The 57,671-nt window shown below is 60.5% G+C and carries 45 protein-coding genes (1 of these 45 running past the window's edge); 37 read left to right on the top strand and 8 right to left on the bottom strand.

What is annotated here, in order from left to right; all coding sequences use genetic code 11:
* The 13 genes from KGA82_RS06350 to KGA82_RS06290 form a co-directional block, all read left to right on the top strand.
* Positions 1-576, top strand: the end of a protein-coding gene (locus KGA82_RS06350; RefSeq protein WP_008038730.1) for a methyl-accepting chemotaxis protein. 1,371 nt of this gene lie to the left of the window's left edge; only the last 576 of its 1,947 coding nucleotides appear in the window; the start codon falls outside the window, past its left edge; its stop codon occupies positions 574-576.
* A 173-nt stretch (positions 577-749) separates the two neighbouring features.
* Positions 750-2,489 carry a protein-disulfide reductase DsbD gene (locus KGA82_RS06345; RefSeq protein ID WP_192226974.1) on the top strand — a complete coding sequence of 580 codons (1,740 nt, stop codon included), beginning with the start codon at positions 750-752 and terminating at the stop codon, positions 2,487-2,489.
* A gap of 131 nt (positions 2,490-2,620) precedes the next feature.
* Positions 2,621-3,076, top strand: coding sequence for a type II 3-dehydroquinate dehydratase (gene aroQ / locus KGA82_RS06340; protein ID WP_008031265.1), 456 nt, complete (start codon positions 2,621-2,623; stop codon positions 3,074-3,076).
* Between the two features lie 24 nt (positions 3,077-3,100).
* Positions 3,101-3,565 (top strand): acetyl-CoA carboxylase biotin carboxyl carrier protein, encoded by a 465-nt coding sequence (gene accB / locus KGA82_RS06335; protein WP_008038728.1) that lies wholly within the window; start codon positions 3,101-3,103, stop codon positions 3,563-3,565.
* Between the two features lie 17 nt (positions 3,566-3,582).
* Complete coding sequence (accC, locus tag KGA82_RS06330; protein ID WP_008031262.1) at positions 3,583-4,941, top strand: acetyl-CoA carboxylase biotin carboxylase subunit; 1,359 nt, start codon at positions 3,583-3,585, stop codon at positions 4,939-4,941.
* Positions 4,942-5,235: 294 nt separating this feature from the next.
* Positions 5,236-6,114, top strand: coding sequence for a 50S ribosomal protein L11 methyltransferase (prmA, locus tag KGA82_RS06325; protein ID WP_223449964.1), 879 nt, complete (start codon positions 5,236-5,238; stop codon positions 6,112-6,114).
* Between the two features lie 30 nt (positions 6,115-6,144).
* On the top strand, positions 6,145-7,395 hold the full coding sequence (locus tag KGA82_RS06320) for a DUF3426 domain-containing protein (RefSeq protein ID WP_207284766.1): 1,251 nt from the start codon (positions 6,145-6,147) through the stop codon (positions 7,393-7,395).
* A 185-nt stretch (positions 7,396-7,580) separates the two neighbouring features.
* Complete coding sequence (dusB, locus tag KGA82_RS06315; RefSeq protein ID WP_008031257.1) at positions 7,581-8,591, top strand: tRNA dihydrouridine synthase DusB; 1,011 nt, start codon at positions 7,581-7,583, stop codon at positions 8,589-8,591.
* Positions 8,588-8,908 (top strand): DNA-binding transcriptional regulator Fis, encoded by a 321-nt coding sequence (fis, locus tag KGA82_RS06310; protein ID WP_007907419.1) that lies wholly within the window; start codon positions 8,588-8,590, stop codon positions 8,906-8,908. Before dusB ends, fis begins: the two co-directional genes overlap by 4 nt.
* 81 nt (positions 8,909-8,989) lie before the next feature.
* Positions 8,990-10,597 carry a bifunctional phosphoribosylaminoimidazolecarboxamide formyltransferase/IMP cyclohydrolase gene (gene purH, locus KGA82_RS06305; protein WP_223435118.1) on the top strand — a complete coding sequence of 536 codons (1,608 nt, stop codon included), beginning with the start codon at positions 8,990-8,992 and terminating at the stop codon, positions 10,595-10,597.
* 154 nt (positions 10,598-10,751) lie between these two features.
* Positions 10,752-12,047 carry a phosphoribosylamine--glycine ligase gene (gene purD / locus KGA82_RS06300; RefSeq protein WP_008038723.1) on the top strand — a complete coding sequence of 432 codons (1,296 nt, stop codon included), beginning with the start codon at positions 10,752-10,754 and terminating at the stop codon, positions 12,045-12,047.
* A 99-nt stretch (positions 12,048-12,146) separates the two neighbouring features.
* The gene (locus KGA82_RS06295; protein ID WP_008038722.1) at positions 12,147-14,924 is read left to right on the top strand and encodes a hybrid sensor histidine kinase/response regulator; all 2,778 of its coding nucleotides are present in this window, start codon (positions 12,147-12,149) and stop codon (positions 14,922-14,924) included.
* Between the two features lie 64 nt (positions 14,925-14,988).
* The gene (locus KGA82_RS06290; RefSeq protein ID WP_008031249.1) at positions 14,989-15,585 is read left to right on the top strand and encodes a MarC family protein; all 597 of its coding nucleotides are present in this window, start codon (positions 14,989-14,991) and stop codon (positions 15,583-15,585) included.
* A 51-nt stretch (positions 15,586-15,636) separates the two neighbouring features.
* Here KGA82_RS06290 and KGA82_RS06285 read toward each other — a convergent pair whose 3' ends face one another.
* From KGA82_RS06285 to KGA82_RS06260, 6 genes are all read right to left on the bottom strand, one after another.
* Positions 15,637-16,431: a hypothetical protein gene (locus KGA82_RS06285; RefSeq protein ID WP_223449963.1), complete on the bottom strand. Its 795-nt coding sequence runs from the start codon at positions 16,429-16,431 to the stop codon at positions 15,637-15,639.
* 415 nt (positions 16,432-16,846) lie between these two features.
* Positions 16,847-18,550, bottom strand: a complete 1,704-nt coding sequence (gene cobJ / locus KGA82_RS06280; RefSeq protein WP_223449962.1) for a precorrin-3B C(17)-methyltransferase — start codon at positions 18,548-18,550, stop codon at positions 16,847-16,849.
* Entirely contained in the window at positions 18,550-19,281 is a 732-nt protein-coding gene (locus KGA82_RS06275) for a precorrin-2 C(20)-methyltransferase (RefSeq protein WP_223449984.1), read from the bottom strand. Before KGA82_RS06275 ends, cobJ begins: the two co-directional genes overlap by 1 nt.
* Positions 19,281-19,907, bottom strand: a complete 627-nt coding sequence (locus tag KGA82_RS06270) for a precorrin-8X methylmutase (protein ID WP_223449961.1) — start codon at positions 19,905-19,907, stop codon at positions 19,281-19,283. Before KGA82_RS06270 ends, KGA82_RS06275 begins: the two co-directional genes overlap by 1 nt.
* On the bottom strand, positions 19,900-21,207 hold the full coding sequence (gene cobG, locus KGA82_RS06265) for a precorrin-3B synthase (protein ID WP_223449960.1): 1,308 nt from the start codon (positions 21,205-21,207) through the stop codon (positions 19,900-19,902). Before cobG ends, KGA82_RS06270 begins: the two co-directional genes overlap by 8 nt.
* Before the next feature lie 145 nt (positions 21,208-21,352).
* Entirely contained in the window at positions 21,353-22,105 is a 753-nt protein-coding gene (locus KGA82_RS06260; protein WP_223449959.1) for a hypothetical protein, read from the bottom strand.
* Positions 22,106-22,274: 169 nt separating this feature from the next.
* On the opposite strand from KGA82_RS06260, the gene KGA82_RS06255 reads away from it, so the two are divergent.
* From KGA82_RS06255 to KGA82_RS06200, 12 genes are all read left to right on the top strand, one after another.
* On the top strand, positions 22,275-23,486 hold the full coding sequence (locus tag KGA82_RS06255) for a bifunctional cobalt-precorrin-7 (C(5))-methyltransferase/cobalt-precorrin-6B (C(15))-methyltransferase (RefSeq protein ID WP_008038715.1): 1,212 nt from the start codon (positions 22,275-22,277) through the stop codon (positions 23,484-23,486).
* Positions 23,479-24,576 carry a cobalt-precorrin-5B (C(1))-methyltransferase gene (locus KGA82_RS06250; RefSeq protein WP_223449958.1) on the top strand — a complete coding sequence of 366 codons (1,098 nt, stop codon included), beginning with the start codon at positions 23,479-23,481 and terminating at the stop codon, positions 24,574-24,576. The genes KGA82_RS06255 and KGA82_RS06250 overlap by 8 nt, the downstream gene beginning before the upstream one ends.
* Positions 24,573-25,295, top strand: coding sequence for a cobalt-precorrin-6A reductase (locus KGA82_RS06245; protein ID WP_223449957.1), 723 nt, complete (start codon positions 24,573-24,575; stop codon positions 25,293-25,295). Before KGA82_RS06250 ends, KGA82_RS06245 begins: the two co-directional genes overlap by 4 nt.
* 164 nt (positions 25,296-25,459) lie before the next feature.
* Positions 25,460-25,864 carry a DUF2946 domain-containing protein gene (locus KGA82_RS06240; protein WP_223449956.1) on the top strand — a complete coding sequence of 135 codons (405 nt, stop codon included), beginning with the start codon at positions 25,460-25,462 and terminating at the stop codon, positions 25,862-25,864.
* 48 nt (positions 25,865-25,912) lie between these two features.
* A complete protein-coding gene (locus KGA82_RS06235) occupies positions 25,913-26,392 on the top strand; it encodes a copper chaperone PCu(A)C (RefSeq protein WP_223449955.1) in 480 nt (159 codons plus the stop codon).
* 21 nt (positions 26,393-26,413) lie between these two features.
* Positions 26,414-26,863 (top strand): DUF2946 domain-containing protein, encoded by a 450-nt coding sequence (locus KGA82_RS06230; RefSeq protein WP_223435108.1) that lies wholly within the window; start codon positions 26,414-26,416, stop codon positions 26,861-26,863.
* A gap of 168 nt (positions 26,864-27,031) precedes the next feature.
* Positions 27,032-29,149, top strand: a complete 2,118-nt coding sequence (locus KGA82_RS06225) for a TonB-dependent copper receptor (protein WP_223449954.1) — start codon at positions 27,032-27,034, stop codon at positions 29,147-29,149.
* 129 nt (positions 29,150-29,278) lie between these two features.
* Positions 29,279-30,658, top strand: coding sequence for a PepSY-associated TM helix domain-containing protein (locus tag KGA82_RS06220; RefSeq protein ID WP_008038704.1), 1,380 nt, complete (start codon positions 29,279-29,281; stop codon positions 30,656-30,658).
* A 148-nt stretch (positions 30,659-30,806) separates the two neighbouring features.
* Positions 30,807-32,927, top strand: coding sequence for a TonB-dependent receptor (locus KGA82_RS06215; protein ID WP_223449953.1), 2,121 nt, complete (start codon positions 30,807-30,809; stop codon positions 32,925-32,927).
* A gap of 141 nt (positions 32,928-33,068) precedes the next feature.
* Complete coding sequence (locus tag KGA82_RS06210) at positions 33,069-33,857, top strand: ABC transporter ATP-binding protein (RefSeq protein WP_223435104.1); 789 nt, start codon at positions 33,069-33,071, stop codon at positions 33,855-33,857.
* Positions 33,854-34,801 (top strand): ABC transporter substrate-binding protein, encoded by a 948-nt coding sequence (locus tag KGA82_RS06205; RefSeq protein WP_223449952.1) that lies wholly within the window; start codon positions 33,854-33,856, stop codon positions 34,799-34,801. The genes KGA82_RS06210 and KGA82_RS06205 overlap by 4 nt, the downstream gene beginning before the upstream one ends.
* Complete coding sequence (locus KGA82_RS06200; protein WP_008038700.1) at positions 34,798-35,808, top strand: FecCD family ABC transporter permease; 1,011 nt, start codon at positions 34,798-34,800, stop codon at positions 35,806-35,808. Before KGA82_RS06205 ends, KGA82_RS06200 begins: the two co-directional genes overlap by 4 nt.
* 51 nt (positions 35,809-35,859) lie before the next feature.
* Here KGA82_RS06200 and KGA82_RS06195 read toward each other — a convergent pair whose 3' ends face one another.
* Positions 35,860-40,383, bottom strand: coding sequence for a DUF4329 domain-containing protein (locus KGA82_RS06195; protein WP_223449951.1), 4,524 nt, complete (start codon positions 40,381-40,383; stop codon positions 35,860-35,862).
* 291 nt (positions 40,384-40,674) lie between these two features.
* Between KGA82_RS06195 and urtA the strand changes: the two genes are divergently transcribed.
* The 11 genes from urtA to ureC all read left to right on the top strand — a co-directional run bounded on the left by urtA (position 40,675) and on the right by ureC (position 50,912).
* Positions 40,675-41,940 carry an urea ABC transporter substrate-binding protein gene (urtA, locus tag KGA82_RS06190; protein ID WP_008031211.1) on the top strand — a complete coding sequence of 422 codons (1,266 nt, stop codon included), beginning with the start codon at positions 40,675-40,677 and terminating at the stop codon, positions 41,938-41,940.
* 156 nt (positions 41,941-42,096) lie between these two features.
* Positions 42,097-43,599, top strand: a complete 1,503-nt coding sequence (gene urtB / locus KGA82_RS06185) for an urea ABC transporter permease subunit UrtB (protein WP_223449950.1) — start codon at positions 42,097-42,099, stop codon at positions 43,597-43,599.
* On the top strand, positions 43,599-44,678 hold the full coding sequence (gene urtC, locus KGA82_RS06180) for an urea ABC transporter permease subunit UrtC (RefSeq protein WP_008038697.1): 1,080 nt from the start codon (positions 43,599-43,601) through the stop codon (positions 44,676-44,678). The genes urtB and urtC overlap by 1 nt, the downstream gene beginning before the upstream one ends.
* The gene (gene urtD, locus KGA82_RS06175; RefSeq protein ID WP_008038696.1) at positions 44,675-45,544 is read left to right on the top strand and encodes an urea ABC transporter ATP-binding protein UrtD; all 870 of its coding nucleotides are present in this window, start codon (positions 44,675-44,677) and stop codon (positions 45,542-45,544) included. Before urtC ends, urtD begins: the two co-directional genes overlap by 4 nt.
* 121 nt (positions 45,545-45,665) lie before the next feature.
* A complete protein-coding gene (urtE, locus tag KGA82_RS06170) occupies positions 45,666-46,364 on the top strand; it encodes an urea ABC transporter ATP-binding subunit UrtE (protein ID WP_008031204.1) in 699 nt (232 codons plus the stop codon).
* A 30-nt stretch (positions 46,365-46,394) separates the two neighbouring features.
* Positions 46,395-47,234, top strand: a complete 840-nt coding sequence (locus tag KGA82_RS06165; RefSeq protein ID WP_223449949.1) for an urease accessory protein UreD — start codon at positions 46,395-46,397, stop codon at positions 47,232-47,234.
* Between the two features lie 147 nt (positions 47,235-47,381).
* Positions 47,382-47,684, top strand: a complete 303-nt coding sequence (ureA, locus tag KGA82_RS06160; RefSeq protein ID WP_007907366.1) for an urease subunit gamma — start codon at positions 47,382-47,384, stop codon at positions 47,682-47,684.
* Positions 47,685-47,693: 9 nt separating this feature from the next.
* Positions 47,694-48,227, top strand: coding sequence for a GNAT family N-acetyltransferase (locus KGA82_RS06155; protein WP_223449948.1), 534 nt, complete (start codon positions 47,694-47,696; stop codon positions 48,225-48,227).
* A gap of 6 nt (positions 48,228-48,233) precedes the next feature.
* A complete protein-coding gene (locus KGA82_RS06150; protein ID WP_008031197.1) occupies positions 48,234-48,767 on the top strand; it encodes a GNAT family N-acetyltransferase in 534 nt (177 codons plus the stop codon).
* The gene (locus KGA82_RS06145) at positions 48,767-49,072 is read left to right on the top strand and encodes an urease subunit beta (protein WP_192226951.1); all 306 of its coding nucleotides are present in this window, start codon (positions 48,767-48,769) and stop codon (positions 49,070-49,072) included. The genes KGA82_RS06150 and KGA82_RS06145 overlap by 1 nt, the downstream gene beginning before the upstream one ends.
* A 139-nt stretch (positions 49,073-49,211) precedes the next feature.
* The gene (ureC, locus tag KGA82_RS06140) at positions 49,212-50,912 is read left to right on the top strand and encodes an urease subunit alpha (RefSeq protein WP_008038690.1); all 1,701 of its coding nucleotides are present in this window, start codon (positions 49,212-49,214) and stop codon (positions 50,910-50,912) included.
* A 54-nt stretch (positions 50,913-50,966) separates the two neighbouring features.
* Here the strand turns inward: ureC and KGA82_RS06135 are convergent, their stop codons facing one another.
* Positions 50,967-56,249, bottom strand: a complete 5,283-nt coding sequence (locus KGA82_RS06135; RefSeq protein ID WP_223449947.1) for a dermonecrotic toxin domain-containing protein — start codon at positions 56,247-56,249, stop codon at positions 50,967-50,969.
* A 236-nt stretch (positions 56,250-56,485) separates the two neighbouring features.
* Between KGA82_RS06135 and KGA82_RS06130 the strand changes: the two genes are divergently transcribed.
* Positions 56,486-57,607, top strand: coding sequence for a sensor histidine kinase (locus tag KGA82_RS06130; protein ID WP_223449946.1), 1,122 nt, complete (start codon positions 56,486-56,488; stop codon positions 57,605-57,607).
* The last annotated feature ends 64 nt before the right edge of the window (positions 57,608-57,671 follow it).

Here is a 57,671-nt window from a genome sequence, read left to right as displayed (position 1 = left end):
GTGGGCGAAGTACAAAGCAATGCACAGATGATCGAACACCTGGCCGAGGAGTCCGCCACCATCGGCGGCGTGCTGACGGTGATCCGCTCGATTGCCGACCAGACCAACCTGCTGGCCCTGAACGCCGCCATCGAAGCGGCCCGCGCCGGGGAAATGGGACGCGGGTTTGCCGTCGTGGCGGAGGAGGTTCGGTCATTGGCGCAGCGCACCGCAGGCGCTACGGCGGAGATCCAGAACTTGATCGCCGGGCTGCAGACAGCGGCCCGAGAGTCGGTGGAAGGCATGCGCGCGCAGGTTGAACACGCGGAGGCGACAGCCAATCAGGCCCAGGCGGCCGACGGTGCGCTGGATAAAATTGTCGGGGCGATCCAGACGATTTCCGACACCGCCGTACGCATTGCCGATGTCACGGCTCAGCAGAGCGGAGCCGTCAGCGAAATCCGCGATCACAGTGAGCGGATTCACCAATTGGGTGGGGATAATTTGTTGCGTATCGGTGAGGGACGTGAGCAAGGCGAGCATTTGTTGGTATTGGGCGGGCGGTTGCATACGGCCGTTCAGGCATTCCGCGTCTGACAGACCACCACATACCTGTAGGAGCGAGGCTTGCCCGCGAACCAGACGACACGGTTTATCAGGCGAACCGTGTCATCGTTCTTCGCGGGCAAGCCTCGCTCCTACAGGACCCATAAAAGCAATCCAATCGACTGTCCGCTATCATGCCCCCAATTCCGATACGCGAGATCGTCATGCGCCGTTTGCTCTGCCTGCTGCTTTTAGTGCTCGCCCTGCCGGCCACCGCCGCCGGTTTGCTGGAGAGTCGACCCAGTTCCACCCTGGGCTCGATCAACAACAGCGCCGACTTCCTGCCGGTGCGCGAAGCCTTTCAACTGAGCCTGATAGACAGCACGCCACAATCGATCAAGCTGCGCTTTGTCGCCACCGAGGGTTATTACCTCTACCGCCATCGCTTTCAGTTTCGCGCCGACCCTGCCGAGATCGTAGTCGGCCCGGCACAGCTGCCCAAAGGCGAGCAGAAACACGATGAGTACTTCGGCGACGTCGAGGTTTACCACGGGATTCTCGATGTCGAACTGCCGCGCAGCGATCAACGCGCCTTCACGCTGGCGGTGACCTATCAAGGGTGTGCCGACAAAGGCCTGTGCTATCCGCCCGAGACCGAACGCCTGAGTATCGACGGCAGTGGCGGCGCCACCACGAGTTGGAGCTGGCGGGAGCTGGCATTGTTCTTCCTTGCGGGCCTTGGCCTGACCTTCACCCCTTGCGTGTTGCCGATGCTGCCGATCCTCTCCGGCGTGGTGTTGCGTGGCCAGGTGGGCGGCTTGCGCGGTTTCAACCTGTCGCTCGCTTACGTGCTGCCGATGGCCGCCTGCTTCGCCCTGCTCGGTGCGCTGATGGGGATGTTCGGCGCGCAGCTCAACCTTCAGGCGCGGCTGCAATCGGCGTGGGTGCTGGTGCCGTTCGCAATGTTTTTTGCGCTGTTTGCCCTGGCGATGTTCGGTGTCTTCGAACTCAAGTTGCCGCACGCGATCAGCAGTCGGCTGGACCGCATCGCCGGGCGCACCGAAGGCGGTTCGTTGTGGGGCGCTGCGGTGCTGGGCGTGGTTTCCAGCCTGTTGGTTTCACCCTGCGTCTCGGCACCGCTGGCCGGCGCGCTGCTGTACATCAGCGCCAGTGGCGATGCGTTGGGCGGCGGCTTGAAACTGTTCATGCTCGGCCTCGGCATGGGCGCACCGCTGTTGCTGGTGGCCACCGGTGGCGCCGCCTGGCTGCCGAAAAGCGGACCATGGCTGGTCTACGTGAAAAACGCGATTGGCGTGTTGTTGCTGGGTCTGGCGATCGGCCTGCTCAGTCGCGTGCTGCCGGGGCAGATCACTTTGTTGCTGATCGGCTTGCTGGCCGGCGGTGTCGGTTTGTTCATGGGCGCGCTGGAGTTCGTCTACAAACCTCCGCGAAAACGCCTGGGCCAGTTACTCGGGATGTTTCTGCTGTTTTATGCACTGGCCTGCTGGTATGGCGCCTTCAGTGGCCAGACCGATCCGTTCAACCCGATCGGCCAGCCGCGTGTCGTCAGCAGCAACGAGCAATCGCAGAACACCAGCGACTGGCAAACCGTCACGACTCCGGCCGAACTCGATCGCGTCCTCGCCGAAGCCAAATCCTCCGGCACCCCGCTGCTGCTCGACTGGTACGCCGACTGGTGCATCAGCTGCAAAGTCATCGAACACAAAGTGCTTAACGACGCGCAGGTCGTCGAACGCCTCAAGGGTTATCGGCTGATTCGCTTCGACATCACCGCCAGCAACGCCGAGCAACGCGCCCTCCTCGACCGCTACACACTATTCGGCCCACCGGCGCTGATGTTTTTCGGCAAGGACGGTGTCGAACGCGCCGATGTACGAGTGATCGGCGAAATCAGCGCCACGGACTTCGCCGAACGTGTATCGAAAGCAAATGACCGGATTTAATCACCCGGTCACATATTTCGCGCAAACATCGGCCATCGTGCTGGCTATTGCATAGAACTGGACAGTCACAAAGGCTTTGCGGCATAGTCGCCGGGTTCTGACAAATGCACACGGATAACGAGGAACAGCAGATGGCGACCCTATTGGTTCTGCACGGCCCCAACCTGAACATGCTCGGCACCCGTGAACCGGGCACCTATGGCGCTACGACACTGGCGCAGATCAATCAGGACCTGGAACGCCGCGCTCGTGAAGCCGGCCATCATTTGCTGCACCTGCAAAGCAACGCCGAGTACGAATTGATCGACCGCATCCACGCTGCCCGCAGCGAAGGTGTGGACTTCATTCTGATCAATCCAGCAGCTTTTACACACACAAGTGTCGCATTACGTGACGCGCTGCTGGCGGTGAGCATCCCATTCATCGAAGTGCATTTGTCTAACGTGCACAAACGCGAACCTTTCCGCCATCACTCTTACTTCTCCGACGTAGCGGTGGGAGTGATCTGCGGCCTTGGCGCCAGCGGTTATCGACTGGCCCTGGAGGCTGCACTAGAGCAGCTTGAACAACAAGCTATACGCCCCTGACCGACCCTTGGGAGTTGATGATTCATGGATATCCGTAAAGTTAAGAAACTGATCGAACTGCTGGAAGAGTCCGGCATCGACGAGCTCGAGATCAAGGAAGGCGAAGAGTCCGTTCGCATCAGCCGCCATAGCAAAACCCCGGCTCAGCAATACTACGCTCCGGCGCCAATGCACGCTCCGGCTCCAGCGCCTGCCGCTGCTGCCCCGGTTGCCGCCGCTGCCGCTCCTGCTGCACCGTCCGCCCCTGCCCTGAACGGCGCCGTTGCCCGTTCGCCAATGGTCGGCACCTTCTATCGCAAATCTTCGCCAAGCTCGCCGTCCTTCGTTGAAGTCGGCCAGACCGTGAAGAAAGGCGACACCCTGTGCATCGTCGAAGCCATGAAGATGATGAACCACATCGAAGCTGAAACCAGCGGTGTGATCGAATCCATCCTCGTCGAAGACGGCCAGCCGGTTGAGTACGACCAACCGCTGTTCACCATCGTTTGAACCGCGGAGAAACTTTGATGACTGCGAAGTTGGAAAAAGTTCTGATCGCCAACCGCGGTGAGATCGCACTGCGGATTCTGCGTGCCTGCAAAGAGATGGGCATCAAGACCGTCGCCGTTTACTCCAAGGCCGACAAAGAGCTGATGCACCTGGGCCTGGCAGACGAATCCGTCTGCATCGGTCCGGCCTCGGCCGCCCACTCTTACCTGCACATCCCGGCAATCATCGCCGCGGCTGAAGTGACCGGCGCCACCGCCATTCACCCAGGCTACGGTTTCCTTGCGGAAAACGCTGATTTCGCTGAGCAGGTCGAGAACTCCGGCTTCGCCTTCATTGGTCCGAAAGCCGACACCATTCGCCTGATGGGCGACAAGGTATCGGCCAAGCACGCGATGATCGCTGCTGGTGTTCCAACCGTTCCGGGTTCTGACGGCCCGCTGCCGGAAGACGAAGAAACCGCTCTGCGCATCGGTCGCGAAGTCGGTTACCCGGTGATCATCAAAGCCGCTGGCGGCGGTGGTGGTCGCGGCATGCGCGTTGTGCATAGCGAAGAAGACCTGATCTCCTCGGCGAAACTGACCCGCTCCGAAGCAGGCGCGGCGTTCGGCAACCCGATGGTCTATCTGGAAAAATTCCTGACCAACCCACGTCACGTGGAAGTTCAGGTACTTTCCGACGGCCAGGGCCACGCCATTCATCTGGGCGACCGCGATTGCTCGCTGCAACGTCGCCACCAGAAGGTTCTCGAAGAAGCGCCGGCACCGGGCATCGACGAGAAAGCACGCCAGGAAGTCCTCGCTCGCTGCGTCAAGGCGTGCATCGACATCGGCTACCGCGGCGCCGGCACCTTTGAGTTCCTTTACGAAAACGGTCACTTCTACTTCATCGAGATGAACACTCGTGTCCAGGTAGAGCACCCGGTTTCGGAAATGGTCACCGGTATCGACATCGTCAAGGAGATGCTCAGCATCGCCGCCGGCAACAAGCTGTCGTTCACCCAGGATGACGTGGTCATCCGCGGTCACGCGCTGGAATGCCGGATCAACGCCGAAGACCCGAAAACCTTCATGCCAAGCCCGGGCACGGTCAAGCATTTCCACGCGCCAGGCGGCAACGGCGTTCGCGTCGATTCGCACCTGTACAGCGGTTATGCCGTTCCGCCGAACTACGATTCGTTGATCGGCAAGCTGATCACCTACGGCGCAACCCGTGACGAAGCCATGGCGCGCATGCGCAATGCGCTGGACGAAATCGTTGTCGACGGGATCAAGACCAACATCCCGCTGCACCGCGACCTGACCCGCGATGAAGGCTTCTGCAAAGGTGGTGTGAACATTCACTACCTGGAACACAAGCTGGCTGGCGAAAAGCACTAAGCTTTAGCCTGATCAACAAAGCCGCCTTCGGGCGGCTTTGTTGTTTCTGAAGGTTTCATATCTTTCTGTAGGAGCGAGCGGTGCGACGATTCGACTTGCCCGCGAAGGGCGCGCCTCAATCGTACAGACATACCGCAGCGCCTGGTTCGCGGGCAAGTCGAATCGTCGCACCGCTCGCTCCTACGAAGAACACGCATATGTCGACCTTGTCGTCTTCTGCCTCGCGCTCGCGTAAACTTGCGCGCTTCTCGCAGCCCGCTAGGCTGCAATCAATATTTTTCAAAGGTGCCCGCCATGCCTTGGCTGCAAGTCCGTCTCGCCATCAGCCCAGAACAAGCCGAAACCTACGAAGACGCTTTCCTTGAAGTGGGCGCCGTGTCGGTGACTTTCATGGACGCCGAAGACCAGCCGATCTTCGAACCGGAACTCAACACCACCCCGCTGTGGTCGCACACGCACCTGCTGGCCCTGTTCGAAGGCGGCACCGAAGCCGCTTCGGTCCTGGCGCATCTGGAGCTGCTGACCGGCAGCCCGCTGCCCGAGCATCACAGCGAAGTCATCGAAGACCAGGACTGGGAACGCAGCTGGATGGACGATTTCCAGCCAATGCGCTTCGGCCAACGCCTGTGGATCGTGCCGAGCTGGCACGCCGCGCCTGAACCCGACGCCGTGAACATTCTGCTGGACCCGGGCCTCGCGTTCGGCACCGGCACGCACCCGACCACCGCGCTGTGCCTGGAATGGCTCGACGGTCAGGACCTGAAAGGCTGCAACGTGCTGGACTTCGGTTGCGGCTCGGGGATTCTGGCGATTGCCGCCCTGCTGCTCGGCGCCAAGGAAGCCGTCGGCACTGACATCGACGTGCAGGCGCTGGAAGCCTCGCGCGACAACGCCGGTCGCAACAACATCGCCGATGCGCTCTTCCCGCTGTATCTGCCGGAAGATCTGCCACAGGTTAAGGCCGACGTGCTGGTGGCCAACATCCTCGCCGGCCCGCTGGTCTCCCTCGCACCGCAACTGTCGAGCCTGGTCAAGCCGGGTGGTCGCCTGGCGCTGTCGGGCATCCTCGCCGAGCAAGGTGATGAAGTAGCCGCCGCCTACGCGCAGGACTTCGATCTGGACCCGATCGCCAATCGCGATGGCTGGGTGCGCATCACTGGCCGTCGGCGCTAGAATGAGCGCCTGCATAATCCGGATCGCCGCATGACCGACAGCTTCGTCACCCAGTGCCCGCATTGCCAAACCAGCTTCCGCGTCAGCCATGCTCAGTTGAGCGTGGCCCGTGGAGTGGTTCGTTGCGGCTCGTGCCTGCAGGTGTTCAACGCCGCCAAGCAACTGCTTGAGCAGGCAGGCAAGGAAGTGATCCCCCCGGCGGCTCCGGCCATCGTCGAGACAGCCGAGCCAGAACCTCGGGCCATCAGCCAGAAGCAGTGGACTGCCGCCGAACTGGACCTGGACAGCCTGGACCTGGATGAAGAACTCGCTCGACTGGAACAGCGGGAAATCCAGCCGACCACCGAATTCGGTCGCCACCGCGAAGACAGCCTGAGCGCCCGCCGCGATAGCGCCGAGCACGACGAAGAGCCGTGGTCCGACAGCCTGTTCAGCGAATCCGCCGCCGATCGCGCCGAAGCGGCGCAAGCGACAGAAGCTGCCGAAGTCCCCCTCACGCCCGAGCCGGCGATCGAGCCGAGCAAACCTTCGCGCACCGAACCCTCGCTGTCCCTGGAACCCGTGGAGCTGGACGACGAGACTCTGCCGCCGCAACTGCGCCTGAACGATCCACTCGACGCCCCGCTCCATCACGAACGCCTGTCAGCGACCGACGCCAGTGACGATATCGACGACGACCTGCCTTCGATCGAGCCGCTGCGCAAACGCCGTGAACGCAGCGAACCGGGCGTACGTGCCGAGGTGCTGCAAGACCTGACCGATGACCCGTTGCAACTTGACTGGCAAAAACGCCGCTCGCCCTGGGGCCGACGGTTTTTCTGGTTGCTGCTGATCCTGCTCGGCGCTGGCGCACTCGCGGGTCAATACATCGCTTACCATTTTGACGAACTGGCTCGTCAGGATCAGTACCGTCCGTGGTTCCAGCAGTTCTGCCCGCAAATCGGCTGCACCGTGCCGTCGAAAGTCGACATCGCGAAAATCAAGAGCAGCAACCTGGTGGTGCGCAGCCATCCGGAATTCAATGGCGCGCTGGTGGTCGACGCGATCATCTACAACCGCGCGCCGTTCTCCCAGCCGTTCCCGTTGCTGGAGCTGCGCTTTGCCGACCTCAACGGTCACCTGATCGCCAGCCGTCGCTTCAAGCCCGGCGAGTACCTCAACGGCGATCTTGAAGGCATGGCGGAAATGCCGCCGCAAACGCCGATCCACATCGCCCTGGACATCCTCGACCCAGGCGCCAAAGCCGTGAACTACAGCCTGAGCTTTCACTCACCCGAGTGAAACGCTTCAGTGTTACGGGTTTGACGGCACATTTCTGGCAGAGACCGCTCATACCAAACTGCTGGCAATAACAGAATAACTGTTCAGATTTTGTTCAATTCAGCCTTTATCCAGTCATCGAGAGCGGGTATCATGCCAACCCTTTTTCGAACTCTCATGATCCGGCCCCACAACTGGAAAGTCCTATGTCGGCGGTACGCATCGGTCCATACACATTGCACAACGGCTTGATTCTCGCCCCTATGGCGGGTGTCACCGACCAACCCTTTCGTCAGCTGTGCAAGCGACTGGGCGCAGGACTTGTAGTCTCGGAAATGGTCACCAGCGACATGAGTTTGTGGAACACCCGCAAATCGCGCATGCGCATGATCCACGAAGGTGATCCCGAGCCACGCTCGGTGCAGATCGCCGGTGGTGATGCACAGATGCTGGCGGATGCGGCCAGGGCCAACGTCGAACTGGGCGCACAGATTATTGATATCAACATGGGCTGTCCGGCAAAGAAGGTCTGCAACAAGGCCGCCGGTTCCGCATTGTTGAAGGATGAAGCACTGGTGACCGAGATCCTGCAGGCCGTGGTGGCTGCGGTTGATGTGCCGGTTACCTTGAAGATCCGTACCGGCTGGGACCGGGACAACAAGAACGGTCTGACGGTGGCGAAGATCGCCGAGCAGGCAGGCATTACGGCGTTGGCGGTCCATGGCCGCACCCGTGCCGATCTGTACACCGGTGAAGCCGAGTACGACACCATTGCCGCGATCAAGCAGGCGGTGTCGATGCCGGTCTTCGCCAATGGCGACATCGATTCGCCGGAAAAGGCCCGCTACGTGCTCGACGCGACCGGTGCCGATGGACTGTTGGTTGGACGGGCTGCCCAGGGGCGGCCATGGATTTTTCGCGAGATCGACCATTTCCTGCGTACCGGCGAGAAACTCCCGGCGCTGGACCTGATCGAGGTGGAACGCATTCTGCTAGAGCATCTGGCCGCACTGCACGTCTTCTATGGAGACGTCATGGGTGTCCGGATCGCTCGGAAGCATGTGGGCTGGTATCTCGCAACCTTGCCGGGCGCCAGGGAGTTTCGCGCCCACTTCAATCGTTTGGAAGATACGGAAGCACAATGCGCCAACGTTCAGGGCTTCTTCGCCGAACGTTACAAGAGCCTGACAGGGGACGGAGAAGAGGTGGCCGCATGACGATGATGACCGAGACTTTAGTGAGTGGAACAACACCCGTGAGCGACAACGTGAATTTGAAACAGCACCTCAATACGCCGAGCGAAGAAGGCCAGACCCTTCGCGGGAGTGTCGAGAAGGCGCTGCACAATTATTTCGCCCACCTTGAGGGCGCTGCCGTCACGGATGTGTACAACCTGGTGCTCTCCGAAGTCGAGGCGCCCCTGCTCGAGTGCGTGATGAACTACGTCAAGGGTAACCAGACCAAGGCCAGCGAGCTGCTCGGGCTGAACCGAGGCACCCTGCGCAAGAAACTCAAGCAGTACGATTTGCTGTAAGCATTCAATCAAACCAGAAAGGCGCCCGCGTAAAAACGGTCGCCTTTTTTGCTGACTCCTTTGCTTTTGATGGAAATTGAAATGACCGACCAGACTACCCGCCTGCCGATCCGCCGCGCCTTGATCAGCGTTTCCGACAAGACCGGGATCCTCGAATTCGCCAAAGAGCTTGAAGCCCTGGGCGTCGAGATCCTCTCCACCGGCGGAACGTTCAAGCTGCTGCGTGACAACGGCGTTGCCGCAGTGGAAGTCGCGGATTACACCGGTTTCGCAGAAATGATGGACGGTCGGGTGAAAACCCTGCACCCGAAAATCCACGGCGGGATCCTCGGTCGTCGCGGTATCGACGACGCGATCATGAACGAGCACGGCATCAAGCCGATCGATCTGGTGGCGGTCAACCTGTACCCGTTCGAAGCCACCATCAACAAGCCAGGCTGCGACCTGCCGACCGCCATCGAGAACATCGACATCGGCGGCCCGACCATGGTCCGTTCCGCGGCAAAAAACCATAAAGACGTGGCCATCGTGGTGAATGCCAGTGACTACGCCAACGTGCTGGAAAGCCTGAAGGCCGGCGGCCTGACCTACGCTCAGCGTTTCGACCTGATGCTCAAGGCCTTCGAACACACCGCTGCCTACGACGGCATGATCGCCAACTACATGGGCACCGTGAACCAGGCCGCTGACACCCTCTCGACCTCCGGTCGCAGCGAGTTCCCGCGCACCTTCAACAGCCAGTTCATCAAGGCTCAGGAAATGCGCTACGGCGAGAACCCGCACCAGAGCGCGGCGTTCTACGTTGAAGCCAAGCCTGCCGAAGTCGGCATCGCCACCGCGACCCAACTGCAAGGCAAGGAGCTGTCCTACAACAACGTGGCCGACACCGATGCCGCGCTGGAATGTGTGAAGAGCTTCGTCAAGCCCGCCTGCGTGATCGTCAAGCACGCCAACCCGTGTGGTGTTGCCGTGAGCCCGGACGCCGAAGGCGGCATCCGTCAGGCCTACGAACTGGCCTACGCCACCGACACTGAATCCGCGTTCGGCGGCATCATCGCCTTCAACCGCGAGCTGGATGCCGAGACCGCCAAGGCGATCGTCGAGCGTCAGTTCGTCGAAGTGATCATTGCCCCGAGCGTCAGCGAAGAAGCCCGCGCCATCGTCGCGGCAAAAGCCAACGTGCGCCTGCTGGCCTGCGGCGAGTGGTCGGCTGACCGCGCTGCTGCCTGGGACTACAAACGCGTCAACGGTGGCCTGCTGGTACAGAGCCGCGACATCGGCATGATCAGCGCCGATGACCTGAAAGTCGTGACCAAGCGTGCACCGACCGAACAGGAAATCCACGACCTGATCTTCGCCTGGAAAGTCGCCAAGTACGTCAAGTCCAACGCCATCGTCTACGCCAAGAACCGTCAGACCATCGGTGTCGGCGCAGGCCAGATGAGCCGCGTGAACTCCGCGCGCATTGCCGCGATCAAGGCTGAACATGCCGGCTTGCAGGTGGCGGGTTCGGTCATGGCATCCGACGCGTTCTTCCCGTTCCGCGACGGCCTGGACAACGCGGCCAAGGTCGGCATCACTGCGGTGATCCAGCCAGGCGGCTCGATGCGTGACAACGAAGTGATTGCAGCAGCTGACGAAGCCGGCATCGCCATGGTCTTCACCGGCATGCGCCACTTCCGTCACTAAGCACGACGATCAACTGTGGGAGCTGGCCTGCCAGCGATAGCATCCCCTCGGTTTAGCCGATAAACCGAGTTGTTTGCATCGCCGGCAGGCCAGCTCCCACAGAAAAGCGCCCTTGCGGCGCTCAACAGAATTAGCGTCATCCGAGGTTTTTGAAATGAATGTTTTGATCATTGGCAGCGGTGGCCGTGAACACGCCCTGGCCTGGAAAGTGGCTCAGGATCCGCGCGTGCAGAAAGTTTTCGTGGCTCCGGGCAACGCCGGCACCGCCATTGAAGCCAAGTGCGAAAACGTCGCTATCGATGTGCTCGCACTGGAGCAACTCGCCGACTTCGCCGAGAAAAACGTTTCCCTGACCATCGTCGGTCCGGAAGTGCCGCTGGTTGCCGGCGTCGTCGACCTGTTCCGCTCCCGTGGCCTGGACTGCTTCGGTCCGACCGCTGGCGCCGCGCAGCTGGAAGGTTCGAAAGCCTTCACCAAGGACTTCCTGGCACGCCACAAGATCCCGACCGCCGACTACCAGAACTTCACCGAGATCGAGCCGGCCCTGGCTTATCTGCGTGAAAAAGGCGCACCGATCGTGATCAAGGCCGATGGCCTGGCCGCCGGTAAAGGCGTGATCGTTGCCATGACACTGGCCGAAGCCGAAGACGCCGTGCGCGACATGCTCGCGGGTAACGCGTTTGGCGAAGCCGGTTCACGCGTGGTCATCGAAGAATTCCTGGACGGCGAAGAAGCCAGCTTCATCGTCATGGTTGACGGCAAGAACGTACTGCCGATGGCCACCAGCCAGGACCACAAACGCGTCGGCGACGGCGACACCGGCCCGAACACCGGCGGCATGGGTGCTTACTCCCCTGCACCAGTCGTCACCAGCGAAGTGCACAAGCGCGTCATGGACCTGGTGATCTGGCCGACCGTGCGCGGCATGGCCGAGGAAGGCAATGTTTACACCGGTTTCCTCTACGCTGGCCTGATGATCGACAAGGCTGGTAACCCAAAAGTCATCGAATTCAACTGCCGTTTCGGCGACCCTGAGACCCAACCGGTTATGCTGCGCTTGCAGTCGAGCCTGGTGTTGCTGGTCGAGGCGGCCCTGGCGCAAGCGCTGGACAAGGTCGAAGCCCAATGGGATCCACGTCCGAGCGTCGGTATTGTTTTGGCGGCAGGCGGCTATCCTGGCGACTACGCTAAAGGCGTCGCCATCAACGGTCTGGATGCAGCCGCAGCGCTGGAAGGCAAAGTCTTCCACGCCGGTACTGCGCTCAAGGACGGTCAAGTGGTGACGGCCGGCGGTCGGGTGCTTTGCGCCACTGCCATGGGTGCCAGCGTCGATGCTGCCCAGCAGCAGGCTTACAAGCTGGCCGCGAAGATTGACTGGGAAGGCTGCTTCTATCGCAAGGACATTGGCTACCGTGCCATTGCCCGTGAGCGTGGCGAAAATCAGGAATAAGCGATCCATTCGGCAGGGCTTGGGATTCAGGCCCTTGCCGGACTATTCCGGCGCCGCGCATAGTTATATTCTGGCATCAACCTACGAAGGGATTTCGCCGTGCGCTGGCTCAGGATTGCCATAGGTTTCACAGTCACGCTGCTGACGCTGCTCTGCATGCTTCCGGCCCAGGCCGCGCAAGGCAGTGGCTGGGCGCTATTGCTTGACGAACAGGGCGACCTGCAACTCAGCGACATCCGTTCCGCTCGTTTCACCAATCAATTCAGCCCCATCGAACTCGAACGCCTCACCGCGGCCGAGCCCGGTGGTGCACTCTGGCTGCGCTTCAGACTGGCACCCGGCAAGCATGAGCAGTTGCTGCGGGTGTTCGCTCCCGACCTGTCGCACCTCAATCTTTATGTGCTGGACGGCGACAAGCTGATCGAGCAACTGAACACCGGCACCGAACAGCCTCAGGCAGAACGGCCGTTACCCAACAGCGACTTCATGTTGCCGTTGCCGCAAAGCGACAAACCCCTCGACGTCTATCTGCGCCTGGTGTCCGACCACCAGATGCGGCCTTACATCACCCTGCAATCGGCAATCATGACCGCAGCCAATCAGAGCCAGACGCTGATTTACGGTCTGCTGTTCGGCTGCATCGGGATGCTGATCCTGCACAACCTGATCCGTTACGCTTACACCCGCTCGCGCAGCAGCCTGTGGCTGGCAGGTTGTGAAGCGTTGCTGATGATCAGCCTGGCGCTGCTGCTGAATCTCGCGGGCCCATGGCTGTCGGACTGGCATGCGGTGCAAACACCGGGCGCTTACCTCGCCCTGCTACTGACCGCACCGTGCGGGCTGATGTTCGCCTACCGTTTCTTCGCCCCGCTCGGCCCGCACCCGCTTAACAAGCTGCTGCTGGGCGATATCCTGTTCATTGTGGCTTGCGGTCTGCTGCTGTTGTTCGTCAACACGCTGCCGCTGAACATCATCACCTACGCGCTGGTCGCCCTCGCGGGGCTCACGATGTTGTTCGTCAGCGCTTGGCACTGGCAAAAAGGCTATCGCCCGGCCCGGCTGTTCGTGGCCGCCATGGTGGTGTTCAACGTCGGTACGCTGATTATCCTGCCGGCGCTGCTCGGCCTGACGCTGGTAGAACCGCAAGGCCTGATCATTGCCCTGCTGGTGTTCATTTGCATCAGCGGCCTGTTGATGAGCATTGCCCTGAGCGAACGCCAGCGCAGCATCACCGAAGACCGTTTCAGCGTCAGCCGCGATCTGGCCGCCAGCAACGCCGAGATCAATGCCAAGGCCGAATTCCTGGCGAAGATCAGTCATGAAATCCGTACCCCGATGAATGGCGTACTGGGCATGACCGAACTGTTGTTGGGCACGCCACTCTCGGTCAAGCAGCGCGATTATGTGCAAACCATTCACAGCGCCGGCAACGAACTGCTGACCCTGATCAACGAGATTCTCGACATTTCCAAGCTCGAATCCGGGCAGATCGAGCTCGACGATGTGCAGTTCGACCTCAATGCGCTGATCGAAGACTGCCTGAGTATCTTCCGCGCCAAGGCCGAACAGCAGAACGTCGAGCTGATCAGCTTTATCCAGCCACAGGTTCCGCGGGTCATCAGCGGTGACCCGACGCGCCTGCGCCAGACGCTGCTGAGCCTGCTGGAAAACGCCCTGAAGAAAACCGACGAAGGCGAGATCCTGATCGTCGTCGCCCTCGACGAGCGCACGGCCAAACCGCGTTTGCGCATTGCCGTACAAGACAGCGGCGAGCCGATGGATGCCGAAGAACGCGACGCGCTGATGCATGCAGAACTGCACAGCAAGAACTTCCTCTCGACCACCCGCCTGGGCGGCAACCTAGGGCTAGTGATCGCCCGTCAGTTGATTCGCCTGATGCAAGGGGAGTTCGGCATCAAGAGCGGCGCCAGCCAGGGCAGCACCTTATGGCTGACCTTGCCGCTGGACCCCGACCGCCTCGAACACCCGACGTCCGACCTCGATGGCCCGCTGCAAGGCGCACGGGTATTGGTGGTGGACGACAACGACACTTGCCGCAAGGTACTGGTGCAGCAGTGCAGTGCCTGGGGCCTGAATGTCAGCGCGGTGCCGTCCGGCAAGGAAGCCCTGGCACTGCTGCGCACCAAGGCCCACCTGCGCGATTACTTCGACGTGGTCCTTCTGGACCAGAACATGCCCGGCATGACCGGCATGCAACTGGCGGCCAAGATCAAGGAAGACCCGAGCCTGAACCACGACATCCTGCTGATCATGCTCACGGGCATCAGCAATGCGCCGAGCAAGATCATCGCGCGTAACTCCGGGATCAAACGCATCCTCGCCAAACCGGTGGCCGGCTACACCTTGAAGACCACGCTGGCGGATGAACTGAATCAACGCAACAAGGGCCTCGCAGTATCGCAGTTCCCATCCACCGGCCCGACCCTGCCGGTCAAGGTTCCCAGCGACTTCCGTATTCTGGTGGCCGAAGACAACAGCATCTCGACCAAGGTGATTCGCGGCATGCTGGGCAAACTCAACCTGCAACCGGACACCGCCAGCAATGGCGAAGAAGCCTTGCAGGCAATGAAAGCCCAACGTTACGACCTGGTGCTGATGGATTGTGAAATGCCGATCCTCGACGGTTTCTCGGCCACCCAGCAATTGCGTGCCTGGGAAGTCGGCAACCAACGGATTCGCACCCCCGTGGTGGCATTGACCGCACACATCCTCGCTGAGCATAAAGAGCGCGCACGTCAGGCCGGCATGGACGGCCACATGGCCAAACCGGTCGAGCTGTCACAGTTGCGCGAGCTGATCGAACATTGGGTTGCCCAGCGCGATCAGCAGCAACGGACGGCAACGCAACCGTCCTGAGCCGACAGACCCTGCAACGCCTGATAGACTCCCCCACGACTTCTCTCGCCAGTGAGCCTGCATCATGCTCCACGTGTTGTTCAGCGTTTACCTGAAGATGCTGGTGCTCTACAGCCCGTTCTTCGTGTTGTCCTGTTTCATCAGCCTGACCCGCGGTTATTCGCGCAAGGAACAACGGCGGCTGGCCTGGAAAGTGGCAACGGCCACACTGATTTCCAGTGTCTTGCTGTATTTGTTCGGACGGTACATTTTCAGTGTTTTCGGCATTACCGTGGATGCGTTCCGCATCGGTGCCGGCAGCGTGCTGTTTATCTCGGCACTGGGCATGGCCCAGGGCAAGTCGGCGGTCCAGACCGATAACGTGCAGCAGGACGTCACCATCGTCCCGCTGACCATCCCCCTGACCGTCGGCCCCGGCACCATCGGCGCCTTGCTGGTGATGGGCGTAAGCCAGCCCCACTGGGATGACAAGCTCACCGCCATCCTCAGCATTGCCCTGGCCAGCTTTACCGTTGGTGTGGTGCTTTACCTGTCGAACCGCATCGAGCGCATTCTCGGCGACCAGGGCTTGCAGATTGTCAGTCGGCTGATGGGGTTGTTTGTGTGTGCACTGGCAGCACAAATCATCTTCACGGGCGTAAAAGGGTACCTGGTGCCTTAGTGACAACCCTTCACTGAAAGCCAGGGGCTTTTTGCCCCTGGCGGCCGGGCTTCATTTAACCGGCGAAAACTCCATGAAAACGGCCTCTCTGAGATCATCAAGGAACTTGATGCAATCAGCCTCTCTCCTCAAGTCTTCTTCGTGAATGGTAAAGTGCGCCTTACCTTGAAAGATCGGAAGTTCGGAAGTATCCCACTCGACAAAGAGAACTTTTGCATCTTTGTCCGATGAGTCGTAACGGACCGTCGCCACGGCCATCGTTACTTCAGCGTCTTCGTCTTGTTTGCAAACAGACACGCCAAAATTACCACCACTGGCTTCAGTTGCATGACGTTCAAAAAGTGCGACGGCTTCAGGCTGTTCTTTCAGTGCATCAATAGTTTTGTCTGCGACAACTTTCAGCGCATTCGCGGCCGTACCGGCCAGGCCACCGGCCACAGAATGAATAATATCCAGCGCTACATTATCCAGCGTCAACTTGGAGGAGGTGGATTTGTACTGGGTAAAGGCACTGTGGTATTCGGTCCAGCCCGTGGCAAACATCAGCTTTTTAAAGCTCTCATATCGTGCAATTTTCTGCTCTTTAGCAGGAAACAGAATTTTTGAAGCGATATCGGCATACGCGTACGTGTTTTTTACGATGCGTTTGTTGCGCCGCGACATCCCGTCCAGGAAGCCCACCACACCGCTGCCCATGATCGCGGCATTCATTTCATCCCGGTCAAACGGTAGCTTTACTGCGGAGCGCGCCTGGATTTTCGGACCGGCAAGTTCAAGTTTGGCTCGACATTGCTCAAGACATTGATCGAAATAAAGACTGGCTTCTGCTTCATTCATTTTATTCATCTTATAAACCTTAAATTCAAATATATATAAAAGCCGAACTGGCTCCGTCGAAAAACTATCGCACCCACCCGACAGACTCAACAGCACCAGAACTTATAAAAAAACAACAAAACAACCTACAAATATCGAGATGTAACGAACCATAATTAATTACAACAAATCAATAAAAACCAAACAACAGAAAAACCCAATAGATCCGCACACGCCTGCACGCCCCATTAAGAAACAAGAACTCAACTTACACAGAAAGGTAAATAATCCGACTCACCAAGAGAGCTAGAAGATAAACATCCTCTATTCATTCAGGAATTAACCTACATCCTCTGGCGAATGTTTTTTACGACAGCGCAAAGAAAAAGCCACGGCAAATCGAGTGGAAACCCGGCCGTGGCTTTTTTTAGCGAAGCGCAACGCTTCAGGTGGCAGGCTTTTCTCCATACCAACGCGGCGTGTACACCCAGTCACCGCCACCCATACGCGAAAACACGCAGGTCGTAGACGAACCCACCAGGACCATGGTGCGCATATCCACCTGGTCCGGGGTCAACTGGCCAAGCGTCGTCACTCGTAGCGTCTGTCCTGGGCGACCGATGTCACGCCCCAACACCACCGGCGTCGCAGGTGTGCGGTATCGCGCGACGATCTCCAGCGCCCGGCCAAGTTGCCATGGACGGGACCGTGAAATCGGGTTGTAGAACGCCAGGGCGAGGTCGGCCTGTGATGCAAGGTCCAGACGCTTCTCGATGATCTCCCAAGGCTTGAGGTTGTCCGACAGCGACAACACACAGAAGTCATGCCCCAGCGGCGCACCGGCCTGAGCCGCCGTCGCCAGTGAAGCAGAAACCCCCGGCAGAATTTCCAGATCGACGTTGTGCCACGCGGCATCGCTGGACTCGTGAAGCGCTTCCAGCACCGCAGCCGCCATGGCGAACACTCCCGGATCACCGGAAGAAACCACCACCACCGAGCGTCCTTGCGCCGCCAGTTCGAATGCGTGGCGCGCACGCTGCATCTCTTCGCGGTTGTCGGTGCAATGCATGACTTGATCCGCACGGAACGGGCCGGCCATGCGCACATAGGTTTCATAACCGAGCACATCATTGGCGCGCGCCAGTTCGGCCTTGACCGCCGGTACCATCAGCTCGGCAGCACCAGGGCCAAGACCGATCACCGCCAAGCGACCGCGAGGACGACCGATCGACAATGGGTCCAGAGGTTGCCCGGCCACCGCGATAGCAAGGGTGTCGTCGCCGAAGATCTTCACAGTCTGACCGAGGGCGTTACGTGCCAGCTCACTGACTGCGCCGACATCGTTGCCAAAACGCAGCGGCACACCCAGCTCAAGCGCCGCTTCACGCAGCGCCGCACTCGACATTTCGCTATCGGCGGCCAGCAGACAGGCCACCGATTGCACGGCGATCTTTGCCTGATGCAACGCCTCGCGAATCGCACCCGGCAGATCCACCACGCCGGTACCGACGGCCACCAACACGTTGCGCGGATAGATCAACAGCTCGTTGGCCGCCGGTGCACGCTCGGCATGACCGACGTGAACGGCCAGCCGCGCCTGCGGGTCCTCGGGCAACTGCGCCTGCGCCAACCACGGGGCCGCGCCTTCGATGCGCACCGTTTCACCGGCGAGCAAATCGGAAACGAAGCGCTTGCCCAGTTCGAGATCGCCCAGGGCATAACCGCTGGGAGGATTGAGCAGGCAGGTGCCGAAGCGCAATTCGCCACTGGTGGTGATCGCCGCCGCGACGTCCAGTGCAGCTGCAATTTCTCGCGCCAGCACGTTCACGCCACCCAGACCGCCCAGCAACGGCACCACTGCGCTGCCGTCTTCAGCAACGGCCAGCACCGGCGGCTCGGCACCCTTTTCCAGCAGCAACGGCGCCAGGGTGCGAATCACAATGCCAGCGGCGCACAGGGCAATGATCGGCGTGTCCTGCTGATAGAGCTCACGCAGGGTCGCGCCAAACTCGTGATAGATGCGGTCCGCGCCCTCGACCCGCTCGGCCAGACCGTGGATCAAGGCGCCCGGGTACACCTGCTGAATTTTGCGTGCGGTCGCGAGGCTGCCATTGCCGAGAATGACAATAGCCGGAACTGGACGAGTCATCAGCCTTGCCACCTTTCGCCTGGAACGATGATCAGCGAGAAGTACGGCGAGGACATCGGCTCGACCTGATCCAGCGGCACGATTTTCTGATTGGCCATGGTCGCGCGTTCGACGTACAGCGCACGCTCGGCCAACCCGAGTTCTTCCAGCACCTGACGGACTTTGGGAAAGTTGCGCCCCAGCTTCATGATCACCGCCGCATCTGCATCGGCGAGACGCCGCTTGAGATCGTCGTGCGGCAATACGCCGGACAGCACCGACAGGCTCTGATTGCGATACACCAACGGCGCGCCAAGTACCGAAGCGCCGCCGAGCATCGAACAGACACCGGGCACGACTTCGGCCTCATATCGCTCGGCCAGGCGATCGTGCAGGTACATGTAGGAACCGTAGAAGAATGGGTCGCCTTCGCAGATCACCGCCACGTCTCGGCCTGCATCCATGTGCGCGGCGAGTTCTTCGCCGGCCGCATCGTAGAAATCGCTGATCACTTGTTCATAGGACAGTGGTGCCGGCAAGGCTTCGGTGGTCACCGGATACACCAGCGGCACCAGGGTTTGAGCGTCCTGCAAATGCGCTTCGATGATGCCGAAGGCATTGCCCTTTTTGCCCTTGGCGACGAAGTACGCCACCACCGGCGATTCACGCAGCAGGCGCAGGGCCTTGACGGTAATCAGTTCCGGATCACCGGGGCCGACGCCGAGGCCGATCAAACGTCCAGGTTGCTGCATCATTCGATCTCCGTGGCGAGGGCATTGACGGCGGCGGCGGCCATGGCGCTACCGCCCAGCCGGCCTTGCATGATGACAAACGGCACACCGCGACTGTTGGCGGCGAGTGCGGCCTTGGATTCGGCGGCACCGACGAAGCCCACCGGGAAGCCAAGGATCAGTGCCGGTTTCGGCGCGCCGGCGTCGAGCATTTCCAGCAGATAAAACAAAGCGGTCGGCGCGTTGCCGATCACCACCACGCTACCTTCCAGGTGCGGGCGCCACAGTTCCAGCGCGGCGGCGGAACGGGTGTTGCCCAGTTCACGGGCAAGCTCCGGAACGCTTTCATCGCGCAGGGTGCAGATGACTTCATTGTTCGCGGGCAAACGCGTGCGGGTCACGCCTTCGGAGACCATCCGCGCATCACACAGGATCGGTGCACCGGCGGCCAAAGCATCGCGCCCGGCCTTGCCCGCGCCTTTCGAAAATTGCAGGCCGTCAATCGCATCGACCATGCCGCAGGCGTGTATCACCCGCACCGCGAGTTTTTCCAGATCGGCCGGGATTCGCTCGAGGTTGGCCTCGGCACGAATGATCGCGAAGGAGTTGCGATAGATTTCCTGACCGTCGCGGATGTAATCAAGCATCAAGGGGGCTCCGTGAGCGGGCGTCGAGCAAGGCGTCGACCGCTTCAATAGTAAGGTTGCGTGCGTGCAGGGCGCCGAAACCCGGCTGCCCCGCTTCGCGAAAATAGAGGTCGTAATGACCGGGGGTGACGGCCAGCAAAGTGACCGGCGCACTGTGCGCGGCGGCACAGGAACGCGGGCAACCACTCAGATGCACGCTCAGCAGCTGGCCATGGCGTTGCAGCAACGCGGCGAGTTGCAGAGCGTCCTGCTTGGTATCGGCCAAGCCCTTGGCGCAGCCCGTCGAGCCAGTGCAGGCAATCAACCGCGACAAGGCCTGACCGGCATCGCAGACCAGGCCCAACGCGTGCAGGCGGCGGATGACTTCATCGACGTTGTCGTGGTGAATGTTCGGCAACAACAGGCTTTGCCATGGCGTGAACCGCAGCGTTGCATCGCCATATTCCTGCGCCAATCGAGCGGCGCCCCGAAGCATGGTGCTATCGAGACGTCCGAGAGGCGGCACGCCCCCGACATAGACATGACCGGGTTGCGCCTGCGGGTGCGCGCCAATGTGCAGCACCTCGTTACTGACTGAACGTTGCCAGATGCTAACGGGCTGGAAAGGCAGTCGCCCGGCGAGGCGAGCGAGAAATTCGGCTTGAGGGACGTCGACCAGCAAGTGACGCATCCGCGTGTGTTCAGGTCCCGCCAGTTCCAGGAAAAGCTCCAGCACGGCGACCACCAGCGCGTGGCCATCTTCCAGTGGGACACGACCGGCCGGTTGATCGGTGGGGCATCCCGCCAGACCGAAAGCCAGCCACCGCTCACCCTCTCGCTCGACCGCGGACAACCACAGATCATGGGGGTGTTCGAGCATCGCCATGCGTTCACCGCCATCCAGTTGCACGGCGAATTTGGCGCTGAGGTCGTGAAAGCGTTCTTGCCCCTGCAAGGTGGCGAGGATCTGTGCGGCCAATTCACGCGTGTCGAACAGCATCTGCCGATCGATACCTGCGCTCGGGCTCAGCATCAGATTACGTACATCGTCGCCCGCCGCATGCGAAGGGCCAAGGCCTGCGGCGAGCAGACTTTCGATCAACGCTTCCTGCTCTTTGACGATGCCGCGAATCTGCAGGTTGGCCCGGTTAGTGGCCTCGATCACTGAGCCGGCATAACGCTGCGCACCTTCGGCGACAGCATTGGCCTGCTCGGAAGTGAGGGTGCCGCCCGCCAGTTTTATCCGGCAGATACCGCCGTCTCTGGCCTGGACGATACGCAGCAGCCCCGGACAGGCCGAGGGGCGTAAAGCGCGGGACATAGGGAGTTCGTTCAAAGGGATGACCGGATCTGAAGTGGGAGCGCCCCCCGTCGGAGGCGAGCGGTATTATGCCTGCTTTGCAGCGCAGCATCATAAGACCACGTGTCGCATTTGCTCCGACCTTGAATCCATCAGGCGGCCTCCCTCATAGGCGCTCTGAATAAAACTCGAAAATGGCGTCAGCGATCCGGTCGAGCCGATCGTTCAACTGCGGGCGGACTTCGTCGAAGCGGGCTCTGTTCAGGGTCAAGGGAGCGGCTCGATGCGTGAGCGTCACGTTGCCTTCCTTCCAGTCCCAAAACAGAAAATCTTCCCGCTGTGCCAGCGCCCGAAGCGAAAAGTCATTCAGGTCCAGTGATAACTTCCCTTGTTTGTCGTATTCAGCGGGAGCAATGGAAAACTCCCTGCCACGTCGACTTTCAGTGGCCAATGACCAAAGCGCCGACGAATTAGCCAACAATGATTCAAACATGTCTTTTGTAACTATCGCCATCTGACTGTTAACAGCGGCAATTCTGTTCAAATAAATCTGAGTCACTTTACCTGCAAAGTGACTGTAAGTTTTCTCGACAACCCTGCGTTCGTCAATTTCCCAACCCAAGTCCCATAACACCACGGCAAACAAGGAAAACCAGCCTTGCGGATCCGTGTCCCTATTGCGCTGCTGACTCGCATACCACTGCGCATAGCGCACGCTGGAGTTGACGTCACGCTTGTCCTGACGCGACACGCCCCTGGCCGTGCTGATCAGGTTGCCACCCGATAGCGACCCGGCAGCGCCTTGCTGATCCTGCGCGACGTAAAGTCGAGAGTTCTTTGTTTGCCGTGGCGCGAAGTCTCGGTTGAACGCATCAGAATAAGCCATCAAGTCCAGGCTTCCTGTTTTATCAATAACCATAGTCAATTCCTTTTAAACCATTATCAAGTTAGTGCACGAGCATTCAAACTACATAACTTAACCATGACCAGCCACAGACTAATAAAACCAACTTAAAACATTCTATTACTCGCCTCCGCGTCTGCCGCGTTATCATGTGCCGCTTTATGCAGATGAATAGAGATCACACATGGCACGCTGGCTGACCGTGACAGGCATTGGTGAAGACGGCTTCAAGGGTTTGGGCAGGAATGCCCGACATGCGTTGCTGGCTGCCTCGAAGATCTTCGGCAGTCAGCGGCAACTGGACCTGCTGCCGCCCTGCATCCGTGGCGAACGCAAACTCTGGCCGACGCCGTTCTCCCTCGATGCGTTGTTGGCCTTGCGGGGTGAGCCGGTGTGCGTGCTGGCCAGCGGCGATCCGATGTTCTTCGGTGTCGGCGCCAGCCTCGCCCGGCAATTGCCCAGCGCGGAAATGCTGATCCTGCCGGCGCCCTCTTCCTGCTCTCTGGCGGCCGCGCGAATGGGCTGGCCGTTGCAGGATGTGGTCACGCTGTCGGTGGTCGCTCGCCCGGTCGCGGCGCTTAACGCGCAGTTGTTCAGCGGTGTTCGCTTGCTGGTGCTCAGCAACGATGGGCAAAGCCCCGCCGCAATAGCGGCGTTGTTGCGCGAACGTGGTTTCGGGCCGAGCCGCCTGAGCGTACTGGAACATTTGGGTGGCGAGGCTGAGCGACGCATCGACGGTGTCGCCAACGACTGGGCCGACCCGGCTATCGCAGACCTCAACCTGATCGCCATCGAGTGCATCGCCGACCCCGACACGCCGCGCCTTTCGCGACTGGCCGGCCTGCCGGATTCGGCGTTCAGGCACGACGGTCAACTGACCAAGCGCGATGTGCGTGCAATCACCCTCGCGCGCCTGGCCCCGGTTCCCGGTGAACTGTTGTGGGACGTCGGCGCCGGCAGCGGTTCGATCGGCATCGAGTGGATGCGCGCCCATCCGGGTTGCCGGGCGCTGGCGATCGAGGCCGATGAAGGCCGGCAACTGTTGATCGAGCACAACCGCGACGCGCTCGGCGTGCCCGGCCTGCAATTGGTTCGCGGCAGTGCGCCGCAAGCCCTCACAGGTCTGGAGCGCCCGGACGCGATCTTCATCGGTGGCGGCGTCACCCGCGAAGGCGTGCTGGACACTTGCTGGGCGGGGCTCAAACCCGGTGGCCGACTGATCGCCAACGCGGTCACGCTACAAAGTGAAATGACCCTGATGGCCTGGCGCGAGCAACATGGCGGCGAGCTGACGCGTATTCATATCGCCCAGGCGCAACCGCTGGGCGACTTCGATACCTGGCGCCAGGCCTTGCCGATTACTTTGCTGGACGTGGTCAAACCTTTCGATGCGTGACGAAACCGCCGAACAACCCGCACCGCTGCGTAGCGGCCTGACCACCGGCAGCTGCGCCACCGCCACCAGCCTGGCGGCCGCTCGATTGCTGCTCGGCGGAACGAGTGCAGACGCCGTGGACATCGTCCTGCCCAAAGGCAAGCGCGTGCAGATGCGCCTGGAATTCTGCCGGTTGCTGGATGACGGCGCCGAAGCTGGAACGATCAAGGATGCCGGTGACGATCCGGACGTGACCCACGGCGCGCTGCTCTATTCCCGAGTGCGCCTGAGCGCAGAACCGGGCATTCGTTTCTGTGCCGGTCGTGGTGTCGGCACCGTCACCCGACCGGGCCTGGTGCTGGGTGTCGGCGAGCCGGCGATCAACCCGGTGCCGCGCAAGATGATCAGCGATCATTTGACCTCGCTCGCGCAAGAGCTCAATTACCCCGGCGGCTTCGAGGTCACGGTGAACGTCGAGGGCGGCGAGGCGCTGGCGTTGAAAACCATGAACCCTCGGCTGGGCATTCTCGGTGGCCTGTCGATTCTCGGCACCAGCGGCATCGTCCGGCCGTTTTCCTGTGCGGCGTACATTGCCTCGATCCATCAGGGCATCGACGTGGCGAAAACCAACGGTTACCTGCACATCGCCGCGTGCACCGGCAACGCCAGCGAAGACACCATGCGCCGAGTCTACGACCTGCCGGAAATCGCCCTGATCGAAATGGGCGACTTCGTCGGTGCGGTGCTCAAACACCTGCGCAAAGTGCCGGTGGCCAGACTCAGCATTTGTGGTGGTTTCGGCAAGATCAGCAAACTGGCGGCCGGGCACATGGATCTGCACAGTCGGCACTCGAGCATCGACCTGCCGCAACTGGCCGAATGGGCTGCGGCGGTCGGCGCGGACGAAGCGCTGCAGCAGGCAATACGTGAAGCCAACACCAGTCAACAGGCCTTGGCCATGGCCAGCGCCGCCGGCATCGCGCTCGGCGACGCGGTATGCCGGCACGCACTGGATTTTGCCCGCAGTGTGGTGCCGGCACAGGTTCAGGTCGAAGTGTTTGCCATCGATCGACAAGGCGGGATTGTCGGTCACGCGGGAGCTTTTCAATGAAACGCCTATTGCTGCTCGGCGGTGTGACGGAAGCGCTGGCCATCGCCCGCACGCTGGGGCCGGAACACATCTACAGCCTGGCCGGCGTCGGTCGTGTGCCGACCGATCTGGCCTGTCGGGTTCGCGTTGGCGGTTATGGCGGCGCGGACGGCCTGGCGCAGTTCATCCGCGACGAAGGGATCGATCTGCTGCTGGACGCGACGCATCCCTACGCTGCGCAAATCAGCCAGAACGCCGCGACCGCTGCGCGGATGTCCGGCGTTCCCTGCTGGGCACTGCGCCGCCCGGCCTGGCAACCACAAGCCGGGGATGACTGGCGCGAAGTCAGTGACTGGGCCGAGCTGATCGAAGCACTCAAACCGTTCCACCGACCACTGTTCACCCTCGGCCGCGAACCCTTGCAACACCTGCATGAAATCCCTGCGCCGCAATTCTGGACGATGCGCGCCCTGGACGTTTATCCGGGCAACGAGCGCTGCGAAGTGATCGGCGCACGCGGGCCGTTTCTGATCGAGGATGAGCGTGAGTTGTTCGAGCGCCGGCAGATCGATGTGCTGATCAGCAAAAACAGCGGCAGCACCGCCACCGAGCCGAAACTGGAAGTGGCGCGGGAGCGTGGGGTGCCGGTGCTGGTGTTGAAACGGCCGGTGTTGCCGGGGGTGGAGCGGGAGTTTGGGTCGGTAGTGCAGGTGTTGGAGGCGCTCGCCGAAATACTCTGACCGATCAGTGATTATTCCCGGGCCAGCCCCCGGCATTTCAAATGGGAGCCGCTACACTCATTTGAAACACGCTGCGACACCAAACCGCAGGCCGCGTTTTTACTTATCGGCACTGATCAGGCTAAATAGCCGCGCCTGATCTCCCACCCAACCGGATCTGTCCCATGTCCCGACAACGGCTCGCAATTGCCTGGATAGCCTGCTTCGCAGTGCTGTTCAACATGCTCGCCATGCCGATGACCGGAGCGATGGCGCAGACGGCGAAATCGCCGGCCGAACAGGTGTTGTGGGGCAGTTTCTGCTCGTCCACCGGCACGAAGATGGTGGCGATTTCGCTGGGGACGCTTGATCAGAAAGCTCCGCAGAACGACGTTCATTCCAACATGCAGCATTGCTGGTGCTGGTGCTGTTCCGGTTCTGCGCCGTTGGTGGCGTTGCCCGGGCATGTGCCGCAGTTGTATTTCGCGCGTTTCGAGTCCCATCGAAGCCTGCCCGCCACCGCTCTCGACACTCCCACTCCGCGCCAGCAATGGCCGAATCTCAACCCCCGCGCATCCCCTCTGGTGTGATTCCTTCTCGCAATTGACCTGCGTTTTGAATCGTTCTGGAGAACTGCCATGTTGAACAAACTCATCGTTCTGGCTGCATTGCTGCTGCCTGCCTGCTTTGCCAATGCCCATGAATACAAGGCTGGCGAACTGCAAATCGCTCATCCGTGGTCACAGGAATTGCCACCGAACGCGCCGACCGTTGCGGCTTACTTCGTGATTCAAAACCCCGGTAAAACCGCCGACAAACTGCTCAGCGTCGACTCGCCGATTGCAGGCGTCGCCCAGTTGCACGAGCACGTGATGCAGAACGATCTGATGAAAATGCAGCAGGTGCCGGCCGTCGAAATCCCGGCGGGCGGCGACGTCACGTTTGCACCGATGGCGTACCACGTGATGCTGCTGGAACTGAAAGACCGCAGCCTGCTGAGCGACGGCAAGCGGTTCCCGCTGACGATGCATTTCGAAAAGTCCGGTGATGTGACGGTCGAAGTCTCGGTGCAGAAAACCGCACCGGGCGGCGTGCAAGTGCACGCACACAACCCGTAATCGCCAGAGCTGAATACGCCCATGCGCCCGCTTAGCGCCAGGCCATCCGCGCCCCGTCGTCAGCCATTGAGCCTGACACGCGGTAGCTGGATCAGCCTGTTCGCCATGTTGATGATCTTCATCGGCCCGCTGATTTCTCAGTCGATGCCGATGGATCAGCGCGCCTCTTCGATGTCCATGAACATGTCGATGGACATGAGCATGGACATGTCAGCGATGGCGCACGGCGAGCACGGCGCGACACCCGCCGCCGAGCACTGTCCACCCAAAACCTCCCATCATGCGATCTGGGAAAAGTGCGGTTATTGCAGCCTGCTGTTCAACTGCCCGGCGCTGACGGGCGGCCAGTCTTTCGTTGCATTCGACGCCCCAAAAACCAGCACCTTCAGTACACCCGCCACCCGCCTGGGCCACGCCCGGCAAACCTTCTTCCCCGGCGCCCGCACCCGCGCACCACCCATCGTCACGTAAACATCTCCCCAATCTCACACGGTTAGAAGACAGCAAAGCAACCTGTGGGAGCGGGTTTGCTCGTGAAAGCGGTGGGGCTGACCCACCCACATCGCGAGCACGCCCGCCCCCACAGGCATTGCGCAGGCTGCCGGCCGTGTCGTTTACGACTGTTCGATGGAAATTGTCATGTCCAGGTTTTCTGCTGACACACGCTTGAGCGCCGCCCAAGCTTCTTTTGCCCTGAACGAAACGCGCGTTCGTTTCAGGCACGCCACCGCCGTTCTTTGCGGCGTACTGCTGACACCGATGGTGCTGGCCGATGATCATGCCGGCCACAGTGAAGAACTGAGCCCGACGGTGATCACCGCCATCGCACCGAGTTCACCGCTGACCATCGTCACCAACCCCAAAGACCCACGCCAACCGGTACCGGCCAGCGACGGTGGTGACTACTTGAAGACCATCCCCGGCTTCGCCCTGGTGCGCAATGGCGGCACCAACGGTGACCCGGTGCTGCGCGGCATGTTCGGCTCGCGCCTGAACATCCTCACCAACGGCGGCCAGATGCTCGGCGCCTGCCCCGGCCGGATGGACGCACCGACCTCCTACATCTCACCGGAAACCTACGACAAACTCACCGTCATCAAAGGCCCGCAAACGGTACTTTGGGGGCCGGGCGCATCCGCCGGCACCATCTTGTTCGACCGTGACCCGGAAAGCTTCGGCGAACTCGGCACCCGAGTGAATGCCAGCGTACTGGCCGGCTCCAACGGCCGTTTCGACAAAGTAGTGGACGCCGCTGCCGGCGGGTCATTGGGTTACGTGCGAGTGATCGGCAACACCGCGCATTCCGACGACTATCGGGACGGCAACAACGACACCGTGGCCTCGCGTTACGACAAGTGGAATGGCGACGTGGCACTCGGCTGGACCCCGGACGCCGACACCCTGCTGGAGCTGACCGCCGGCAAGGGCGATGGCGAAGCCCGCTACGCCGGACGCGGCATGGACGGCGCGCAGTTCAAGCGCGAAAGCCTCGGACTGCGTTTCGAGAAGTCCAATATCGGCGACGTGCTCGACAAGGTCGAAGCACAGATCTACTACAACTACGCCGACCACGTGATGGACAACTACACCCTGCGCACGCCGTCCGGCACCGGGATGATGGCCGGCCCGATGGCTTCCAGTGTCGATCGCCGAACCCTCGGCGCACGGATCAAAGCCACGTGGCGCTGGGCCGATGTGCAATTGATCAGCGGTATCGACGCGCAGACCAACGAACACCGCAAGCGCGCCGCCATGGGCATCGACACCTACAAGGATCTGCCGCGCAGCAAGGACGCCGATTTCCATAACTACGGCGTGTTCGGCGAACTGACCTGGTACGCCGCCGACCGTGATCGACTGATTACCGGCGCGCGACTGGACCGTGCTTCGGCCAAGGATTTTCGGCAGACCACTGGCTCGGGGATGATGACCCGCGCCAACCCGACCGCCGACGACACCCGCGCCGATACCCTGCCAAGCGGCTTCGTCCGTTACGAGCATGATCTGGCAGACAGCCCGACCACGCTGTACGCAGGCCTCGGTCACACCCAGCGTTTCCCGGATTACTGGGAGCTGTTTTCGCCCAACTCGGGACCTGCCGGCTCGGTAAACGCCTTCGACTCGATCAAGCCCGAAAAAACCACCCAGCTCGACTTCGGCCTGCAATACAAGACCGAAGACCTCGAAGCCTGGGCCTCGGGTTACGTCGGACAGGTACGCGATTACATCCTGTTCAATTACAAGACGGGAATGATGGGCACGACCTCGCAAGCCGAGAACATCGACGCGCGGATCATGGGCGGTGAACTCGGGGCGGCCTACAGGCTGACGTCGAACTGGAAGGCCGACGCAACCCTGGCCTACGCCTGGGGCAAGAACAGCAGCGACGGCAAGGCATTGCCGCAAATGCCGCCGCTGGACGCGCGATTCGGCCTGACCTACAGCGAAGACAACTGGAGCGCCGGCGCCTTGTGGCGAGTGGTCGCGGCGCAAAACCGCATTGATCAGAACAAGGGCAACGTGGTCGGCAAGGACTTCGACAAGTCCTCGGGGTTCGGCGTGTTCTCACTCAACGGCGCCTATCGGATCAACAAGAACTGGAAGGTCAGCAGCGGCGTCGACAACCTGTTCGGCAAGGCCTACGCCGAGCATTTGAACCTGGCCGGCAACGCCGGTTTTGGCTACCCGGCCAATGACCCGCAGGCCATTAAAGAACCGGGGCGAACGCTCTGGACCAAGGTGGATATGAGCTTCTAAAAACTTCGCGGGCAAGCCTCGCTCCTACAGGTTTATCACCGTCCATGTAGGAGCGAGGCTCGCCCGCGAATGACTGCACAGCAGTCACCAGACAACAACAAAAGTACCAAGCCAAGCGGAGCACAACCGATGAAACAGCCCAAACCGAATTTCTATAACCTGGCCTGGCGCTGGCATTTCTATGCCGGTCTGTTCGTCGCGCCATTCATGGTGATGCTGGCCCTGACCGGTGTCATTTACCTGTTCAAGCCGCAACTCGACTCGTTGATGTACGACAGCCTGATGAACGTCCCGGCCGGCCATCACAGCGTCCCGGCCGACGACTTGCTCAAGCGGGTGAAAGACGCGTATCCACAAGCGACGATCAAGCAATACCTGCCACCGGTCAACGCCGAACGCAGCGCGCAATTTGTCGTGCTCAATGGCGGCAATGAGCTGAACGTTTTCGTCGACCCGTACCACGGCGACATCCTCGGCGAGCAAGACGCCAAGAAGAATCTGCAAGCGATTGCGCGAGCGATTCATGGCGAGTTGATGATCGGCACGGTCGGTGACCGGCTGATCGAACTGGCCGCTGGCTGGGGCATCGTGCTGGTGGTTTCCGGGGTCTTTCTGTGGTGGCCACGAGGTCAGGCTGCCGGCATTTTATGGCCCCGCCTGAGCAGTCGCGGTCGCGTGCTGTGGCGCGACCTGCATGCCGTCACCGGGTTCTGGGGCGCCGCATTTCTGCTGGTGATGCTGCTCAGCGGCATGACCTGGACCGGGTTCTGGGGCAAGCAATACGCCGGGGTCTGGAACGTGTTCCCGGATGCCATGTGGAATGACATGCCCAAGTCCGACGTCGAGGCCCGCAGCCTCAACACCGCCACACGCCAGACCGTGCCATGGGCGATGGAAAACACGCCGATGCCGATGTCCGGCGACCACGCCGAACACATGGCCCACGACAGTGCGCAACCCGGCCCCGCCGCCCCGACCATCAGCCTGCAAGACGTGCAGAACATCGCCGTGCAACGCAAGGTCGAGCCGGGTTACAGCATTACTTTCCCGACCACGGCCACCGGCGTATTCACCATCGCCGTGTTTGCCGATGACCCGCGCAACGACGCGACCCTGCACGTCGATCAGTACACCGGCAACGTCCTCGCCGACGTGCGCTGGGAACATTACGGCCCCGTGGCCCGCGCCACGGAAACCGGCGTGATGTTGCACGAAGGCAAGATGTTCGGTGTGCTCAACCAGATCATCGTGCTGCTGATCTGCCTGATGATTCTGCTCAGTGCCGTCAGCGGCGTGGTGATCTGGTGGAAGCGTCGGCCACAAGGCAAGTTCGGTGTTCCACCGCTGCGCCACGACCTGCCGAAATGGAAAACAGGGGTAGCGATCATGCTGGTGCTGGCAGTGGCGTTTCCGTTGGTGGGCGCGTCGCTGGTGGTGGTCTGGTTGCTGGACCGAGTGCTGTTGTCGCGATTCACCCGACAAACTGAATCAGCCTCATCTTCATCATGAAACAGGCGAGATGCGCGTATTAGAGGGATCTGTAGACTTCGGGCGCTTATCGCACGGTCATTTTTAGTGTTACTGTATAACGCAAATGCACCGCCCAACCCGCAGCCATTGCTGCGGGTTTTCTTTTGGAAGAAGTGTCACCCACCCGATGAACAAGTACCTCTTGTCCGGCCTCTGCCTGCTCGCCCTGAACAACAGCGCCCACGCGCAATCCTTGACGCTGCCCGCCGGCACCATCACCGCACCGGCCGTTGACGACGAAACCGTCAACCTCAACACGCCGACCACCGCCGGTTCGCGCCTGAACCTCACGGCACTGGAAACACCCGCCAGTGTGGAAAGCCTGACTGGCGAACAGATCCGCGCGCGCGGTGACCGCAGCGTGCAGGACGCGGCCTCGCGCAGCACCGGGATCAGCCGCACCGGCACGCCGGGCGACGGCGGGACCTCGTTGTCCGCACGAGGCTTTACCGGGCAGAACTCGGTGATGCAGTTGTATGACGGCAACCGGATGTACACCGGGATGGGCACCGTGACCTTCCCGGTCGACACCTGGTCGGTGGAGCGTGTCGATGTGCTGCGCGGCCCGGCTTCGGTGTTGTACGGCGAAGGCGCGACGGGGGCGGTGGTCAATGTGATCCCGAAAAAGCCCTTCGAAGGCGAGATCGAAAACCACGTGCGTCTCGGTTACGGCTCTTACGACAGTCAGCAACAAGCGTTCGACAGCGGCGGCTCGCTGAGCGATACCCTGAGCTACCGCTTGAACCTCAATCGCCTGCGCAGCAACGGTTGGGTCGATCGCGGCGATTCCTCCAGCGACTTCGTCAGCGCGGCCCTGCGCTGGCAGGCCACGGACGATCTGGCATTCACCCTCGCCCACGACTACGGCGACCAGAACCCGATGAACTACTTCGGCACGCCATTGATCAACGGCCGCTTCCACGAAGGTCTGCGCGACAAGAACTACAACGTCAGCAACGACAAGCAGCACTACAACGATCAATGGACGCGCCTGACCAGCGACTGGCAAATGTCCGATAACGTCAGCGCGAGCAACGAGCTGTATTACCTCAAGGCCCAGCGCCGCTGGCAGAACGCCGAAAACTACAACTTCGACCGCAACGCACAGCAGCTCAGCCGCAGCGGCTATTTCGGCATCGGCCACCGGCAGGAACAGGTCGGCGACCGTCAGACCTTCACCTTCAAACACTCTCTGTTCGGCCTCGACAGCCAGACCGTGACCGGTGTCGATTACAACCGCATCCGCTTCCAGCTCGACAGCAACTCGCCGTTCAACGACGTGTTGCCCGATGGCCAGCCGATCGATTTGTATCATCCACAACGTGGCCGTTTTGAAAGTGCCAATCCGTATCGCGATCAGTTCCAGAGCACCACCAAACAGATGTCGGCCTTTGCCGAAAACCGCACGCAGTTGAGCGAGCGCTGGTCGCTGGTGACCGGTGTGCGTCGCGACTACGTGCACGTCGATCGCGACAACCTGGTCGATGGCAGCCAGAGCGACAAGACCCTGACCGGCAACAACTGGAAAGCCGGGTTGGTGTTCGCCGTGACCCCGGACACTTCGTTCTACGGTCAGTACGCCACCAGCACCGACGGTGTCGGCGGCCTGATTTCCCTGAGCCCGAGCCAGCAGCAATATGACCTGGCCACGGCGAAACAGACCGAGATCGGCGTGAAGCAGATGTTCTGGGATCAACGCGGCGAGTGGACGCTGGCGGCTTATCGCATCGTCAAAAAGAAACTGCTGACCGACGATCCGGGCAACCCGACGCTCAAACAACAGGTCGGCCAACAATCGTCCAATGGCCTGGAAGCCAGCCTCGATCTGCAACTGCCACACGCCTGGCAACTGCAGGCCAACGCGGCCATCGTCAAAGCGAAGTACGACGATTTCGAAGAAGTGGTCAGTGGCGTGCCAGTGTCGCGCAACGGTAATCGCCCGGTGGACGTTCCTCGTCGTACGGCGAATCTGTGGCTGAGCAAAGCGCTTAGCGAGGACCTGAAGGCCGGGGCTGGTGTGCGTTACGTCGACGCGCGTTATGCCGACATGGCCAACCAGAACGAGCTGCCGAGCTACACCGTTGTCGATGCCACGTTGTCATGGAAAGCGCTGCGCAATACGACGCTGGGGTTGCAGGCGAACAATCTGTTTGACCGCCAGTATGCGCAAAGCCAATACAATGAGGGGCAGCAGTGGATCCTGGGGGAGCCGCGTTCGTTCTTCGTCACAGCTGATTACACCTTTTAAGCATCTGGCCTCTTCGCGGGCAAGCCTCGCTCCTACAGTTTATGTGTCGAACAAAAAATTTGTGATCGACGCGAATCCTGTAGGAGCGAGGCTTGCCCGCGAAGGCGTCATCAGCATCACCAAATATCTCTGAGTAAATGCATGACCTCGCTGAACCTCACCAACCTCGCCTGGACACCCCTGGGCCACGGCCACTGTCATCACCAGTTCCAACTGCGTGATGCCTCGTTGCACGTGGCCGCCGGTGAATTTGTCGGGTTGATCGGCCCTAACGGCAGCGGCAAGACCAGCCTGCTGCGGTGCGCCTATCGCTTCAGCAAACCGGAAAACGGTGAGGTCCGGCTCGACCACCACAACGTCTGGAAACAATCCTCGCGCTGGTGCGCGCAACGCATCGCCGTGGTGCTGCAGGAATTCCCCGACGCCTTCGGCCTGACCGTCGATGAAGTGGTCGCCATGGGCCGCACACCGCACAAAGGCCTGTTCGACGGTGACACCCTCGAAGACCGGAATCTCGCAACGCAAGCACTGGAATCCGTCGGCCTCAACGGTTTCGAAGACCACGCTTTCGCCACGCTCTCCGGCGGCGAAAAACAACGCGTGATCCTCGCCCGCGCCCTGGCCCAGCAACCGCAAGTGCTGATCCTCGACGAGCCGACCAACCACCTCGACCCGCGCTATCAGCTTGAGTTATTGCAACTGGTCAAGCGCCTGCGGATCGGTACCCTGGCGAGCATTCACGACCTCAATCTCGCCGCCGCGTTCTGTGACCGGCTGTACGTGCTCAATCACGGCCGCATCGTCGCCAGCGGCACACCAAAAGAAGTCCTGACCGCCCCGCTGCTGCGTGATGTGTTCGGCGTCGAAGCGCTGATCGATGAACACCCTTTGCACGGCTACCCACGAATCACCTGGATAACCCAACCATGACTTTGCGTTCCCTGCTGTGCGTTGCTCTGTTGCTGGGCAGTAGCCAAGCGTTTGCCGAAGCAACGAAATATCCGCTGACGATCCAGAGCTGCAACCGCGACGTGACCTTCACGCAAGCGCCGAAACACGCGGTCAGCCACGACATCAACATGACGCAAATGATGCTCGCACTCGGCCTCAAACCGAGCATGGCCGGCTACAGCGGTGTCAGTGGCTGGAAGTCGGTCACGCCCCAGATGCAGACCATCCTCGACGGCCTGCCTGAGCTGGCGGCCAAGTACCCTTCAGTGGAAACCCTGCTCAACGCCAACGTCGATTTCTTCTTCGCCGGTTGGGATTACGGCATGCGCGTGGGCGGTGATCTCACGCCGCAAACCTTGCAGCCGCTGGGCATCAACGTCTATGAGCTGACCGAGTCCTGCGCCTTCGTGATGAAGCGTCCACCGGCCAGCCTGGAGGACACCTACAACGACCTGCGCAACCTCGGCAAAATCTTCGACGTGCAGGATCGCGCCAATGCATTGATCACCGACATGCAGGCGCAAGTCGCCGATGTGCGCAAGGATCTGCCGGCGGACAAACCCCGGGTGTTCCTCTACGACAGTGGCGAAGATCGCGCCATGACTTCAGGTCGCCTGGGCATGCCGCAAGCGCTGATCGACGCGGCGGGCGGGCGCAACATTCTGGATGACGTCGAAGCGAGCTGGACCCGCGTGAATTGGGAGAACGTGGTCGAGCGCAATCCGCAGGTGATCGTGATCGTCGATTACGGTGAAGTGACTGCCGAGCAGAAGACGCAATTCCTGCTCGATAACAAGGCGCTGCAATCGGTTGACGCGATCAAGAACCAGCGCTTCATCGTCATTCCGTATGTGCAGGCCACGCCGGGGATCGACAACGTGCTGGCGGTTGAAACCCTGGCCAAAGGTTTCCACGGCGAATGATCAATCGTCGCTACGCCCTGTTGCTGATTGCCCTCGGCGCGTTGTTGCTGGTGTCGTGCGTGGTGTCGCTGGGCTTCGGCCCGGCGCGGGTGCCGGTGGACGTGGTGTGGCGAATTTTGCTGCACAAGGTGTTCGGCTTTGGCGAGGTGAGCTGGACGGCCGGGCAGGAGCACATCGTGTGGCTGATCCGCGTGCCGCGCATGTTGCTTGGCGCCTTGGTCGGTGCCGGCCTGGCGCTGATCGGTGCGGTGCTGCAAGCGGTGACGCGCAATCCGCTGGCCGATCCGCACCTGCTCGGCGTGACCTCCGGCGCCACCCTCGGCGCGGTGATCGTGGTGCTGCATGTCGGTGAAATCGTCGGCCTGCTGACGTTGCCGATTGCCGCATTTATTGGCGCACTGCTGAGCATGCTGATCGTGCTGATGATCGCCAACCGCAACGGTCGCCTGGACAGTGATCGGCTGCTGTTGTGCGGTGTGGCGGTGTCGTTCGTGATGATGGCAATCGCCAATCTGCTGCTGTTTCTCGGCGATCACCGCGCCAGTTCGGCGGTGATGTTCTGGATGCTCGGCGGGCTCGGGTTGGCACGCTGGGAATTGCTCGCGGTGCCGGCCGCCAGTGTGCTGCTCGGGCTGGTTTTGTTGCTTGGCATGGCTCGACCACTGAACGCGTTGATGGCCGGTGAACAGACGGCCGTGACCCTTGGGCTCAACGCCCGCACCGTACGGTTGCGGGTGTTTTTGATTGCCTCGTTGATGACCGGAGTGCTGGTGTCGATCAGTGGCTCAATCGGTTTTGTCGGGCTGATGGTGCCGCACATTGCGCGGCGACTGGTCGGGGCCGAACACCGGCGATTACTGCCGGTGTGCGTATTGTTGGGCAGCGTATTTCTGGTGTGGGTCGATGTCGCTGCGCGCACGCTGATCGCCCCCGAGGATTTACCGATTGGCGTGGCCACGGCGGCGATTGGCGGGTTGTTTTTCATCGGCCTGATGCGACGTCGCTGAGCACTTGAGGACGTCAGTTTCTCAGGCTTCCATCAGTGAAAATACGATCCTCTACAGTTCGTCATGACCAGGCAACGCAGGTTTCCAGTTGGCGCTCACAAGCCCGCGACGGCGCCAGTAACCATCGGTGTCCACTACTTCCAGCCGTCCCACGCTGGCGAGTCTGGCGAGGTATGCAGCGACCCCGTCCTTTGCCTCCTCGCTGAAAAATCCGGTTTCCTGCGACGAGAAGCTGGGGGTGAATTTGAACAGAGCCCCGCCTCGCCCGGTGAAATAGCAGCTGCCGCCGGAGACCCCGCTCTTTTTCACAACGTCCCTGCTGAACCACAAGTCGGCCAGGGCCAGGTTGTCCAGTAGCAGTTGATCAGCCGCGCTGGGGTCCTTCACGAACAGGTTGAAGCGTTTGTAGAACTGGTGAACAGCCACCCATTTGAAATCCTGCGGAAAAACCGGCAATGGCAACGGCTGCACGCCTGGTACCGCGACCGGGGCAATCGGCCCTCCCGGCCCTGAGTAAAACAGTGCGCTGGCAGCGCCACTGTCGAGGCCGTCCTCAAGCGGCTCGACCGCAACGAACGAAGACGATGCCTGGTGTATCAGGACGCCTCCAAGATATTGCTGGCCGACGTACTCGCCGATCAGTCTTTGAGCTGAGCGTGCAGCATCATCGGCATGTGCAAATACCGGCCCAAGGGCAAAGCGGTGATCCGGCGTCCATCTCACCAGCCCGATGCCGGTTTTGACACCCTTGGCATCCACTCTGAACGGCGACCAGAAAGTGCTGCGTACCACTGCCTGCAACTCACCGTTCGCGATCACCTTGCGCAGATACTCGAACAGCGTTTCGTGCCCTGATTGCAGCACCTTTTCGTAGGCGAGCGCGACCTGCAACCGGCTCCACTCCGGTGCGCCGGCCTTGGGTTTATATCGCAACAAGGCGCCATCGGCACAAGACACAAAGACGTTGAGAAAAGTAGTCACTGCCCCGGTGCGCACACGGACAGCGTCCAACCCATACATCAGATCCCGAGGCGAGATGAAGCTCTGATCCAAGTCGTCCGGCAGTCGTCCCGTCCCGGTCGAAGGACACAGATAGATTCCCTCAACGCTGTATCCCAGAGGTAATAGGCCATCGGGAAACACCTTCTCTACAGCAAGACCTCCTTGTCGCCCGTCGATTGACATCGTCGTCACATACCGCTCGGCGTACAGCGACTTGAGCACGAACCCGAACCTCAATCCGGTTCGAGCGTCCACCGCACGGTGGACATGCCGTACGGCGTCGTTCAATTGCGTGAAGACCGGACTGAGCGCCGGATCAGCAATGGCCGACCGATGCACTTGCGATGGGCCACCCTCGGAATAAGCGCTCCATGCTGATAACTGCCTGACCTTCCCCCACAACCGACTACCCTTGATCACTTGCAACCGGCCGGCGCTTGCAACCTGATTGACATACTCACTCGGGGTCAGCGTGCCATTGCGCATTTGCAGTTCTATCGGGGTATGCCTGCGCTGCAATTGACTGGCGGGGGCCAATGATCGCGCGAGTTGTTTTTCGGCAGCATTGGCGCTGAGGGTGTAGCTGATCAGGCTGCCATCGAGCCCCAACAGATATTCCTTGCCGGGCGATAGAGACGGCGAAAGCGCGGAGCCGCTCAGGATTGCCGACATGAAATCGGTGGAAAACATAGCGAGGTACACGTCCCGTTCGCGGTTCGACAGCGCAAAAACCGGTTCGACCTGCATTCGCGAATGGTAGCGAGCGACGACCGTGCTTCCAGCCAGAAACAACCCCTGTTCGGTCAATTCGTCCAGGCGGATCCAGCTGGCAGGGAAGTTTTCGATCTCGACAGCCACCGGTAAAGTCGCAACAAACAAACCATCGAGCCGACGCAGCACCAGGCCACCGTAGATCCGCTCACGCCGCGAGTCCAAGTGCGTCAGCGCATAGCGCACTGCATCATCCTGCGACACAAAGACCGGGCTGAGCGCTCGCCGCTGGATCTGCGCGTAGGGTTTCCAATCCGCACCGACAATGCCCGCCTCGTCCCACAGTTCACTGGTGCGCAACACCTTCAGCTCGCTGGCCTTGGCAATCAATTGAATGACGTCGGCATAGGGAGGTGTGCCGTTGACCAACAGCGAATTCAGTTGCTGCAAACCTTTCGCGTCGAACCGGGTTGAAGTGGCCGAATATTGATACCGCAACAAGGCTCCATCCAGGGTCGCGAAAAAAACGTTCAGGTCCTGAAAATGCGTAAGACGTAGCGTGCCCTCGTCGTCATAGATCGCCGCAGCCAGTTCGGTCAGGGAAGCAAAATACCGGGCAAACCAGGCATCCGCTGTCGATAACCCGCCGGGAACCCAGCTTGCCGAGTAATAGAGCGCGAAGGTGCGAAATTCGTCGACCAATACGGGAGCGCCAAAGTCGCTCGCCAGGTTCAATGCCCCCAGGCGCCCGACAGGCACCGTTTCGGTCGTCACGTACTCATCGCGGTCCTTGTGCTTGAGAATGAACCCCCAACCTGCCGCAGCCGTGCGGTAGTCGAGCCTGGCGCGATGACGGGCGCTCAATACGGCTTCTTCGGCGCTGGTAAAAATCGCCCCGAGCAAAGGAGGCGATACGCCTGCGGGAGTTGACTCATTACCCCGCACCGTTCCTCGCGGCCCCCACACATCATTGCCGGCTACCACACGCAATCGGCCGGTTCCGGCCAGTTCGTCGACAACGGCGTCGGGGGCAAGCGTGCCGGCCTTCAGCTCCCGGTCGATCAGGGTAGAGCCATCGGCGAGCAGGGCGACTCGTGCCTGTAATCTGTTTCGAGCAGTCACTTTCGATAAATCGGTGCTGTAAACCAGCAGGCTGTCTGGCGAACCCGAGAGGTAGAAATCGACAACATGCGCGCTCTTGTCGAGCACCGAGCGAATGTCTTCGGTGGTGAACATTTGCGCCTGCGTCAATTGCTCTTGTTCGTCGGCACGCACAATGGCGCTTGAGTCAGCTTGCCAGCGCGAAGCGTACAGCCCATGAAACGAGTATCCCTCGAGCAGTACGATCGGTGCTCCTGAAGCGTCAAGAGGGCAGAGCGAGTCCAGGGCAAACCGTGGCTGCGCACCGATAACCGGCTCGGTGGCGACGAAGCGTTTGTCTTGATCCTGCAAAATGAGCCCGACGTAGCCTTGTTCACGGCGGCTACCAATTTGCTCATGGATAAAACGTGCGGCATCGTCCGCCATGAGAAAAGCAGGACTCAAACGCCTCGACCTGGCATAGGGTTGCCAGTCGGTGCCAACGTTCCCGACAACATCCCATAACGCGCTGTCCTTCAGCACCGTCAGCTCGCCGGCTGCTGCTACCTGCTTCACGTAATCCACAGGCTTGAGCGTGCCCGCCTTCAGTCGAGCGTTGATATCCGCACTGTCCTTCAGCGGAACTTCACGCAGGTGCGCCGAAGGCTGGTACTGCAACACGGCACCGTCGCGGGTCCGGGCGTACACCTTCAGATAGTCCGGGTACTCCTGCCGGTAAACATCCCAGAGGGAAAATTTGATGCCCGCCGCCCATTCGTCCGGTGAAAAAAAACGCTCATACAGCCAAGGCTCACTGGCACTCTGCGCGCCATCACTGTGCGACATGAAATAAATGCCGTTCAGGTCGAAATCAAGCAGACGCTCGAGCTTGCGAGCGGCGCTCATCGGAAAGGTTTTGAACAGTTCGGCTGCCGGCTGACTGGAGAGAACCGGATAGGTCGCCATGCACTCCGAACTGCCGGCAGAGCTCACTACAAACCCCAGATTAAAGTTGCCGGAGGTTGGGGTGACGGTCGTTGCTACAGCTTCGATGGCCTTGTCCACCTGATCGCACACCGCACCAAAAAACGGCTGTACCGGGCTCGGACCTCGCACCGCAGCAGTACCGAGGGTCCAGCTCGCCGATACGTTTCCCCGTACGCCACCCCACTGATCATTCGGCACCAGTACGCTCAGCGTGCCGGTCGTGGTCACCTTCTGAATCAAGAGTTCGACGTCGGTGAATGGGCCGAACGACTTGGACCCCTGCTCAAAGAGTTTTTTCTCCTCAGCCGGTTGAGTCGACTCATATTTGATCAACGAGCCATCCGGCCCCGACAGATAGTGGCGCTGGCCATAGGCGCCCGGGTCCTGCATATGGGTCAGGATATGTCCTCTTGAAAAAAAGCCGAGGTTCAACTTGATCTGCTCCGTCGTCCAGCCGGGATGAGCACGCAGGACCTCGGCGTGGCTGGCCGAATGAGTCAGGTAATAGGCCGCGCCACTGTAGCCCGGTGGGGCGAACAGCTCGTAGGGGTTGCCGGTAGTCAGCAGGAAGTCGAAATCGAAATGCCCCATCCTCCCGGCCACAGGCAACGTGGGCTGAAATTTCCCATCGCCACGCTGCACGATCACGCCGCCGTAGGCTCTGTCACGACGCGCGCCGATCTGTCGGTGTGCCCAATAGGCTGCATCATCGGCGCTTATGAACGTCGGTCCCAGTGCGGGAAATTTCGCCGGTTCCCGGGGGATTGAAGGTGTATTGCCAGAGGTGCTGTCCATGCGCTACTCACTTGATTTCGAAACCACGATGATCAGGATTTCGCAGCACAGCAGGTGGTACATAGTTATCGCCTGCCGGGTTTTGGCACTGAACACCCTCGGCACCAATGCTGCGCACGCAGGCGCACCCGCCTTGCAAACAGGCCCCAGTCTGGTGCGCGCTCCGACCCGCCAATGGCTCTATCACGAGATTTACCGGCCTTTACCGAACAGGCACACCCCTTGCTAAAGACCCTTCAGTAGTCCGCATCTGCCAACCAAGAAAACTCATAAGTTCATGGAGATCGCACAATGAAGCGTCGCAGCTTGATCAAGGCTTTTACACTCACGGCAAGCATTGCCGCGATGGGCATGACCTGGACTGTCCAGGCCGCCGAGACCATCAAGGTCGGTATTCTGCATTCGTTGTCCGGCACCATGGCGATCTCCGAAACGTCCCTCAAAGACATGGCGTTGATGACCATCGACGAGATCAACGCCAAGGGCGGCGTGAACGGCAAGATGCTGGAACCGGTGGTGGTCGACCCGGCGTCGAACTGGCCGCTGTTCGCGGAAAAGGGTCGTCAGTTGCTAACCCAGGACAAGGTCGCCGTGGTGTTCGGTTGCTGGACCTCGGTGTCGCGTAAATCGGTGCTGCCGGTGTTCGAAGAGCTCAATGGCCTGCTGTTCTACCCGGTGCAGTACGAAGGCGAAGAGATGTCGCCGAACGTGTTCTACACCGGCGCCGCGCCGAACCAACAGGCGATCCCGGCCGTGGAATACTTGATGAGCGAAGAAGGCGGCGCCGCCAAGCGCTACTTCCTGCTCGGCACTGACTACGTCTACCCGCGCACCACCAACAAGATCCTGCGTTCGTTCCTGCACTCCAAAGGCGTGGCCGACAAGGACATCGAAGAGGTCTACACCCCGTTCGGTCACAGCGACTATCAAACCATCGTCGCCAATATCAAAAAATTCTCGGCCGGCGGCAAGACAGCGGTCATCTCCACCGTCAACGGCGACTCCAACGTGCCGTTCTATAAAGAGCTGGCCAACCAGGGCCTGAAAGCCACCGATGTTCCGGTCGTGGCGTTCTCGGTCGGTGAAGAAGAACTGCGCGGCATCGACACCAAACCGCTGGTGGGCAATCTCGCGGCGTGGAACTACTTTGAGTCGGTGGAGAACCCGGCGAACAAGAAATTCGTCGCCGACTGGAAAGCCTACGCGAAGAAACACAACCTGCCGGGCGCCGACAAAGCAGTGACCAACGACCCGATGGAAGCCACCTACGTCGGCATCCACATGTGGGCGCAAGCAGCGGAAAAAGCCAAGTCCACCGACGTCGACAAAGTCCGCGAAGCCCTCGCTGGCCAGACCTTTGCTGCACCGTCCGGCTACACCCTGACCATGGACAAGACCAACCACCACCTGCACAAGCCGGTGATGATCGGCGAGATCCAGGCGGACGGTCAGTTCAACGTGGTGTGGCAGACCGAAGGCCCGATCCGTGCCCAGCCGTGGAGCCCGTTCATTCCTGGCAACGACAAGAAGCCGGAGTATGCGGTGAAGAGCAACTAAGCCACCTGGATGTCGGGCCGAATACATCGTTCGTGCCCGACACAAATCCTGTAGGAGCCGGCTTGCTGGCGATCAGCATCACACGGTTTGCCTGATGCACCGCCATCGCCAGCAAGCCGGCTCCTACAAGGTCCGCGTATGACCAGGACATTTGATATGCCCACCGCTTTTTACCGTTTCATCCTTACCCTCGCGTTGCTGTTGCCGATGGCCACGCATGCCGGCGACGCCGAAGACTTCGTCGCCGCCAACCCTGTGCAGCAAGCAAAACTGCTGGAAGCCTGGGCCGCGCAGCCCGACCCGGCCCGAATCGAACTGATCAACGCCCTGCAACAAGGCGAGTTGACGGTCGACGGCCAACCGAAAACCTTGCGCCTGAACAATCGCCTGCGGGGTCTGATCGACACCGCACTGGCCAGCCACCAATTGCTCGCCACCGACGCCAAAAACCGTCTGGCCGCCGCGCAGCAATTGCAGAAAAGCGCAAAACCGGCGCAACTGAAATTCCTCGACCAGCAACTGGCTGGCGAACACGACGAAAACGTTCACGCCGCGCTCAGCCTCGCGCTGGCCAACCTGCAACTGGTGGACACCGACCCGGCCGTGCGCCTTGCCGCTGTGCGCCTGCTCGGTGAAACCGGCGATCCACTGGCTCGCACTCGACTGGAGAGTCTGCTGGAGCCAGGTGTCGAAGCTGACGCCAATGTGCGTACCGCCGCCGAAACCAGTCTGGCCCAAGTCAAACGCAAACTGCTGATCGGCGAGATGCTCGGTCAGGCCTTCAGCGGCATGTCCCTCGGTTCGATCCTGCTGCTTGCGGCGCTCGGGCTGGCGATCACGTTCGGCCTGCTCGGCGTGATCAACATGGCCCACGGTGAGATGCTGATGCTCGGCGCCTACTCGACTTACGTTGTGCAGTTGCTGTTCCAGCGCTTTGCCCCGCAAGCCATCGAGTTCTACCCATTGATCGCGTTGCCGGTGGCGTTTTTCGTCACGGCGGCGATTGGCATGGCGCTGGAACGCACAGTGATTCGCCACCTCTACGGCCGCCCACTGGAGACCCTGCTCGCCACGTGGGGTATCAGCCTGATGCTGATCCAGCTTGTCCGATTGGTGTTCGGCGCGCAGAACGTCGAAGTGGCCAACCCGGCGTGGTTGTCGGGCGGGATCCAGGTGTTGCCGAACCTGGTTCTGCCGTACAACCGCATCGTGATCATCGCCTTCGCCCTGTTTGTGGTGGTGCTGACCTGGCTGCTGTTGAACAAGACACGCCTGGGCCTGAACGTGCGCGCCGTCACCCAGAACCGCAACATGGCCGCCTGCTGCGGGGTGCCCACCGGACGTGTGGACATGCTCGCCTTCGGCCTCGGCTCGGGCATCGCCGGCCTTGGCGGCGTGGCGCTGAGTCAGATCGGCAACGTCGGCCCGGACCTCGGCCAGAGCTACATCATCGACTCGTTCCTGGTGGTGGTGCTCGGCGGCGTCGGTCAACTGGCCGGTAGCGTGCTCGCCGCGTTCGGGCTGGGCATCGCCAACAAGATTCTCGAACCGCAGATTGGCGCCGTACTCGGCAAGATCCTGATCCTCGCGCTGATCATTCTGTTCATCCAGAAACGTCCGCAAGGCCTCTTCGCACTGAAAGGACGGGTGATCGACTGATGAACCAGCCCCTGATGCTCACAGCCAGCCAAAAGGCCGGCCCCAAAGTCACGATTGCCGTCGGTGCGGTGATCCTTGTTTTGCTGTTGACGTTGCCGCTGCTGTCGCTGTTGTCGCCAGACAGCGCCTTCCATGTCTCGGCCTACACGCTGACCCTGGTGGGCAAGATTCTTTGCTACGCCATCGTCGCCCTCGCCCTCGATCTGGTCTGGGGTTACGCCGGCCTGCTGTCCCTCGGTCACGGTCTGTTCTTTGCCCTTGGCGGTTACGCGATGGGCATGTACCTGATGCGCCAGGCCTCGGGCGATGCCTTGCCAGCGTTCATGACTTTCCTGTCGTGGACCGAATTGCCGTGGTACTGGACCGGCACCAGCAGCTTCCTCTGGTCGATGTGTCTGGTGGTGTTGGCGCCCGGATTGCTGGCGTTGGTGTTCGGTTTCTTTGCCTTCCGCTCGCGGATCAAAGGTGTGTATTTCTCGATCATGACCCAGGCCCTGACCTTCGCCGGGATGCTGCTGTTCTTCCGCAACGAAACCGGGTTTGGCGGCAACAATGGCTTCACCAACTTCCGCACCATTCTTGGCTTTGGCATTACCGAACCGGGGACGCGCGCGGTGTTGTTTTTCGCCACGGTGGTGTTGCTGGTGGCGAGCCTGTTCATCGGCTGGCGACTGGCGCAGAGCAAATTCGGCCGAGTGCTGACCGCCCTGCGCGATGCCGAAAATCGCTTGATGTTCTGCGGCTACGATCCACGGGGTTTCAAGCTGTTTGTCTGGGTCTTGAGCGCCGTGTTGTGCGGTCTCGCGGGTGCGCTGTACGTGCCGCAAGTCGGCATCATCAACCCGAGCGAAATGTCGCCGACCAACTCCATCGAGGCCGCCGTCTGGGTCGCACTCGGCGGTCGCGGCACGCTGATCGGCCCGTTGCTCGGTGCCGGCGTGGTCAACGGCATGAAAAGCTGGTTCACCGTAGCCTTCCCCGAGTACTGGCTGTTCTTCCTCGGCGCGCTGTTCATCGTCGTGACCTTGTACCTGCCCAAAGGCGTGATCGGCCTGCTGAAGAAAAGGGGTGACCAATGAGAGTGACTGCGACGGCTGAATTCATGCTCGAGCCGGCCTTCTATCCACCGCAGCCGAACAAGGACGCCGGCACCAGCCGCGATGCCATCGGCCTCGGGCAACGCGTCGGCCCCGGCCTGAATACCCGCCACGGCACCATCCTGACCCTGGAAGACATCAGCGTCAGCTTCGATGGTTTCAAGGCACTGAACGATTTGAACCTGTACATCGGCGTCGGCGAATTGCGCTGCATCATCGGTCCCAACGGCGCGGGCAAAACCACGCTGATGGACGTGATCACCGGCAAGACGCGCCCCAGCCATGGCAAAGCCTGGTTCGGTGAAACCCTCGATCTGACGCAGATGAGCGAGGTGCAAATTGCTCAGGCCGGCATCGGTCGCAAGTTTCAGAAGCCGACGGTGTTTGAAGCGTTGAGCGTGTTTGAAAACCTTGAGCTGGCGCAGAAAACCGACAAGTCGGTGTGGGCCAGCCTGCGGGCTCGCCTGAGTGGCGAACAGAAAGATCGCATCAGCGAAGTGCTGGAGACCATTCGCCTGACCACCTCGGTCAATCGCCCGGCGGGCCTGTTGTCCCACGGGCAGAAGCAGTTTCTGGAGATCGGCATGTTGTTGATGCAAGACCCGCAATTACTGCTGCTCGACGAACCCGTGGCGGGCATGACCGATGCCGAAACCGAATTCACCGCCGAGCTGTTCAAGAGCCTGGCGGGCAAGCATTCGCTGATGGTGGTGGAACACGACATGGGGTTTGTCGGCTCGATTGCCGACCACGTCACCGTGTTGCACCAGGGCAGCGTGCTGGCCGAAGGCTCGCTGGAGCAGGTGCAGGATAACGAGCGGGTGATCGAGGTTTATCTCGGAAGATGATGTTGCTTTTGTAGGAGCGAGGCTTGCCCGCGAAGGGAGCGCCGCGGTGCAACTGGAAGACCGCGTCATCGTTTTTCGCGGGCAAGCCTCGCTCCTACAAGGGATTGAGGAGATTTCAGAAATGCTGCAAGTCGACAAGCTGCACCAGTACTACGGCGGTAGCCACATCCTGCGCGGCCTGACGTTTGACGTGAAGGTCGGTGAAGTCACCTGCCTGCTCGGGCGCAACGGTGTGGGCAAGACCACGCTGCTCAAATGCCTGATGGGTTTGCTGCCGGCCAAAGAAGGCGCGGTGAACTGGGAAGGCAAACCGATCACCACGTTCAAACCGCACCAGCGGGTGCATGCCGGGATCGCTTACGTGCCTCAGGGCCGGGAGATTTTCGGTCGGCTGACGGTGGAGGAAAACCTGCTGATGGGCCTGTCGCGGTTTCCGGGCAGCGAAGCGAAAGAAGTCCCGGCGTTCATCTACGAGCTCTTCCCGGTGTTGCTGCAAATGAAGCAACGACGCGGCGGTGACCTGTCTGGTGGCCAACAGCAGCAACTGGCAATCGGCCGGGCGCTGGCCAGCCGTCCTCGGCTGCTGATCCTCGACGAGCCGACCGAGGGCATCCAGCCGTCGGTGATCAAGGAGATCGGCGCGGTCATCAAGAAGCTTGCGGCACGCGGCGACATGGCGATTCTGCTGGTGGAGCAGTTCTACGATTTCGCCGCTGAACTGGCGGATCAATACCTGGTGATGTCCCGCGGCGAGATCGTGCAGCAGGGCCGCGGCGAAAATATGGAAGCCGAGGGTGTGCGCGGTCTGGTTACGATCTAATCTGTAGCGTCCTAACGATAATTAGACATCATGAATTTACCTGCCCACACAACGCTGTTCACGCCTAGCTGGCACGCCGAGCTGGAACTGGGCTACGCCCGATTTGGCGACACCACGCGCCCGGTTCAGCGTCGGCATAAAGGGCCGTTGCGGGTGCAAAAACATCTGTACGCCGAAGGGCCCGAGGTTTGCCAGCACATCATCGTGCATCCGCCCGGCGGGATTGCCGGCGGTGATCGGCTGGACATCAGCGCCAGCGTTGGCCGCGATGCGTGGGCCCAAATCACCAGCCCCGGCGCGGCCAAGTGGTATCGGGCGGCAGGCCCCGCCTATCAGCAACTGAGTTTGAAAGTGGCGGCCGGCGCGACACTGGAGTGGTTGCCGCAAGAGACGATCATTTTCAGCGCCGCCCAAGCGGAGCTCAGCACCTGCATCGACCTTGAAGGCGATGCGCGGTTGTTTTACTGGGACGTCGTCGCCTTGGGTCGTCCGGCCAGTGGCGAGCGCTTTGACCTCGGGCATTTTCAGGCGCAGCTGGATATCCGCCGCGACGGCCAGTTGCTCTGGCACGAACGCCAGCGCATTGTCGGTGATGACGGGTTGCTCGATTCGCCGATTGGCCTGGATGGGCAACCGGTGTTTGCGACGTTGTTGGTGACGGGGGAGATTGACAGTGAACTGCTGGAAACCTGTCGCTCGCTGCCCAATGACGTACGCGGGGATTTGACGCAGTTGCCGGGCCTGTTAGTGGCTCGGTGCCTGGCCAGCGAGGCGCTGTTGGCGCGAGGCTGGTTGATTGATTTGTGGCGATTGCTCAGGCCTGCGTTGCTCGGTCGAGAAGCCGTCCCACCCAGAATATGGAGCACCTGAACACAATCCCCCTGTAGGAGCGAGGCTTGCCCGCGAAGAACGATAACGCGGTCAATCAGTTAAACCGAGGCGCAGCATTCGCGGGCAAGCCTCGCTCCTACAGAGGTTGTAGTGATTTTTTAATCTGCCGATTATGGATTCCAAACGATGGACCTGACCCCACGCGAAAAAGACAAGCTGCTGATCTTCACCGCCGGCCTCGTGGCCGAGCGGCGTTTGGCGCGCGGCGTGAAACTCAACTACCCGGAAGCCATGGCCTACATCTCCGCAGCGCTGCTCGAAGGCGCGCGTGACGGCCAGACGGTGGCCGAGCTGATGCACTTCGGCACCACCCTGCTCAGCCGCGAACAAGTGATGGAAGGCATCCCGGAAATGATCCCGGAGATCCAGGTCGAAGCCACCTTCCCCGACGGGACCAAACTGGTCACCGTCCACCAACCCATCGCCTGAGGCCGCGCCATGACTTACCACATCCGCGATGCGGTGCACGCCGATCTGCCGGCGATCCGCGACATCTACAACGACGCCGTGCTCAACACCACGGCCATCTGGAACGAACAGGCCGTGGACCTGGGCAACCGCCAGGCCTGGTTCAGCGCCCGGCAAGCCCAGCGCTATCCGATCCTGGTGATCGTCGACGGCGATAACAACGTACTCGGCTACGCTTCATTTGGTGACTGGCGACCGTTCGACGGTTTCCGCCACACCGTCGAGCACTCGGTCTACGTACGCAGCGATCAACGCGGCAATGGACTGGGTCCGCAATTGATGGACGTGTTGATCGAGCGCGCCAAAGGCTGTGACAAGCATGTGATGGTCGCTGCCATCGAAAGCGGCAATGCCGCTTCCATCCGCCTGCATGAACGCGTCGGCTTCGTGACCACCGGGCAGATGCCGCAGGTGGGCACCAAGTTCGGCCGCTGGCTGGACCTGACCTTCATGCAACTGACCCTCAATCCTGGCGCGGAGCCGCCGCCCGCCAACAAGGAGTAATGCCCGATGAACGCCGCCCAACTGCGCCGCGTCAATGTTGAAAGCTTTGCGCACTATCGTCAGGGTTTGATTGATCTGCTGCTCGACGCGGTCAGCTATGGCGCCAGTGTCGGGTTCATGGCCGATCTGGATGCCACACAGGCACGCGCCTGGTTCGATGGCGTTCAAGAGGAGTTGAACAAGGGCAACGTGCTGCTGTGGGTGGTGGTCAAGGACGAGCAAGTGCAGGCCAGTGTGCAACTGACCTTGTGCCAGAAAGCCAACGGCTTGAACCGCGCCGAAGTGCAGAAGCTGCTGGTGCGTGAACACGCGCGCCGCCGTGGGTTGGGCCAACAATTGATGAGCGCCCTGGAACAGGCCGCGCTCCAGCACAAGCGCGGCATGCTTTACCTCGACACCGAAGCCGGTTCCCCGGCCGAGGATTTCTACAAGGCCCTGGGCTACACCCGTGCGGGAGAAATTCCCGACTACGCCTGCGACCCGAGCGGTCGTTACAAGCCGACTGCCCTCTACTACAAGATTCTCCAAGGAGCCCATTGATGATTCCCGGTGAGTACCAGATCCAGCCCGGCGACATCGAACTCAACGTCGGCCGCCGCACCGTCAGCCTGAAGGTGGCCAACAGCGGCGACCGGCCGATCCAGGTCGGCTCGCACTACCATTTTTTCGAAACCAACGACGCCCTGACTTTCGACCGCGCCGCCAGTCGCGGCATGCGCCTGAACATCCCCGCCGGCACCGCCGTGCGCTTCGAACCGGGGCAGAGCCGCGAGGTCGAGCTGGTGGACCTGGCCGGGCATCGCCGGGTGTTCGGGTTTGCCGGGCGGGTCATGGGTGACCTCTAAGTCATGTGCAGCCTGTACCGGCCTCTTCGCGGGCAAGCCTCGCTCCTACAGGTCATGTGTCTCCGCAGCACGAACCCTGTAGGAGCGAGGCTTGCCCGCGAATGCGATCTCCCATTCAATTAATTCCTAAGGCAAGCACATGAAGATTTCCCGTCAAGCCTACGCCGACATGTTCGGTCCCACCGTCGGTGACAAGGTCCGCCTGGCCGACACCGAGCTGTGGATCGAGGTGGAAAAAGACTTCACCACCTACGGCGAAGAAGTGAAATTCGGCGGCGGCAAAGTTATCCGCGACGGCCAGGGCCAAAGCCAGCTGCTGGCCGCTGAAGTCGTCGACACAGTGATCACCAACGCGCTGATCATCGACCACTGGGGCATCGTCAAGGCCGACGTCGGCCTCAAGGACGGGCGCGTGGCAGGCATCGGCAAGGCCGGCAACCCGGACGTGCAGCCGAACGTCACCATCGCCATCGGCGCCAGCACTGAAGTGATCGCCGGCGAAGGCATGATCCTCACCGCCGGCGGCATCGACACCCACATCCACTTCATCTGCCCGCAGCAGATCGAAGAGGCGCTGATGAGCGGCGTGACCACCATGATCGGTGGCGGCACCGGCCCGGCCACCGGGACCAACGCCACCACTTGCACCTCCGGACCGTGGCACCTGGCGCGGATGCTTCAGGCGGCAGACGCCTTCCCGATGAACATCGGCCTGACGGGCAAAGGCAACGCCAGCCTGCCGGAGCCGTTGATCGAGCAGGTCAAGGCCGGCGCCATCGGCCTCAAGTTGCACGAAGACTGGGGCACCACCCCGGCGAGTATCGACAACTGCCTGACGGTGGCCGATCAGTACGACGTGCAGGTGGCGATCCACACCGACACCCTCAACGAGTCCGGTTTCGTCGAGACCACCCTCGCCGCCTTCAAGGGCCGCACCATCCACACCTATCACACCGAAGGCGCGGGTGGCGGTCATGCACCGGACATCATCAAGGCCTGCGGTTTCACCAACGTGCTGCCAAGCTCGACCAACCCGACCCGGCCCTTCACCCGCAACACCATCGACGAACACCTCGACATGCTGATGGTCTGCCATCACCTGGACCCGAGCATTGCCGAAGACGTGGCCTTCGCCGAAAGCCGCATCCGCCGCGAAACGATTGCCGCCGAAGACATCCTCCACGACCTCGGCGCGTTCTCGATGATCAGCTCCGACAGCCAGGCCATGGGCCGGGTCGGTGAAGTGATCACCCGCACGTGGCAGACCGCCGACAAGATGAAAAAGCAGCGCGGCCCACTGCCGGGCGATGGCGAAGGCAACGACAACTTCCGCGCCAAACGCTACATCGCCAAGTACACCATCAACCCGGCGATCACCCACGGCATCAGCCATGAAGTGGGCTCGGTCGAAGTGGGCAAATGGGCGGATCTGGTGCTGTGGCGCCCCGCGTTTTTCGGGGTCAAACCAACATTGATCCTCAAGGGAGGTGCCATTGCGGCCAGCCTGATGGGTGATGCCAACGCCTCGATTCCGACGCCGCAACCGGTGCACTACCGCCCGATGTTCGCCAGCTACGGCGGCTCGTTGCACGCCACCAGCCTGACGTTCATCAGCCAGGCGGCGCAGGAGGCAGGACTTCCCGAAGCACTGGGCTTGAAGAAGAAAATCGCTGTGGTCAAAGGCTGCCGCGACGTGCAGAAAACCGACTTGATCCACAACGACTACCTGCCGAGTATCGATGTCGACCCGCAGACGTATCAGGTCAAGGCCGACGGCGTTCTGCTTTGGTGCGAGCCCGCGGATGTACTGCCGATGGCCCAGCGTTACTTCCTGTTTTAATCGGCCAAATCACCGGAGCCTGGCTGGCCAGGCTCCGATGCAAAGCCGCAGCGATCAACTGTTCGGCTGTACGGTGAAAGGGATTTCTACCCGTTGCAGTTTTGCCCGTTCGATTGCCTGGCGTGTGAATGTTTTGATAAAGGCTTTCTTGTCTTCGTCGATGACTTCCAGCTCGGCGGCGTATTCCGCTTCGGTCATGACCCGTCCCGGCGCAAACGCGCTTTCCGGTTTGTTCAACTCAGCACCGAGCACCCTGAGCTCTTCCTTCAACTGTGCCTTTTGCTCAAGGGAAAGCGTTGTGTCGGATGCTCGTTTTTCAAGCGCTGAGTAGAACTCAATCGTGGCTTCAATCCGGCGTCTGAAACCTTTGATAACCCCCCGGTTGGAACCCTCGACATAGGATGACCAGAACGGCTGCTCGATCAGCAAATCGTCGAGCAATTCACCCGCCTCAAGGTTCAGTACACGATGGAATGCATCTTCGATCATCGCGTTCGTGACGCCGGCGATTTTTCTGAACTGCATTTTTCGCGACTGCCAGGGCAGGTCCAACCGGTCGGCAAGATCCGTCATGAATGCCAGGTGAACTTCAACCTCATCAATCGTGCCGGTGACCTCGCCCGTCGCATTGACGCGCCTGAATTCCTCACCCATCGCCTCGCGCTCGGAAATCGTTTTGCGGGCAATCCTGCTCAGTTCATCCAGACGTGACTTACCCTGCGCCAGCGACACCAGTTCACCCTCTACCAGCGCGGGATTTTCCAGTTCATAGGCTTCATGAATCAACACCTCCATCCCCATGGCGTTGAACAGCTGCGCACCAGCATCGACGCACGCGGTGGGTACGGTGGTCAGGGTGAAGAGTTTTTGCCGCAGCTCGGTATTTTTCGACATCGCATCGAGCATTCGCCAGACCTTGGCAGTCATGTCGACTCGAAACCCGGGGTCGCGATTGAAATGCCCCGATTCGGTGAGTTTGCGAATCTCGTTGAAGAAGCCAACCGAACCGTGCTCATCCTCGACGCTGTTCCACACCTCCTGTCTGGCCACCCACTCCGGCCGGGTCAAGCCAGCTTCCCAGTCGAGGCTGTCGCGCACGCCACGAGGCGGATACGGTCGATCAGGGTCCATGCCAACGGACGCGATGAACTCCCTGAGCGTTTGCAGATTGAAGGCCGGCAAAAACTCCGGCTCCCGGCTCAACAACGTACGCGCCAGCATTTCCGCCTGGACCGAGCCACGCGTGACCATGGGCACGTAGGTGATTTCGTTGCGCTGCATGTCCAGGTAAAAATGCCGGAACCGTGGCTGCGCGAACAACCCATCCGGCCAGGTCCGAATGCCGGTATCGGCCAGGATCAGCGTATGCAACATGCGCATGCTGCCAATATCCGGAACCTGCCCCAGGGGATTGCTGTGCAGGTCCAGGATCTGAAGCCGCGTCAGGTTGCGCAGGTCCGCGACGCCTTGCGCATCCAGGACAATGCGGTTTGCGCGCAGGTTCAACTCCGTCAGCGCGCGCATGCGGCCGATGGCACGAGGAAGGCGGGTGAGCGAATTGCCGTTGATGTTGATAGAGCGCAACCGGGGGAAATGATCGAGCAATGAAGCATGCGCGTCGGTCAATTCGGTTCCGTTCAGATTAAGGCGAGTGACGTGATCGAAGTTGCCCTCCAGTGCGGGCATCGTGCGCAGATGCCGCCCCAGCGGCAGGTTCTCGAGGTCGAGCACGACGCCTCGCAGCTCGCCGTACGAATCCACATCGCGCAAGCCGGTGTGCTGCCAACATTCCCTGACCGCTTTGTACACCGCGTTTCTGGACTGCCATTCGGCGATACCGGCGGACGTGTAGCGGAACGCTTCGGTTGGCGAGCTCAGCCAACGTTGAAAATTGGCATTGAGCCGATCGAACTCCTCCTCCAGGGCGCTCGCCCTCTGCTCAAGACTGACGTCGCTGCCCCCCGCTTGCAGATAGGACTGAGCTTCGGCCTCTGTCCATCCGGGCCGAACGACGCGAACCCGCTCTTGCGGCGTTATTTGCCCCTGAACTCGACGCAGACCTTGAGCCATCCCGCGCATGCCGCCACGCAGACGCATCGTGGCTGGATCGTACGCGGGTTTTCGAACAGGGTTATCCGCCAGAAGCGCGTTGAACCTGTCCCGTGGCAATGGCGTTTTTTGAATGGCGTGCTTGAGCGTCGTGCCTTGATTGATCCGGTACCCCAGCGCGTTGCGCTCAGCATCAGGCAGGGCATGCAACATAGACGCATAAAGGTCATCGGCCCCATGCAGATGAAGATCATCGGCATCGCGGGCCTGGTACTGACCGTCCTCGCTGACAAGGACTCGGCGAACGGCGGCATCTGCCGGGCCCACACTGTCGCGCAGTGGTCCGTCGAATGAGTATTCGCGGATTTCGATGCGCACGTTTTCGGGCCAGTCGGGCAGCGCTTGCAACGAGTGCAACGCCAATCGCTCGCTATCGACGCCGTAAGCGACATCGAGGAAAAGCCCTTCATAAGCACGTGCGGCGCGTAACGTGCCCAAGGCCAGCCGCGAGCGCTCATTGAGCTGCAAGGGGATGCGCGAAGACTCGGTGATACCGAGTAAGTCTTGCGGTTCGATGTCAGCCAGCAACTCACGGGCGATCACCGTCGGGAGGTTGCTGAAGGCGTCCTGAAGCGCCAGCACTTGCCGATTGTCTGTCTGCTGCAAACGGCGATTGAGCGCGTCAAACAAAGGTCCCGGATGACTGCCTGCCCGCCCCGCGAGCCTGTTTTTCAAGGCGTCGATGCGGATATGCTCGTCAGTGGAAATACTCTGTCCGAACAACGAATGGATGTCGGCTTCATTGACAAACTTCACGGCCAGCTCCGGAAGTTTCCCGGCACCGACCTCGGCACGGCTTATCCTCAGCGTATCGGCCGGCGACGCGTCGAGATTGCCGTATTTGATCGAGCGGCCCGACTGCTCGGCGTCGTCAAAAAGCTCGATGCTTTTTTGCTCAGGCCAGCCCGGCAGCTCCACCAGCAAACGGGGCACCTGCTCGATGAACGCTTCGGGAACCTCATCGAGCACTATCTGCCCGGGCAGCTTTTGCACATCAGCCCAGATCTTGAAGCGTTCGATCGTGTCGGTCAGCAGCGCGGGCGGTGGTTCGTTGACGACATGCAGCCGTCGCAACAGGTCTTCTTCGACACCGCTGGCGATACGAATCTGCTCCAACGTGGCCTCGGACAAATCCTCAACCGCCAACCCCAGACGCCGCATGAGCGTGATTTTGCCCCACTCGACGGGTCGGTCGAGCTCGGTCTTCCACACACCGGCACCGTCGTGTTCGAGTGTGGGTTGATACGCCTGCGGCCGATCCGGATGTTGCAGGCGTGGCTGGCCCGTGAGTGGGTCGTTTCTGACTTCGAAGTATTTGTTTTCATGCTTCAGGATGGTTTTTTCGCTGTGCCGGAACAGCCCCTGCTCACCTGGCGTCACCGTTTTCGGCAACGTCAGGTCATGGGCGTAGGGCGACAGGTCCGGCTTCCAAAGGCGCGTCTTGCCGTCAGGCAACTCAACCTTTTGCAACCGATCGATAAACGCCGACGGTTTGACCGACGCCGCCGCACCGGCGGGCAACACATGCCCCGCCGCCATGATTGCCAGTTGCGCAAAATTGATCATGACACCGGTCAGATGGGCCGCCGCTTCGTCCCTGTCACCCTTGCTCCACGCCTCGATACCTTCCATGGTTTCGAACAGCATCTGCCCGACCATGACCGCCAGCATCGCTTCGCCCAGCCCGGGAACCAACATGGAGCCGAAGTTGAACACGTTCCAGCCGATGCTCAGATAGCTGGTCAACCGATTCCAGCGGGTGGTCGCGTCTTCATCGTCGGTCGGCACCGCGATGTGTCGCGCATCCGCAATCGCCTTGTCCCTGCGCCAGCGACCGATTTGCGGCCAAATATCGCCAGTAATGATGTTGGTGATGGGCTCTGCGTTGGCGTTTTCAATCGCGGTCTCTCGCCACCACGGCCCCATGTCCAGCGGCTCACGTTGCGTCCAGGTGAACGTGGTGAAACGCTCGCGAACCCGGGCAAAGAATTTGCCATGGTCTTTTTGTGCCACGAATCGGCTGAAAAACTGTTGATAGTCCGGCGAGCGCAACTGGCTCGTCAGTTCCTTCATGAAGTCCGTGAGGGACGCATACTCTTTGAAGGGATGGTCAGGATCATCCGGGACATAAACGATCAACGTCCCGTCGAGACGACTTTGTTGAAAACCATCTTCCCTTTGCAAAGTGGCGTCGACGAGACCGCTGGGGCCATTGGCGAAAAACGCTTCGAGTAATTTGAACTGCTCAAACTCCTGGCCCGGTAGCAGCGTCAAACGCCTGGACCATTCCATCAGTGTGCGTTGGTGCCGGGGAACCAGACTGTCGTAAATTCTTTTAACTTCAGTGGGGTCTGCCACTGCACTGAACAACAGGATGCCGGACATCCTGAAGCCCATTAACGAAAGTCGATGGCATTGCAAAGGGCGATGATTCCACGCGATGCCTTTTTCATTGTCACGAACTTGCTGAAGTTTCCCGTAGCCATAGGAACTGATGTCGTTTTTCAAATACGCGATCAGCGCAGATTCGTTGAAGATGGCTTTTTCACTGGCCATGCAATGCCGCTCGATTATTGCCTTGGCCGCGATATCTTCGGGCATCAGAGCTGCCTTGATGTGACGCTGATAGTGCGCGCCGATATCAAGCGTCCGGCACAAGGCCGCGAATTGTTCGACCGTCAGCGCATGCCGCTGTAACTCGTTTTCGTGGTCCCGGGTGAAGATGCCGGAGCCATCGCGAAACGCGCCCGCCTGCGTTTCAGGCGCCTCGAAATTGTGAAGCGCCGCTTCCAGCAACGTCGATTGCCTGAGCCGACTGGCATTGGTATCGATGCCAAAGCCCAGTTTTGCCGGGATGTACAGGCGAATGAGCGTCGCATTGACGTCCAGATCCAGATTCAGCTGGTCCTTTAATGCTTTAACGAGCAAAGGTTCGGCAAAGGCAAGCATGTCCCGCTGTACATTCTCCAGCACGTCGTCCAACGGGACCTGAAGGCGCCAGCGCTCATCCGTCAGTTGCTTGAGGTACTGACGGTCGATGGCGCGTGCATTCAAATACCACTGTGGAAAATCCGCGGTCGAATCGGCCATCGTAAGCAGTCGCGAAACAGGTGCGTCTTTTAGCGGCGAAGGCAGTTTGCCCAGCAGATAATCATGATGAACGTTGGCTTTGCTTCTTCCATGCCCGGTAATAACTTGCAACGCCGGAGCGTCCGATAGTTCGTTCATTTCGCAAATCCTTATGCGATGAAAAGAACCACCAGACTATTGAGTGCGATTAAAAACAAAAGCTTAAAAAACCACTTGGAAAACCGCGCCAGCCCAACAATGCATTTAATTTCAGGATCTAAAAAATATTTAATTAGCACCCTGGGGCCACCAAAGAATGGTCGCCGGCGCAGTGGTAGTTTTTAGGGGGTGCCAAAGGGGCTAAGATGCCTCGGATTGCCATCAGGAAACCGACCATGCGCCTATCCGAATTCATCAGGCAACACGTAGACCGTATCGTCGATGAATGGGAGCAGTTCGCCAGGACGATTACCCCAGCGGCCGAAAATATGGATCGAGTGGCCTTGCGTGATCACGCCAGGGAAATTCTGTTGGCAGCAGCGCGGGACATGACCACCGCGCAAACAGCCAGCGAGCAACTCGCCAAGGCCAGGGGCGAAGGTCCGGAGAAAACCCCGAGCCTGGACGAAGCCGGCGCCAGCCATGGTGAACTGCGCCATACCGTGGGCTTCGATCTGATGCAGATGACCAGCGAATTCCGTCACCTGCGTGCCTGTGTGATCCGGTTGTGGGTCAACAGTCTGGAATCACCGGACCTCGCTTACTTCCAGGACATGATCCGTTTCAACGAAGCCATCGATGAAGCCCTTGCCGAATCCACGGCGGCCTATGCCGAACAGGTCAATCATTCGCGGGATATCTTCCTGGCTATTCTCGGCCATGACCTGCGTGCCCCCTTGCAGGCCGTGAGCCTGTCCACCGAAATGCTGATGCGCAAAACCACGCTTGAAGGCGATGCCCTGACTTGTGCGATCAATATCAAACGCGGCGCGCGGCACATGGCGGTGATGGTCGGCGATTTGCTGGAACTGGTGCGCAGTCGCCTGGGCAAGAGCCTGCCGATTGAACCGAAGCCGATGGACCTGGCCGATGCCGCCCACGCAGCGATTGCCGAAGCCTGTGCCGGTAATCCCGAATGCGATCCGACAGTTCATGCACAGGGCGACACGACAGGCGTGTGGGATGCCGGACGCCTGGCTCAACTGCTGCAAAACCTGATCGGCAATGCGTTGCAGCATGGGTCGAACAAACATGATGTGACGGTGACCCTCACCGGCGAACCTGACACCGTTCGTCTAACGGTGCATAACTTTGGAGCGCCGATACCCGAGGAGGCGATCGGTACGATCTTCGATCCGCTGGTACGCAGCGCCGATGAAGAGCTCGGACAGCCGTCCACCAGCCTTGGCCTGGGGTTGTTCATCGTCAAGGAAGTGGTCGATGCGCACGGCGGGACGATCGAGGTCAGTTCGAACGAAACTGATGGGACGCTGTTTACCGTGGTGTTGCCGAGATAGACCGCCGTGCACGGTCATGAACTGTAGGAGCCGGCTTGCTGGCGATGGCGATCATGAAGACGCC

The organism is Pseudomonas sp. BF-RE-22, from assembly GCF_019956155.1.
In the GTDB taxonomy this organism is placed as follows: Bacteria; Pseudomonadota; Gammaproteobacteria; order Pseudomonadales; family Pseudomonadaceae; genus Aquipseudomonas; species Aquipseudomonas migulae.
This window is presented reverse-complemented; position numbering and strand designations above follow the sequence as displayed.

Coding starts and splice junctions, on each gene's coding strand:
- KGA82_RS06200 (WP_008038700.1), top strand. CDS start 34,798: ATGATCAATCGTCGCTACGCCCTGTTGCTGATTGCCCTCGGCGCGTTG.
- cobG (WP_223449960.1), bottom strand. CDS start 21,207: ATGTCCCGCGCTTTACGCCCCTCGGCCTGTCCGGGGCTGCTGCGTATC.
- KGA82_RS06225 (WP_223449954.1), top strand. CDS start 27,032: ATGTCCAGGTTTTCTGCTGACACACGCTTGAGCGCCGCCCAAGCTTCT.
- purD (WP_008038723.1), top strand. CDS start 10,752: ATGAATGTTTTGATCATTGGCAGCGGTGGCCGTGAACACGCCCTGGCC.
- cobJ (WP_223449962.1), bottom strand. CDS start 18,550: ATGACTCGTCCAGTTCCGGCTATTGTCATTCTCGGCAATGGCAGCCTC.
- KGA82_RS06150 (WP_008031197.1), top strand. CDS start 48,234: ATGAACGCCGCCCAACTGCGCCGCGTCAATGTTGAAAGCTTTGCGCAC.
- KGA82_RS06155 (WP_223449948.1), top strand. CDS start 47,694: ATGACTTACCACATCCGCGATGCGGTGCACGCCGATCTGCCGGCGATC.
- KGA82_RS06215 (WP_223449953.1), top strand. CDS start 30,807: ATGAACAAGTACCTCTTGTCCGGCCTCTGCCTGCTCGCCCTGAACAAC.
- KGA82_RS06285 (WP_223449963.1), bottom strand. CDS start 16,431: ATGAATAAAATGAATGAAGCAGAAGCCAGTCTTTATTTCGATCAATGT.
- aroQ (WP_008031265.1), top strand. CDS start 2,621: ATGGCGACCCTATTGGTTCTGCACGGCCCCAACCTGAACATGCTCGGC.
- KGA82_RS06165 (WP_223449949.1), top strand. CDS start 46,395: ATGAATTTACCTGCCCACACAACGCTGTTCACGCCTAGCTGGCACGCC.
- KGA82_RS06290 (WP_008031249.1), top strand. CDS start 14,989: ATGCTCCACGTGTTGTTCAGCGTTTACCTGAAGATGCTGGTGCTCTAC.
- accB (WP_008038728.1), top strand. CDS start 3,101: ATGGATATCCGTAAAGTTAAGAAACTGATCGAACTGCTGGAAGAGTCC.
- purH (WP_223435118.1), top strand. CDS start 8,990: ATGACCGACCAGACTACCCGCCTGCCGATCCGCCGCGCCTTGATCAGC.
- KGA82_RS06130 (WP_223449946.1), top strand. CDS start 56,486: ATGCGCCTATCCGAATTCATCAGGCAACACGTAGACCGTATCGTCGAT.
- KGA82_RS06235 (WP_223449955.1), top strand. CDS start 25,913: ATGTTGAACAAACTCATCGTTCTGGCTGCATTGCTGCTGCCTGCCTGC.
- dusB (WP_008031257.1), top strand. CDS start 7,581: ATGTCGGCGGTACGCATCGGTCCATACACATTGCACAACGGCTTGATT.
- KGA82_RS06255 (WP_008038715.1), top strand. CDS start 22,275: ATGGCACGCTGGCTGACCGTGACAGGCATTGGTGAAGACGGCTTCAAG.
- ureC (WP_008038690.1), top strand. CDS start 49,212: ATGAAGATTTCCCGTCAAGCCTACGCCGACATGTTCGGTCCCACCGTC.
- urtA (WP_008031211.1), top strand. CDS start 40,675: ATGAAGCGTCGCAGCTTGATCAAGGCTTTTACACTCACGGCAAGCATT.
- fis (WP_007907419.1), top strand. CDS start 8,588: ATGACGATGATGACCGAGACTTTAGTGAGTGGAACAACACCCGTGAGC.
- KGA82_RS06240 (WP_223449956.1), top strand. CDS start 25,460: ATGTCCCGACAACGGCTCGCAATTGCCTGGATAGCCTGCTTCGCAGTG.
- KGA82_RS06205 (WP_223449952.1), top strand. CDS start 33,854: ATGACTTTGCGTTCCCTGCTGTGCGTTGCTCTGTTGCTGGGCAGTAGC.
- ureA (WP_007907366.1), top strand. CDS start 47,382: ATGGACCTGACCCCACGCGAAAAAGACAAGCTGCTGATCTTCACCGCC.
- urtE (WP_008031204.1), top strand. CDS start 45,666: ATGCTGCAAGTCGACAAGCTGCACCAGTACTACGGCGGTAGCCACATC.
- urtB (WP_223449950.1), top strand. CDS start 42,097: ATGCCCACCGCTTTTTACCGTTTCATCCTTACCCTCGCGTTGCTGTTG.
- KGA82_RS06135 (WP_223449947.1), bottom strand. CDS start 56,249: ATGAACGAACTATCGGACGCTCCGGCGTTGCAAGTTATTACCGGGCAT.
- urtC (WP_008038697.1), top strand. CDS start 43,599: ATGAACCAGCCCCTGATGCTCACAGCCAGCCAAAAGGCCGGCCCCAAA.
- accC (WP_008031262.1), top strand. CDS start 3,583: ATGACTGCGAAGTTGGAAAAAGTTCTGATCGCCAACCGCGGTGAGATC.
- urtD (WP_008038696.1), top strand. CDS start 44,675: ATGAGAGTGACTGCGACGGCTGAATTCATGCTCGAGCCGGCCTTCTAT.
- KGA82_RS06210 (WP_223435104.1), top strand. CDS start 33,069: ATGACCTCGCTGAACCTCACCAACCTCGCCTGGACACCCCTGGGCCAC.
- prmA (WP_223449964.1), top strand. CDS start 5,236: ATGCCTTGGCTGCAAGTCCGTCTCGCCATCAGCCCAGAACAAGCCGAA.
- KGA82_RS06275 (WP_223449984.1), bottom strand. CDS start 19,281: ATGCAGCAACCTGGACGTTTGATCGGCCTCGGCGTCGGCCCCGGTGAT.
- KGA82_RS06195 (WP_223449951.1), bottom strand. CDS start 40,383: ATGGACAGCACCTCTGGCAATACACCTTCAATCCCCCGGGAACCGGCG.
- KGA82_RS06245 (WP_223449957.1), top strand. CDS start 24,573: ATGAAACGCCTATTGCTGCTCGGCGGTGTGACGGAAGCGCTGGCCATC.
- KGA82_RS06260 (WP_223449959.1), bottom strand. CDS start 22,105: ATGGTTATTGATAAAACAGGAAGCCTGGACTTGATGGCTTATTCTGAT.
- KGA82_RS06230 (WP_223435108.1), top strand. CDS start 26,414: ATGCGCCCGCTTAGCGCCAGGCCATCCGCGCCCCGTCGTCAGCCATTG.
- KGA82_RS06145 (WP_192226951.1), top strand. CDS start 48,767: ATGATTCCCGGTGAGTACCAGATCCAGCCCGGCGACATCGAACTCAAC.
- KGA82_RS06320 (WP_207284766.1), top strand. CDS start 6,145: ATGACCGACAGCTTCGTCACCCAGTGCCCGCATTGCCAAACCAGCTTC.
- KGA82_RS06220 (WP_008038704.1), top strand. CDS start 29,279: ATGAAACAGCCCAAACCGAATTTCTATAACCTGGCCTGGCGCTGGCAT.
- KGA82_RS06270 (WP_223449961.1), bottom strand. CDS start 19,907: ATGCTTGATTACATCCGCGACGGTCAGGAAATCTATCGCAACTCCTTC.
- KGA82_RS06345 (WP_192226974.1), top strand. CDS start 750: ATGCGCCGTTTGCTCTGCCTGCTGCTTTTAGTGCTCGCCCTGCCGGCC.
- KGA82_RS06250 (WP_223449958.1), top strand. CDS start 23,479: ATGCGTGACGAAACCGCCGAACAACCCGCACCGCTGCGTAGCGGCCTG.